This is a genomic window from Candidatus Methanomethylophilus sp. 1R26 (assembly GCF_001481295.1).
Lineage (GTDB): Archaea > Thermoplasmatota > Thermoplasmata > Methanomassiliicoccales > Methanomethylophilaceae > Methanomethylophilus.
Genome location: NZ_LOPS01000037.1, coordinates 53,676 through 105,217 on the forward strand (window position 1 = coordinate 53,676; position 51,542 = coordinate 105,217).

General features: G+C 63.2%; 51 protein-coding genes, 3 tRNA genes and 6 pseudogenes (1 of these 60 only partly in view). 47 read left to right on the forward strand and 13 right to left on the reverse strand.

What is annotated here, in order from left to right; all coding sequences use genetic code 11:
- A pseudogene (hxlA, locus tag AUQ37_RS13725) lies at positions 1-968 on the reverse strand (3-hexulose-6-phosphate synthase); its annotated part reaches 318 nt to the left of the window's first position; the annotation flags it as partial.
- Between the two features lie 223 nt (positions 969-1,191).
- Between hxlA and AUQ37_RS06725 the strand changes: the two are divergent.
- The 9 genes and pseudogenes from AUQ37_RS06725 (at position 1,192) to AUQ37_RS06760 (ending at position 7,363) form a co-directional block, all read left to right on the forward strand.
- Positions 1,192-1,674 carry a low molecular weight phosphatase family protein gene (locus tag AUQ37_RS06725; RefSeq protein ID WP_058747977.1) on the forward strand — a complete coding sequence of 161 codons (483 nt, stop codon included), beginning with the start codon at positions 1,192-1,194 and terminating at the stop codon, positions 1,672-1,674.
- On the forward strand, positions 1,671-2,243 hold the full coding sequence (locus AUQ37_RS06730) for a DUF367 family protein (protein ID WP_058747941.1): 573 nt from the start codon (positions 1,671-1,673) through the stop codon (positions 2,241-2,243). Before AUQ37_RS06725 ends, AUQ37_RS06730 begins: the two co-directional genes overlap by 4 nt.
- A gap of 11 nt (positions 2,244-2,254) precedes the next feature.
- Positions 2,255-2,485 carry a hypothetical protein gene (locus tag AUQ37_RS06735; RefSeq protein ID WP_058747942.1) on the forward strand — a complete coding sequence of 77 codons (231 nt, stop codon included), beginning with the start codon at positions 2,255-2,257 and terminating at the stop codon, positions 2,483-2,485.
- Position 2,486: 1 nt separating this feature from the next.
- A complete protein-coding gene (locus tag AUQ37_RS06740) occupies positions 2,487-4,586 on the forward strand; it encodes a minichromosome maintenance protein MCM (RefSeq protein WP_058747943.1) in 2,100 nt (699 codons plus the stop codon).
- 5 nt (positions 4,587-4,591) lie between these two features.
- Entirely contained in the window at positions 4,592-4,894 is a 303-nt protein-coding gene (locus AUQ37_RS06745; RefSeq protein ID WP_058747944.1) for a DUF424 domain-containing protein, read from the forward strand.
- On the forward strand, positions 4,891-5,928 hold the full coding sequence (locus tag AUQ37_RS06750) for a 60S ribosomal export protein NMD3 (protein WP_058747945.1): 1,038 nt from the start codon (positions 4,891-4,893) through the stop codon (positions 5,926-5,928). The genes AUQ37_RS06745 and AUQ37_RS06750 overlap by 4 nt, the downstream gene beginning before the upstream one ends.
- Before the next feature lie 5 nt (positions 5,929-5,933).
- A complete protein-coding gene (locus AUQ37_RS06755) occupies positions 5,934-6,554 on the forward strand; it encodes a fumarate hydratase (RefSeq protein ID WP_255354899.1) in 621 nt (206 codons plus the stop codon).
- Positions 6,541-6,801 (forward strand): fumarate hydratase, encoded by a 261-nt coding sequence (locus AUQ37_RS13055; protein ID WP_255354900.1) that lies wholly within the window; start codon positions 6,541-6,543, stop codon positions 6,799-6,801. Before AUQ37_RS06755 ends, AUQ37_RS13055 begins: the two co-directional genes overlap by 14 nt.
- Positions 6,798-7,363, forward strand: a pseudogene (locus tag AUQ37_RS06760) (FumA C-terminus/TtdB family hydratase beta subunit). The gene AUQ37_RS13055 and the pseudogene AUQ37_RS06760 overlap by 4 nt, the downstream one beginning before the upstream one ends.
- A 21-nt stretch (positions 7,364-7,384) precedes the next feature.
- On the opposite strand, the gene AUQ37_RS06765 reads toward AUQ37_RS06760, so the two are convergent.
- The gene (locus AUQ37_RS06765; protein WP_058747946.1) at positions 7,385-8,215 is read right to left on the reverse strand and encodes a carboxypeptidase-like regulatory domain-containing protein; all 831 of its coding nucleotides are present in this window, start codon (positions 8,213-8,215) and stop codon (positions 7,385-7,387) included.
- A 97-nt stretch (positions 8,216-8,312) separates the two neighbouring features.
- Here AUQ37_RS06765 and AUQ37_RS06770 point away from each other — a divergent pair, with 97 nt between their 5' ends.
- The 7 genes from AUQ37_RS06770 (at position 8,313) to AUQ37_RS06785 (ending at position 15,342) form a co-directional block, all read left to right on the forward strand.
- Entirely contained in the window at positions 8,313-8,963 is a 651-nt protein-coding gene (locus tag AUQ37_RS06770) for an HAD family hydrolase (RefSeq protein WP_058747947.1), read from the forward strand.
- A gap of 103 nt (positions 8,964-9,066) precedes the next feature.
- A complete protein-coding gene (locus AUQ37_RS06775; RefSeq protein ID WP_058747948.1) occupies positions 9,067-9,351 on the forward strand; it encodes a hypothetical protein in 285 nt (94 codons plus the stop codon).
- A 169-nt stretch (positions 9,352-9,520) separates the two neighbouring features.
- On the forward strand, positions 9,521-10,249 hold the full coding sequence (locus AUQ37_RS12525) for a DEAD/DEAH box helicase (protein WP_235584994.1): 729 nt from the start codon (positions 9,521-9,523) through the stop codon (positions 10,247-10,249).
- A gap of 56 nt (positions 10,250-10,305) precedes the next feature.
- Positions 10,306-12,621 (forward strand): helicase-related protein, encoded by a 2,316-nt coding sequence (locus AUQ37_RS12530; RefSeq protein ID WP_235584995.1) that lies wholly within the window; start codon positions 10,306-10,308, stop codon positions 12,619-12,621.
- Between the two features lie 5 nt (positions 12,622-12,626).
- A complete protein-coding gene (locus AUQ37_RS12535) occupies positions 12,627-14,513 on the forward strand; it encodes a hypothetical protein (protein ID WP_235584996.1) in 1,887 nt (628 codons plus the stop codon).
- A complete protein-coding gene (locus AUQ37_RS12540; RefSeq protein WP_235584997.1) occupies positions 14,506-14,895 on the forward strand; it encodes a hypothetical protein in 390 nt (129 codons plus the stop codon). The genes AUQ37_RS12535 and AUQ37_RS12540 overlap by 8 nt, the downstream gene beginning before the upstream one ends.
- A gap of 42 nt (positions 14,896-14,937) precedes the next feature.
- A complete protein-coding gene (locus AUQ37_RS06785; protein ID WP_058747949.1) occupies positions 14,938-15,342 on the forward strand; it encodes a transcriptional regulator in 405 nt (134 codons plus the stop codon).
- Between the two features lie 32 nt (positions 15,343-15,374).
- On the opposite strand, the gene AUQ37_RS06790 is transcribed toward AUQ37_RS06785, so the two are convergent.
- Together AUQ37_RS06790 and AUQ37_RS06795 are read right to left on the reverse strand one after the other, a co-directional pair.
- Entirely contained in the window at positions 15,375-16,172 is a 798-nt protein-coding gene (locus AUQ37_RS06790; protein WP_162262206.1) for a DNA-3-methyladenine glycosylase, read from the reverse strand.
- Between the two features lie 29 nt (positions 16,173-16,201).
- Positions 16,202-16,567 (reverse strand): hypothetical protein, encoded by a 366-nt coding sequence (locus tag AUQ37_RS06795; RefSeq protein WP_157844337.1) that lies wholly within the window; start codon positions 16,565-16,567, stop codon positions 16,202-16,204.
- A 74-nt stretch (positions 16,568-16,641) separates the two neighbouring features.
- Between AUQ37_RS06795 and AUQ37_RS06800 the strand changes: the two genes are divergently transcribed.
- The 3 genes from AUQ37_RS06800 (at position 16,642) to AUQ37_RS06805 (ending at position 17,897) form a co-directional block, all read left to right on the forward strand.
- Positions 16,642-17,460 carry a TIM barrel protein gene (locus AUQ37_RS06800; RefSeq protein WP_157844338.1) on the forward strand — a complete coding sequence of 273 codons (819 nt, stop codon included), beginning with the start codon at positions 16,642-16,644 and terminating at the stop codon, positions 17,458-17,460.
- On the forward strand, positions 17,460-17,612 hold the full coding sequence (locus tag AUQ37_RS10060) for a hypothetical protein (RefSeq protein WP_157844339.1): 153 nt from the start codon (positions 17,460-17,462) through the stop codon (positions 17,610-17,612). The genes AUQ37_RS06800 and AUQ37_RS10060 overlap by 1 nt, the downstream gene beginning before the upstream one ends.
- A gap of 210 nt (positions 17,613-17,822) precedes the next feature.
- Positions 17,823-17,897 (forward strand) — tRNA-Thr (locus tag AUQ37_RS06805).
- A gap of 3 nt (positions 17,898-17,900) precedes the next feature.
- On the opposite strand, the gene thiC is transcribed toward AUQ37_RS06805, so the two are convergent.
- Entirely contained in the window at positions 17,901-19,226 is a 1,326-nt protein-coding gene (gene thiC / locus AUQ37_RS06810) for a phosphomethylpyrimidine synthase ThiC (RefSeq protein WP_058747953.1), read from the reverse strand.
- A gap of 202 nt (positions 19,227-19,428) precedes the next feature.
- Between thiC and gyrB the strand changes: the two are divergent.
- The 9 genes and pseudogenes from gyrB (at position 19,429) to AUQ37_RS06840 (ending at position 25,924) form a co-directional block, all read left to right on the forward strand.
- Positions 19,429-21,372, forward strand: a pseudogene (gene gyrB / locus AUQ37_RS06815) (DNA topoisomerase (ATP-hydrolyzing) subunit B).
- A gap of 154 nt (positions 21,373-21,526) precedes the next feature.
- A pseudogene (locus AUQ37_RS11375) lies at positions 21,527-22,743 on the forward strand (DNA gyrase subunit A); the annotation flags it as partial.
- A gap of 63 nt (positions 22,744-22,806) precedes the next feature.
- Positions 22,807-23,061: a DNA gyrase C-terminal beta-propeller domain-containing protein gene (locus AUQ37_RS12545; RefSeq protein WP_235585003.1), complete on the forward strand. Its 255-nt coding sequence runs from the start codon at positions 22,807-22,809 to the stop codon at positions 23,059-23,061.
- Complete coding sequence (locus AUQ37_RS11380; protein WP_201013835.1) at positions 23,028-23,849, forward strand: DNA gyrase C-terminal beta-propeller domain-containing protein; 822 nt, start codon at positions 23,028-23,030, stop codon at positions 23,847-23,849. Before AUQ37_RS12545 ends, AUQ37_RS11380 begins: the two co-directional genes overlap by 34 nt.
- Entirely contained in the window at positions 23,846-24,097 is a 252-nt protein-coding gene (locus AUQ37_RS06825; protein WP_058747954.1) for a hypothetical protein, read from the forward strand. Before AUQ37_RS11380 ends, AUQ37_RS06825 begins: the two co-directional genes overlap by 4 nt.
- 34 nt (positions 24,098-24,131) lie before the next feature.
- Positions 24,132-24,207 (forward strand) — tRNA-Phe (locus AUQ37_RS06830).
- A gap of 43 nt (positions 24,208-24,250) precedes the next feature.
- Positions 24,251-25,054, forward strand: coding sequence for an NUDIX domain-containing protein (locus AUQ37_RS09650; protein ID WP_082662458.1), 804 nt, complete (start codon positions 24,251-24,253; stop codon positions 25,052-25,054).
- 158 nt (positions 25,055-25,212) lie between these two features.
- Positions 25,213-25,362, forward strand: coding sequence for a hypothetical protein (locus tag AUQ37_RS11385; RefSeq protein WP_201013836.1), 150 nt, complete (start codon positions 25,213-25,215; stop codon positions 25,360-25,362).
- A pseudogene (locus AUQ37_RS06840) lies at positions 25,362-25,924 on the forward strand (DUF531 family protein). Before AUQ37_RS11385 ends, AUQ37_RS06840 begins: the two are co-directional and overlap by 1 nt.
- 43 nt (positions 25,925-25,967) lie before the next feature.
- Here AUQ37_RS06840 and purM read toward each other — a convergent pair.
- Complete coding sequence (gene purM / locus AUQ37_RS06845; protein ID WP_058747955.1) at positions 25,968-26,975, reverse strand: phosphoribosylformylglycinamidine cyclo-ligase; 1,008 nt, start codon at positions 26,973-26,975, stop codon at positions 25,968-25,970.
- Between the two features lie 125 nt (positions 26,976-27,100).
- On the opposite strand from purM, the gene AUQ37_RS06850 reads away from it, so the two are divergent.
- From AUQ37_RS06850 to AUQ37_RS06860, 3 genes are all read left to right on the forward strand, one after another.
- Positions 27,101-27,877, forward strand: a complete 777-nt coding sequence (locus AUQ37_RS06850; protein ID WP_058747956.1) for a CbiX/SirB N-terminal domain-containing protein — start codon at positions 27,101-27,103, stop codon at positions 27,875-27,877.
- Between the two features lie 237 nt (positions 27,878-28,114).
- The gene (locus tag AUQ37_RS06855; RefSeq protein ID WP_058747957.1) at positions 28,115-28,624 is read left to right on the forward strand and encodes a flavodoxin; all 510 of its coding nucleotides are present in this window, start codon (positions 28,115-28,117) and stop codon (positions 28,622-28,624) included.
- Positions 28,625-28,672: 48 nt separating this feature from the next.
- Positions 28,673-29,359 carry an RlmE family RNA methyltransferase gene (locus AUQ37_RS06860; RefSeq protein WP_235584998.1) on the forward strand — a complete coding sequence of 229 codons (687 nt, stop codon included), beginning with the start codon at positions 28,673-28,675 and terminating at the stop codon, positions 29,357-29,359.
- A gap of 21 nt (positions 29,360-29,380) precedes the next feature.
- Here AUQ37_RS06860 and AUQ37_RS06865 read toward each other — a convergent pair whose 3' ends face one another.
- Both AUQ37_RS06865 and AUQ37_RS06870 read right to left on the reverse strand, forming a co-directional pair.
- Positions 29,381-32,125, reverse strand: coding sequence for a DEAD/DEAH box helicase (locus tag AUQ37_RS06865; protein WP_058747958.1), 2,745 nt, complete (start codon positions 32,123-32,125; stop codon positions 29,381-29,383).
- Between the two features lie 67 nt (positions 32,126-32,192).
- Positions 32,193-33,248: a (Fe-S)-binding protein gene (locus tag AUQ37_RS06870; protein WP_201013837.1), complete on the reverse strand. Its 1,056-nt coding sequence runs from the start codon at positions 33,246-33,248 to the stop codon at positions 32,193-32,195.
- Between the two features lie 633 nt (positions 33,249-33,881).
- Between AUQ37_RS06870 and AUQ37_RS06875 the strand changes: the two genes are divergently transcribed.
- A complete protein-coding gene (locus AUQ37_RS06875) occupies positions 33,882-34,292 on the forward strand; it encodes a DUF1828 domain-containing protein (RefSeq protein WP_157844340.1) in 411 nt (136 codons plus the stop codon).
- A gap of 214 nt (positions 34,293-34,506) precedes the next feature.
- Here the strand turns inward: AUQ37_RS06875 and AUQ37_RS06880 are convergent.
- Positions 34,507-34,583: transfer RNA gene (locus AUQ37_RS06880), tRNA-Lys, on the reverse strand.
- A gap of 94 nt (positions 34,584-34,677) precedes the next feature.
- Positions 34,678-37,401, reverse strand: coding sequence for a magnesium-translocating P-type ATPase (gene mgtA / locus AUQ37_RS06885; protein WP_058747960.1), 2,724 nt, complete (start codon positions 37,399-37,401; stop codon positions 34,678-34,680).
- Between the two features lie 103 nt (positions 37,402-37,504).
- Here mgtA and AUQ37_RS06890 point away from each other — a divergent pair, with 103 nt between their 5' ends.
- Both AUQ37_RS06890 and AUQ37_RS06895 read left to right on the forward strand, forming a co-directional pair.
- Positions 37,505-37,987 carry an HPP family protein gene (locus AUQ37_RS06890; RefSeq protein ID WP_235584999.1) on the forward strand — a complete coding sequence of 161 codons (483 nt, stop codon included), beginning with the start codon at positions 37,505-37,507 and terminating at the stop codon, positions 37,985-37,987.
- A 9-nt stretch (positions 37,988-37,996) separates the two neighbouring features.
- A complete protein-coding gene (locus tag AUQ37_RS06895; protein WP_235585000.1) occupies positions 37,997-38,773 on the forward strand; it encodes an MBL fold metallo-hydrolase in 777 nt (258 codons plus the stop codon).
- Positions 38,774-38,816: 43 nt separating this feature from the next.
- On the opposite strand, the gene AUQ37_RS06900 is transcribed toward AUQ37_RS06895, so the two are convergent.
- Together AUQ37_RS06900 and AUQ37_RS06905 are read right to left on the reverse strand one after the other, a co-directional pair.
- Positions 38,817-39,053, reverse strand: coding sequence for a hypothetical protein (locus AUQ37_RS06900; protein ID WP_058747962.1), 237 nt, complete (start codon positions 39,051-39,053; stop codon positions 38,817-38,819).
- Positions 39,020-39,937 carry a hypothetical protein gene (locus AUQ37_RS06905; RefSeq protein WP_058747963.1) on the reverse strand — a complete coding sequence of 306 codons (918 nt, stop codon included), beginning with the start codon at positions 39,935-39,937 and terminating at the stop codon, positions 39,020-39,022. Before AUQ37_RS06905 ends, AUQ37_RS06900 begins: the two co-directional genes overlap by 34 nt.
- 109 nt (positions 39,938-40,046) lie before the next feature.
- Between AUQ37_RS06905 and AUQ37_RS06910 the strand changes: the two genes are divergently transcribed.
- From AUQ37_RS06910 to AUQ37_RS13730, 5 genes and pseudogenes are all read left to right on the forward strand, one after another.
- Positions 40,047-40,355, forward strand: a complete 309-nt coding sequence (locus tag AUQ37_RS06910; RefSeq protein WP_058747964.1) for a DUF167 family protein — start codon at positions 40,047-40,049, stop codon at positions 40,353-40,355.
- A 368-nt stretch (positions 40,356-40,723) separates the two neighbouring features.
- The gene (locus AUQ37_RS13060) at positions 40,724-40,999 is read left to right on the forward strand and encodes a hypothetical protein (RefSeq protein WP_058747965.1); all 276 of its coding nucleotides are present in this window, start codon (positions 40,724-40,726) and stop codon (positions 40,997-40,999) included.
- Positions 40,966-41,262 carry a hypothetical protein gene (locus AUQ37_RS13065; protein ID WP_201013838.1) on the forward strand — a complete coding sequence of 99 codons (297 nt, stop codon included), beginning with the start codon at positions 40,966-40,968 and terminating at the stop codon, positions 41,260-41,262. The genes AUQ37_RS13060 and AUQ37_RS13065 overlap by 34 nt, the downstream gene beginning before the upstream one ends.
- Positions 41,216-42,403 (forward strand): bifunctional phosphopantothenoylcysteine decarboxylase/phosphopantothenate--cysteine ligase CoaBC, encoded by a 1,188-nt coding sequence (gene coaBC / locus AUQ37_RS06925; RefSeq protein ID WP_058747967.1) that lies wholly within the window; start codon positions 41,216-41,218, stop codon positions 42,401-42,403. Before AUQ37_RS13065 ends, coaBC begins: the two co-directional genes overlap by 47 nt.
- A 286-nt stretch (positions 42,404-42,689) precedes the next feature.
- Positions 42,690-42,767, forward strand: a pseudogene (locus tag AUQ37_RS13730) (hypothetical protein); the annotation flags it as partial.
- Positions 42,768-43,256: 489 nt separating this feature from the next.
- On the opposite strand, the gene AUQ37_RS09660 reads toward AUQ37_RS13730, so the two are convergent.
- The gene (locus AUQ37_RS09660; RefSeq protein WP_082662461.1) at positions 43,257-43,562 is read right to left on the reverse strand and encodes a DUF357 domain-containing protein; all 306 of its coding nucleotides are present in this window, start codon (positions 43,560-43,562) and stop codon (positions 43,257-43,259) included.
- A gap of 124 nt (positions 43,563-43,686) precedes the next feature.
- On the opposite strand from AUQ37_RS09660, the gene AUQ37_RS06935 reads away from it, so the two are divergent.
- The 8 genes from AUQ37_RS06935 (at position 43,687) to purQ (ending at position 51,494) form a co-directional block, all read left to right on the forward strand.
- Positions 43,687-44,559 carry a ribose-phosphate diphosphokinase gene (locus AUQ37_RS06935; protein WP_058747968.1) on the forward strand — a complete coding sequence of 291 codons (873 nt, stop codon included), beginning with the start codon at positions 43,687-43,689 and terminating at the stop codon, positions 44,557-44,559.
- Positions 44,556-46,001: a proline--tRNA ligase gene (gene proS, locus AUQ37_RS06940; protein ID WP_082662462.1), complete on the forward strand. Its 1,446-nt coding sequence runs from the start codon at positions 44,556-44,558 to the stop codon at positions 45,999-46,001. The genes AUQ37_RS06935 and proS overlap by 4 nt, the downstream gene beginning before the upstream one ends.
- A 130-nt stretch (positions 46,002-46,131) precedes the next feature.
- Positions 46,132-47,076: a glycosyltransferase family 87 protein gene (locus AUQ37_RS06945; RefSeq protein WP_058747969.1), complete on the forward strand. Its 945-nt coding sequence runs from the start codon at positions 46,132-46,134 to the stop codon at positions 47,074-47,076.
- Positions 47,046-47,264 carry a hypothetical protein gene (locus AUQ37_RS06950; RefSeq protein WP_058747970.1) on the forward strand — a complete coding sequence of 73 codons (219 nt, stop codon included), beginning with the start codon at positions 47,046-47,048 and terminating at the stop codon, positions 47,262-47,264. The genes AUQ37_RS06945 and AUQ37_RS06950 overlap by 31 nt, the downstream gene beginning before the upstream one ends.
- Before the next feature lie 28 nt (positions 47,265-47,292).
- A complete protein-coding gene (locus tag AUQ37_RS06955; protein ID WP_058747971.1) occupies positions 47,293-48,060 on the forward strand; it encodes a tRNA (adenine-N1)-methyltransferase in 768 nt (255 codons plus the stop codon).
- Positions 48,061-48,116: 56 nt separating this feature from the next.
- Positions 48,117-48,356 carry a phosphoribosylformylglycinamidine synthase subunit PurS gene (gene purS / locus AUQ37_RS06960; RefSeq protein ID WP_058747972.1) on the forward strand — a complete coding sequence of 80 codons (240 nt, stop codon included), beginning with the start codon at positions 48,117-48,119 and terminating at the stop codon, positions 48,354-48,356.
- A 4-nt stretch (positions 48,357-48,360) separates the two neighbouring features.
- Positions 48,361-50,679, forward strand: a complete 2,319-nt coding sequence (gene purL / locus AUQ37_RS06965; RefSeq protein ID WP_058747973.1) for a phosphoribosylformylglycinamidine synthase subunit PurL — start codon at positions 48,361-48,363, stop codon at positions 50,677-50,679.
- Positions 50,676-51,494, forward strand: coding sequence for a phosphoribosylformylglycinamidine synthase subunit PurQ (purQ, locus tag AUQ37_RS06970; RefSeq protein ID WP_102134606.1), 819 nt, complete (start codon positions 50,676-50,678; stop codon positions 51,492-51,494). The genes purL and purQ overlap by 4 nt, the downstream gene beginning before the upstream one ends.
- The last annotated feature ends 48 nt before the right edge of the window (positions 51,495-51,542 follow it).

The window sequence follows — 51,542 nt, forward strand, 5'->3', positions numbered from 1 at the left end:
GATGACGACCCCTGCGCAGCCCATCTCCATCGCAGAGTTGGATGCCAGCTCGCCCCAGACGGCCATGGGGGCCCCGCCGACGTCGATGACGATGACGTCCCCCTTCTTGGCGCGGTCGATGGCCTCCACGGGCTTCGCCCAGTCGCCGTTCGCCGTCTGGACGGTGAGGGCGCGCCCGACCATCTTCGCATTGCGCTCGATGTACGGGTGCAGGCCGTAGACGACCCCCTTCTTATGGTAGGCGTCCGAGATGTTGCAGGTGGAGACCTTGGAGAACGCCTCGAAGAGCTCGTCCTCGGTATACTTCTTGGCTATGACCTTGCTGATCTCCAGCCCCTTCATGGCCTTCTTGATCTCCGCCGCGGCGCCCTGATATCGTCGGTCTTGGTGATCCCGCCGCCGACGATGATGTCATAAGCGCCCGCCTTCACATAATCGGGAACCGTGTCGGCGGTGATCCCGCCGGCCACCGCCACGGGGATGCTTACTGCCTCCACGATCTTCCTGAGGACATCCACCGGGGCCTCCTCGCCGCGCATCTGGGTATCTATGCCCATGTGCAGGCAGATGTATGCCACCCCGAGCTTCTCGACCTCCTTCGAGCGCTTCACCTTGTCCGGGACGTTGATCATGTCGACCATGATCTCCGCGCCGTACTTCCTCCCGGACTCGACGGCTTCGGATATGGTGGAGTCCTCGGCGAGTCCGAGGACGGTGACGATGTCGGCCCCGGCTTTGGCCATGATCTCCACCTCGAAGGCACCGGTGTCCATGGTCTTGGTGTCGGCCACGATCTTGTGGCCGGGGAACTTCCTCTTCATGGTGCGCACGGCGTCAGTGCCGGCGCTCTTTATCAGCGGGGTGCCGACCTCGACCCAGTCGGCGCCGCCGGCGACGGCCTCCTCGGCGATGCCCTCGCTGCGTTTCAGCTGCATCATGTCGAGGGCCACCTGCAATACGGGTTCCATGCCGTAGCGATGCCCTCGCGTGTATAAGAATGAGCGCCGGGGCAACAGGTTTGGGCGTCTCTGCGAAAATTTTTCGGGTCCCCGCCCCGGATTCATGTTCAGATGAATGCCGCTCAGCTCGCCCGTCAATCATCAGCGTTCAGCTCAATGAAACGATCATCATCGCGGCGCTTCTCATATCGCGAGGAATACTTTAATGATGGCCCCCGCCATGGTACTCTCCATGGCAGCAAAGAAGAAGCAGGAGAAGAAGCTCCGCATCCTCTTCGTAGATTCCAAGAACGATCTCTCCTCGCAGCTTGCCGAGCATTATGCCAGGAAGATGTTCTCGGACAGGTACGAGGTCTACAGCGCCGGCCCCGAGCACGATATCGTCGACTGCGACCTGCTCTCGGTGATGTACTGCGCCGGCGAGGACCTCCGCGACCTGGTCTCCAAGGACTTCTCCGACGACAGGTTCCTCCCGCGCGACGAGGGCTTCGACTTCGTGGTCTACACGGAGAAGCCCGTGTTCGACCGCCTCGCGAAGAAATCCCCCTGGCAGGGGCGCCAGATCTGCGCCCATATGGGGACCAGGGAGGAATTCACCGCCACCGACGATGCCGAACTCGCCGATCAGCTCCTGGCCATGGCGGACCGCGTGTCCAAATGGGTCGCGGAGAACCTGGCAGACCCCGAGAAGCTCAGGTCCCTGATCTCGGCATGATCCCCATTCTCGTCTACGATAAGGACCAGTGCGACCCGAAGAAGTGCACCGCCAAGAGGATGGAGAAGTTCGGCCTGGCCCGCGAGGTTAGGCTCGACCGGATCCCCCGCGGGGCCCTGGTCCTCGACCCCACTGCGGACACCATGCTCTCGCCCGCGGATGCGAAGCACGCTCATCTGGGTCTCGTCGTGCTGGACCTCACATGGACCCATATCTCGGAGCTCCCGCGCATCCGCGCGGCCCGCGGCAGGTGCCTACCCTATCTGGTGGCCGCTAATCCGGTGAACTGGGGGAAGCCGTGGAGGCTCAACAGCGCCGAGGCGGTCCTGGCCTCGCTGATCATCATGGGCATGGACGAGCAGGCCGAGCTGTTCATGGGGAGGTTCAACTGGGCCCCCGAGCTGGTGACGCTCAACAAGGCGCTCTTCGACGAGTACAGGACGGCGGCCGATTCCGATGAGGTCCGGAGCATGTCCGACAGCTACGTCAGGTCGGTGGCCGGAGACGGCGGCGGGGACCGATGTCCGCAGGATGTCCGCGGGCTTGTTTTTAATATTGCGCGAGCATAGGAGACGACGCAATGCCGGACGAACTGTTGGAAATGGTATGGAAGGCCCTGGGGGATGAGCGCATCACCACGGCCGAGGCGGCCGCGAGGCTGGAATCGTATTTCCATTACAGGTGCCCGGACGATCTGATCAAGACGCTCAGCAAATACCGCCGCGAGGGCCTCGTGAAGGGGAAGGTCTCCTTCGAGGACGGCGGATGGATTTGGTGGGCCGACGGCGAATGCCGTTCCAAAGAGGCGTGAGATGGCTGTTTTCCAGGATGATGAGCTGAAGGAGGCATGGGCGAGCATCCTCGGCAAGGAGAAGTACGTCCTGATGCTGAGGGAGATAGCGGACAGTTACCCGGACAAGCGCAGCGTGTTCATAGACTACGACGATATCGACATGTACAGCTCGCAGTTCGCGATGTACGTCATGGAGGCGCCGGACCGCTGCATCGCGGCGGCGTCGGAGTACATCAAGGAATCCGCCATGCCCCCTTCGTGGGACCCTGTCAACATCGTGAACGTCAGGATCACCTCGATCCCCCACGATGCCAAGGTCGGGATCAGGAAGCTGAGGGCGAAGCACCTCGGCAGGCTGGTCTCCGTGGACGGCATAGTGAAAAGGGTCACCCCCGTCCGCCCCAGGATGACCAAGGCGCTCTTCAGGTGCGCCAAGTGCGGCCAGGAGATATGGGTGGACCAGCCGGGCATGATCCTCGCGGAGCCGGCCATGTGCACCAACCCGGCGACCACCTGCAACCGGGGCCCGCTGAAGTTCATACTCGACGAGCAGGAGTCGATATACCGCGATACCCAGAGGATCGATTTCCAGGAATCCCCCGAGGACCTGAGGGGAGGCGACCAGCCCGAGAGGATGAGCGGCTACCTCGAGGACGACATCGCCGGGGAGGTCACCCCCGGGTCCAGGGTCACTTTCAACGGGATCCTTCGGTCGGCCGAGAAGCAGGACAGGAACAAGACCACCACCTTCGAGACCTACCTGGACGTTATCTCGGTGGAGTACGAGCAGCACGAGTACGACGAGATCGTCATAACGGACGAGGACGAGAAGGCGATCCTGGAGATGTCCAGGGACCCCCACCTCTTCGAGAACATCATCGATTCCATCTCGCCGACCATCTACGGCATGAGGGAGGTCAAGGCGGCCGTCGCCCTGCAGCTCTTCGGAGGCTGCCACAAGGTCATGGACGACGGCTCGGCGATCAGGGGGGACATGCACATCCTCATCGTCGGAGACCCCGGAGTCGCGAAGTCCCAGATCCTCCGTTACATGTCCCAGCTGTCCCCCCGCGGGATATACGCCTCCGGCAAGTCCGCCTCGGCGGCCGGCCTCACGGCCACCGCGGTGAAGGACGAGGATACCGGCGGCTGGGTCCTCGAAGCGGGGGCGCTCGTCCTGGCGGACGGCGGCCTGGCATGCATCGATGAGCTCGACAAGATGACCGAGCAGGACCGCTCCTCGCTCCATGAGGCCATGGAGTCCCAGAGGATCTCGGTGGCGAAGGCCGGCCTGACCATGGCCCTCCAGTGCAGGTGCTCCATGCTTGCCGCGGCCAACCCCAAGCTGGGGAGGTTCGACACGGAAGGCTCGGCGATAGCCACCCAGATAGACCTTCCGGCCCCCCTGCTATCGCGTTTCGACCTCATCTTCGTCATGAACGACGTGCCTGAGCCGAAATACGACCGCAAGGTCACCCAGTACATCCTCAAGGTCCACAGGAGAGGGGAGGCGAGGCAGTACAGCGGCTCCGAGTCCCCGGAAGGCGTGGACATCGACCAGATCATGGAGGAGACGGTCGACATCAAGCCCAAGTACTCCATAGAGCAGCTGAGGAAGTACGTGGCCTACGCCAAGCAGCACATCGTGCCGGTCATGACGGACTCGGCCGCCAAGATGATCGAGGACAATTACGTCAGGATCAGGAGCGGCTATTCGGAATCGAAGACGGTCCCCATCACGGCCAGGCAGCTCGAAGCGTATGTGAGGATAGCCGAGGCCTCTGCGAAGATGCGCCTGTCCAACACCGTCACCGACGTCGATGCGCAGCGCGCCATCGACCTGGTCGCGTACTACATGGACAAGATCGCGAGGACCCAGGGAGGCATCCTGGACATCGATAGGATGTCCGAGTTCTCGTCGAAGGACCGCGCCGACATCAACCAGATCGAGAAGATAATCAAGGACGCCGGCGAAAACGGGATCACGACCGAGGACATCATCTCGGCAGCGTCCCATGACGGGATAAAGGCCGCCGAGGTCAACCAGACGCTCGAGAAGCTGAGCCGGAGAGGGGTCATCTACAGCCCCAAGAGCGGGCACTACAGGCACGCAGGGTGATACGCATGGCAGGAGGATTCTATTTCAGGACGCACAGGCACCCTAAGGAGACCATCATCGCGGTCTGCGATGAGGAGGTCCTCGGGAAGACATTCGCGGAGGGAAAGCTCCACATCACCGTCAACGAGGGCTTCTACGGAGGGGACCTCATCGACGAGGCCGAGCTCCGCTCGAGGTTCGAGGCATTCACCATCCTGAACATCGCCGGGAACCGCGCGGTGGACATAGCGGTGGAGATGGGGATCATCGACAGGGGCGCCGTCCTGGAGATAGGCGGCATCAGGCATGCGCAGGCGGTGACGCTGTGAACGGGTTCTGCGTCGAATGCGGCAAGGAGACCGACCAGACCGTCAACGGGATGTGCCTGGAATGCTTCCTGAAGGACAGGCAGGTCCTCTCCCTGCCGGACCATGTCGACCTCCAGAGATGCACCACCTGCGGCCAGTTCTACCGCCACGGGGCCTTCGTGCCTATGGAGCAGGACGAGGCGGCCATATGCGCCGCGGCCGAGGAGCTCCAATGCATCAGCGAGGGCAAGGTCACGGACATCTCCGCCGCCCTCGGGTACCTGGACGATTACAACGTGTCCGTCACCCTCAACTGCAAGGTGGCCGTCGGCGGCTTCACGACCGACGCGGCGGCGACCACCGTCGTCAGGATCAAGAACACCGTCTGCAGGATATGCTCGCGCCGCAGCGGGAACTACTACGAGGCCATACTCCAGATCAGGAGCTCCGGAAAGACGCTGTCCAAGGACCTGCAGGACGAGGTCCTGGCCAGGGTGGAGAAGCTGGTGGACGGCGCCATGAAGACCGACCAGAACGCCTTCATCACCAAGATGGAGATCGTCACGGGCGGGGTGGACGTCTACCTGTCGCTGATCGCCCTGGGGAAGTCATGCGCGCGCGACCTGGCCGATGTCTACGCCGCGGAGACCGACGAGTCCTCCAAGCTGGTGGGGCAGACCCGCGACGGGCTCGATATGTACCGCGTCACCTACCTGGTCAGGCTCCCCGAGTTCCACGTCGGGGACGTCGTCCGCTTCAAGAAGAAGTACTGGCTCCTGTCGCGCGTGTCCGGCAGGGGAGGGAAGATCGTCTCCCTGGACAATTTCCGCGAGACCTCCATCGAGAGGAGGGAGATGCCCGATCTGAAGGTCTACTGCAAGTATTCCGACCTCATCCGCGCCGACGTGATCACGGCCTCCGAGGGTGAGGTCCAGGTCCTGGACCCCTCGAGCTACCAGACCGTTGACCTGCTGGTGCCCAAGGACGCGTCGATTGGGGACAGGGTGCCGGCCGTGAGGATCGATGACGTCCTCTACTACGTGCCGCTGAGGTGATTTCCATGGTGGTCAAACTTCCGGAGACAAGGGAACAGATAGTCGAGAACCTGCTGAAACTGGCCAACACCAAGATCCCCGAGGACATCGGCTGGGCGCTGGAGGCGGCGGCCGAATGGGAGGCGGACGCCTCGGCGCGCACGGTGCTCGGAGCGATCCTGGACAACATCAGGAAGGCCGAGCACCTGGGGAAACCTATGTGCCAGGATACGGGGGTGCCCGTGTTCTGGGTCCGCGGGAGGATCGACCCCGGCATAGCGGACGACATCCGCGAGGCCGTCGTCCGCAGCACCGCGAAGGTCCCCATGAGGCCGAACGCGGTCGACCCGTTCACCAGGAAGAACTCCGGCGACAACACCGGCGCGGGGATGCCCTTCATCCATTACATCCCCACCGCCGACCCGTTCACCGAGATCTCGGTCATGCTGAAGGGCGCCGGGTCGGAGAACATGACGAAGCTCGCCATGCTGAACCCCGCCGAGGGCAGGGAAGGCGTAGTGAAGTTCATCATCGACTCCGTCTTGGACGCCGGCGGGCGCCCCTGCTCCGGGATCGTCGGGATAGCATCGGCGGCACCTCGGACGAGTGCGCCGCGGCCGCCAAGCGCGCCTGATGGAGCCTCTTGACCATGAGGACCCGGACCCGGAGATCAGGAAGCTCGAGGAGGACCTGTTCATAAAGCTGAACAGCTCCGGGCTCGGCCCCATGGGGCTGGGCGGCAACACCACCGTCCTCGGCGTCAAGATAAGGAAGATGGCCTGCCATACCGCCTCCCTCCCCGTCTGCGTCAACATCGGCTGCTGGGCCACCAGGAGGGCGTCCGCACGGATCACCGATTCGGACGTCGAGTACTCCCAGGGGGCGGTCCTGTGAAGACCCTTAACGCTCCGCTGTCCGACAGGGACGTCAGGTCCCTGAAGCTGGGCGAGACCGTCTACATCAACGGCCCCGTGATCACCGGCAGGGACGATGTGCACATCCGCGCGCTGGAGTACCTCGATGAGGGGAAGGAGGTCCCGGAATGCCTCCGCGGCGCGGTCATCTACCACTGCGGGCCCATCATGAAGAAGAACGGCGACAGGTGGACCGTGGTCGCGCCGGGCCCACCACCAGCGCGAGGATGAACTCGCTGGAGCCCCGTTTCATCAGGGAGTTCGGCATCAAGGCGATCATCGGCAAGGGCGGCATGGACCGCGCCACGGCCGAGGCGATGAAGAAGGAAGGCTGCGTCTACCTTGCGGCCGTAGGCGGAGCGGCGGTGTCCCTCGCGGAGGGCCTGTCGCAGGTCGTCGGGTGCGAATGGGAGGACCTCGGCATGCCCGAGGCGCTCTGGAAGTTCAGCGCCGTCCGTCTGGGCCCTCTTACCGTCGCGATGGATGCCGACGGCAACAGCCTCTACGAGAAGGTCAGGCAGAACATCAAAAGGGTGTACTGACCTGGCCCTTCCCGGGGCTCCTCAGGAGTCCAGCTTCTTACCGCTGCGGTGCAGGGCCCATGCCGCTATGGCCATCAAGATGCCGACCAGCAGGCCGCCGAGCATCATGACGTGGGCCAGATCGAAGCCCCACAGATAATGTGTATGGGCCTTCTCTGTCAGATTTACACTCACCGACGTGCCGCCTTCTCCGACGGTAAGTGTGGACTTATAATCATCGAACCCGTCCGCCTTGATTGTAATATAATATTCTCCGACGGACACACTGCTGAACTGAGCAATCCCGCCGGACTTACTTTCCTCCGTACGGCTGTCGTCTTCGTTGGTTTTGTTGGTGATGGTGACCTTGGCCCCGCTGATGAAGTCGCTGCCGTAGATCACCGTGATGGTGAGAGTGCTGGTGGTGGAGGTCATCAGAACCATCCTCATGTCGGATCCGCTCGACTGGGACATGTCATCGGTCAGCATGTAGTAGGTGTTCTCGTTCTCCGTCACGGGCGAAGGGAGCGTTACCGTGTAATATCCTTCTGAGTCGGCCGTTGTCGAGAAAGCTTGAGGCAGAGACCTTACGGTATAGTCCTGATAGGCGAACAGCATGCTGTAGGTGGCGGAGCTGTCGAAACCGGACGTGACGTTGATATCGAATCCGCCGTCAGAGCCGGTCGTAGAGGAGTATCTGGTCACGCTTCCGTCGGACAGCGTCATCTTCACGGTCACCGTCACCCCCTCGATCGCTTCGTTCCCGGAGGAACGGGGCTCGTAGATGTACCCTGAGATGTACGTCTGCCCGGTCTCGGTATCCCCGTCGTCGGCATCCGATCCGTCTGCTAGGATCAGGGACGGCAGGAGCATGCATGCTACGACGCCGCGGCCATCGCGGCCGATACATGTTTCATCGGTCTTCGATATCGGCGATTCGCTTTATAATCTGCGCGTATAAGGCGGTTCAATGGCAAAGACTCTCGCCGTTTTCGACATGGACGGCACTCTGACGGACTCCCGGGAATCCATTTGGCGCTCCTACAGGTACGCGGCCCGCAGGCTCGGAGTCCCGGAGCCCTCCGATGCGGTGCTGAAGGACCATCTGTGCGGGGGCCTCCCGGAGAACTGCAGGGCGATCTTCGGCCCCGAGCTGGCGGACGAGGCGGTCAGGCTCTACCGCGAGGACTACCTCGGGCGCACCGCCGACGACGGCGTCTCCCTCTACCCGGGCGTGAAGGAGGCCCTGGAGAGGCTGAAGTCCTCCGGGATATCCCTGGCGGTGGCGACCATGAAGGTCCAGCCGGCAGCGGAGGCGGCGGTCCGTGCCTTCGGGCTGGAGGGGCTCTTCAGTGCCGTGGCGGGCGCTGACCCGGAGGGGAAGCGCACCAAGGGCCGGATGATCCTCGACTGCGCCGAATCCGTGGGCGCGGACCGCGCCGTCATGATCGGCGACTGCATACAGGACCTGGAAGCGGCCAAAGAGGCCAAGTGCTGGTTCATCGCCGCCTCCTACGGCTACGGGCTTCCCCTGTCGAAGTGCCTGGGGCTCGGCGTCGCGTCCGCGGCCACGCCGGCCGAGGCCGCCGACATCGCCGTCCGTATATCCAGGCGCCCCTGACGCCCTCCGGCAGGTACAATGAAGGGTTTATAACAGGCCAGGGGATTCACAGTACCATTCGAACGGGGAGGGACTGTACTCCCGCCCCGGGAATGTGGCTCATATGGCAGAAACCAAGATGTTGACTTCCAGGAAATACGCCGCCCTCGCGCTCGTCGCGGCGGCCGTCGCGGTATTGGCCTGCGTAAGCGTGTTCGATTCCGGAGAATCCGACGCTGAGGCCGCGGACGATGCGGACGCCTACCAGGCGGATTCCGTGTACGCCTCCTCCGACTGCGATGACGATGACGACGACAACAAGTGCATCGAGGCGGTCATCGAGATCGCCCTCGGCATCGTCGTGCTCATAATCCTCGTCTATTTCGCAGCGCAGGTATTCAAGCACTGAAACGGGGCCCTTCCGGTCCCCTGAAACCCTTTACCGCCTGTCCTGTCGGCGGGCTTCCTCCTGCCCGGATCCCCGCCTGCGGCGCATGGCGATGCAGCGCCTTACTGGCTGTTACCTATTGTTTTTATACGGCGATTTGTTAGGCTTCCCGTTCACTTTCTTTCCAGAGGTGCCGTATACGGAGAAGATAGACAGGAGATACACGATGGACGAGGTCCTCGGCCTCATGGAGCCGCTCACAGCGGCCTGGTTCAGGAAGAGCTTCGGGTCCCTGACGGAACCGCAGAGCATGGCCATCCCCGTGATCCACGAACGCAAGAGCGTCCTAGTCTCCTCTCCCACCGGCTCCGGGAAGACCCTCACCGCCTTCACGAGCATCCTCAACCAGCTGATCAAGTACTACAACGAGGGGAAGCTCGAGGAGAGGATCTATTGCATCTACATCTCGCCGCTCAAGGCCCTCGCCAACGACGTCAACAGGAACCTCAACGAGCCCCTGAGGCAGATGCGGGAGCTCGCGGCCGAGATAGGCCTGCCGGTCCCCGAGATCTCCGTGGCCGTCCGCTCGGGGGACACTCCGCAGAGCGAGAGGCAGAGGATGGTCCGCCATCCGCCGCACATCCTCATAACCACGCCGGAGTCCATGGCCCTCATCCTCGCCTCCCCCAAGTTCAAGGAGTCGCTGAAGAAGACTGAATGGGTCATCCTCGACGAGATCCACGACATCTGCGATTCGAAGAGGGGAGCGTTCCTGTCGCTGACCCTCGAGATGCTGAGGAACTACTGCGAGACCGACTTCACCCGCATCGGGCTGTCCGCCACCATGGCGCCCATCGAGGAGATAGCGAAGTACCTCGTCGGGTTCGACGGCCCCGGGGAGGCCCGGCCCGTTGCCTGATCCAATCCAGTTCGAAGAAGGTCCTGGACCTGAAGGTCATCTGCCCCACCGACGACATGACCGCCCTGCCCACCGAGGTCGTCAGCTCCATGATGTACGACAAGCTCAAGGAGCTCATCGACGAGCACGACACCACCCTGGTGTTCACCAACACCCGTTCTGGGGCCGAGGCCGTCGTCTACAAGCTCAAGGAGCGCGGCCTGGAGAGCGTGGAGGTCCACCACAGCTCCCTCGGCAAGGACATCCGCCTGGACGTCGAGGAGAGGCTGAAGAAGGGGCTGATCAAGTGCGTGGTCTCCTCCACGTCTCTGGAGCTGGGCATCGACATCGGTTCGGTGGACCTGGTGTGCCAGATCGGCTCTCCCAAGAGTGTCGCCAAGGGCCTGCAGAGGATCGGCAGGTCGGGGCACAGCTTCGGGAAGGTCGCTATGGGCAGGCTCATCGTGTTCGACCCGGACGACCTGTCCGAGTGCGCCGTCATGTGCCGCGCCGCCCACCGCAGCGACATCGACAGGGTCGGGATCCCGGAGAACTGCCTCGACGTGCTGTCCCAGGCGGTCGTGGGTATGTCCATCGACCGCAGGTGGGGTGTCGACGAGGCCTACCGCGTGGTGCAGTCGTCCTATTGCTTCCACAACCTGCCGTACGACAAGTTCATCGGCGTTCTGAGGTACCTCGGGAGCAAAGAGGAGCACGAGAACGTATACTCGAAGATCTGGTACGACGAGGACGAGGGCGTATTCGGGAAGAAGAAGGGCGCGAGGATGATCTACTTCATGAACCTCGGCACCATCCCGGAGGAATCCAATTACCGCGTCATAACGTCCTACGGATCCGTCGCCGGGGAGCTCTCGGAGAAGTTCGTCGAGAGGCTCTCCCCCGGGGACGTCTTCGTGCTCGGCGGGAGGTCCCTGGAGTTCGTCCGCTCCAAGGGCATGACCGCCTATGTCAAGGAGGCCAACGGCAGGAAGCCCACGGTGCCGTCGTGGGCGGGCGAGATGCTGCCCAGGTCCTTCGACCTCTCGATGGACGTGGCGAGGTTCAGGAAGGAGATGTCCCAGCTGATCGACGAGAACCCTCCGGACATCCTTCCGAGGCTGTCCGAGGAGTTCGACATCGACGAAGGCTCGGCCCGCTCGCTCGTGTCGTACTTCCGGGAGCAGAAGGCGGTCGCGGGGTTCATCCCCGACATAGACTGCCTTGCGATAGAGGAGTACATCGACCCCTCGGGGAACCAGAGGCTGATCTTCCACTATCCCTTCGGCAGGAGGGTCAACGACGCCCTCTCCCGCGGCTATGCGTACCGCATCACCGCCGCCACCGGGTCGAACGTGTCCGTCACCATCACCGACGACGATTTCATGATCGGGACGACCCACAGGATAGACGTGGCGCAGGTCCCGCGCATGCTGGGGACGAGGGACCTCGAGCCGGTGCTGAGGAAGGCCATCAAGGACTCGGAGATCTTCAAGCTGAGGTTCAGGCACACGGCCGCCCGCAGCTTCATGATCCTCAGGAACTACATGGGCAGGCCGATATCGGTCAACAGGCAGCAGGTCCGCTCCACCTATCTCTTGGACATGCTCCGCGATATGGACAACGAGCCGGTCATCGAGGAGACCTACAGGGAGATCCTGGAGGACGACATGGACATCAAGAACGCCAGGGTCGTCCTGGAGATGATCGAGAGCGGGAAGATGGGCGTCAGGGCCGTCCCGTTCACCGGCACCCCCTCGCCGTTCGCCCACAGCGTCATACTCGCAGGCTTCTCGGACATCGTGCTGATGGAGGACAGGAGCGCCCTCCTCAAGGAGCTCCACCGGAAGGTCCTGGAGCGCGCCCTCGGGGACAGCGTCCGCGAGTTCGAGTTCGATGCCGACGCAGTGACCCAGTACTTCCGCGCCAAGGTCGGGCGCGTGTCCTCCGAGGACGACATACCCAAGCTGCTCATGAAGACCGGCCCGCTGCAGGTGCTCAGGGACAGGGGGAGGAGCATCTACCCCTACTGCGACCCCGACAAGAAGGACGTCGACGCCTGGGTCAGGGACCTGATCCGCAAGGGCGCCCTCCGCACCGTGTTCCTGGACGAGGCCTACGCCGTCCCGGCGGAGATCGCCGAGGAGTACGCGGCCGCCACCGTCAGGGAGAGGACCCTCTCCGAGGCGGACGCCCAGGTGCTGGAGCATATCGGCGCCCGCACCCTGCTGAGCGAGGTCAAGGACGCCCTGCCGGACCTGACCGACGACATCATCTTCCGTTCGGTCAGGAAGCTCGAGTCCATGTACCTGGTCGAGCGCACGGACGTCGCGGAGAACAACCGCTGGTACTTCGGCCGGAGGGAGCCTCCGAAGACCCCCGCGCCGAGGCGGTAGACAGCGTGCTGCTGAGGCATCTCGGCGCCTACGGGCCGACCACCGTCCAGGAGGCGGCCTTCGCCCTCAGCATCCCGGACGGGGAGGTGCAGCTGTCCCTCGACGGCCTCGCGGCCGCCGGAGAGGTGGCCAAGGGCAGGTTCCTGGTCTCGGAGAACGACCAGTACATGCTGTCGTCCGACAGGCTCCGCCTGAGGTCCGGCAAGGACAATGTGTACGATTACGAGACGGTGGAGAACTACCGCCTCACCAAGGGCGAGAGCTTCGATTCCATCGAGGACTTCTTCAGGTTCTACGTCACGGCCGGGTCCGAGCTCGATGTCTTCTCCAGGGTCAAAGGGTTCAGCCTCGACCGCTGGCAGGAGATGCGCGCGTCCGGGAAGATCCTCCTGGGGAGGTTCGCGAGGGGGCGCGTCAGATTCATGCTCGCGGAGGACGCGGCGAGGTACGCCTACTTCGCCCAGGACTCCACCCAGCCGTCCGACGCCGAGGTCCTGGCGGCCATCGCCGGGGCCGGCCCCGCCGGGACGACCATGAGGGAGATCGCCGCCTCGACCGGCAGGGAGAAGGAGCAGGTCAAGGAGTCCATCCTGCGCCTCGACCGCTCCATGAAGATAATCCACGCGTTCAGCGACCGCGAGGACTGGGGCACGGAGAACCATTACGCCGTCTATTCCCCGGAGATACCGGCGGAGAGCCCGGAGGACCGCATCGTGGAGCAGGCCATCAGGGCGTTCGGCCCGGTGCCGGTGACCTCTGTTAGGTACATAGTCAGCGTCCCGGACGGCGACATCGATGCCGCTGCCGAGCGCGTGGGCGCGGTCAGGATCCTCGTCGGCCCCGGGCAGGCCGCGATGTACATCATGAAGGACGAGCTGCCGAAGCTCAACAGCCCCGGCGCGGCCCCCGAGGAGACCAGGGTCCTCTCCCTGTTCGACCCGGACCTGGGGTCCAAGTGGGCGGAGATCTCCGCGCGCTACGGTGACCGCTGGATCTATCCGGTGATGAAGGGGAGCAGGGTCATCGGCGCCATGGAGATCTGGGAGATGTCCGGCGCCATAGAGGTCCGCTCTGTCGATGTGGACTCGCCCGACCTGCTGGCGGACGCCCTCGGCGCCATGGACCGCCTGATGGGCTATTTCAAGATGAAGGGTACGGACATCGTCCGCGTCAGGGAGGTCCTGGGCAGCGATGCCGCCGAGCTCCCGCCCGAGATCGCGGAGATAATGAGGTCCTGCGGCTATGTGTTCGTCAACGGATTCTGGGCCAAGGGCAGGTTCTCCGAGAGGGTCATGACCCGCTCCGAGGCCCTGAGCCTGGTCTTCCGCCGCCAGAGGCTCGCCAAGGACAGCCGCTACCCCACCCTCCAGGACCTCCTGGACGCGAGGGGGTACATCCGCAGCGACCAGGAGCTGGTCCCGCGCGTTACCGCCCGTTCGTCGCTGAAGAAGTACGCCGACCGCGGCGCCGTCGTGAAAGGGAATCTCATGCCTCCGTTCATCGGATATGCCAGGCCTGAGCTCATGAAGGTCTTCCGCGCCGCCAAGCAGGCCGAGCGCACCGAGGAGATGAAGCACGTCGAGAAGATCGTGAAGGAGAGGGGGCCGATAGACAAGAAGGAACTCAGGTACCGCTCCAGGCTCTCGTACGACAGCACGACCGAGGCCGTATCGGACCTCATGAAGGCGTCCATGGTGTGCCAGGACTCCGACGGATACTACAGGTGGGTCCCGGACACGGAGGACCCGGAGTCCGCCGCCGAGGAGATCGCGCTGCTCCATCTCCGGGACTTCGGCATCTTCTCCGCCGACATGATGGCGAGGTTCCTCGGCCTGAAGATGTGGAGGACCAGGAAGGTCCTGGGGGCTGGAGGCCCGCGGGGAGGTGGTTAAGGGGTTCTTCATCGAGGGCGACCCGACGCTCTACTGGATGCCCGCCGAGGACGCGGACGCGCCGGCAGAGCCGTTTGACGGGACGTTCATCCTCAATACCCAGGACAACCTGAGCTTCTACCTCAGGGAGGACATCCGCAAGGCCTGCGGGTCCTCGGTGAGCACGGTGTGGAAGGGCACCGAGATTATCGGGCACTTCAAGGGCAAGATCACCCCGGACGGGGCCAAGGTGGACGATTTCGAGGGCACGGACGAGGCGAAGGCCCTGATCGAGAAGACGCTCCGCTCCTACGGGGTCTCCGTCGAGAAGAAGGACGACAGCGGGTACGATACCGACTGGGACTCCAGCGAGTTCTACAACCGCGTCAACCCGGGGATATGAGGATTCAACAATCGTAAATATTAACACGTCTTCGGTGAGGGCATGAAAACCCCCTGCGAGATCGTCGTCTGGTACGTGCTCCCCACCATCAGGAGGGAGATCGCCAAGGAGATGGTCGGGACCTACCATATGCGCCAGTCTGATGTCGGGCGCGTGTTCGGGGTGACCGATGCCGCCATATCCCAGTATCTGAAGAACAAGCGCGGCGGCAGCATCCTCATCGAGCAGAGCGAGTATTATCCAAGCTTCATCGATGAGGTCAAGAAGAGCGCCAAGCTCATCGTCGAGGAGAAGTCCGATATGTCCGTCGAGATGTGCAGGATCTGCAATTACATCAAGAGCATCGGCCTCCTCGCCAAGATCTACACCGACATAACCGGTGCCGAAGCTCCCTCCTGCGCATGGGGGAAGACGCCCGATCCGAACTGCATCACCAGCATAGAGTGAGCCGGCGGCGCGGGCCGGAGGGCCGCCCCGGCTCAGATGAACTCAGAATGATAGAGGAACTCCTGGGCGTATCCGGCGTAAGGGCCGAACATCTTCCTGCCGCGCGCGGCGACGGCCTTGTAGCTTCCGGACACCCCGTAGCGGGCCTCCATGACCTTCTGGATCCTCACGTCCACCGGGAAAGCTTCCAGGCGGCCGTAGCCGAACAGGGCGACGCAGTCGGCCACCTTCGGGCCGACGCCTTTGATGCCCATGAGCGACTGGGTCAGTTCTTCGTAAGGGAGCTCTTCCAGGGCCTTCACGTCCACATCCCCGTCCTCGGCGCGCTGTGCCAGCAGGAGGAAGCGTTCCTCGCGGAACCCCAGCCTGCATTCTCCGATCCTCTCCTTCCCGTCGAGGATCTGCTTCGGGGTCGGGAACGCCCTGCGGGCCCCGAGGTCGGTGCCGAAGAGGTCGCAGACGGACTCAACCATCTTGGCGATCCTCTTGACGTTGACATTGGTGGCGAGGACGTACGTCGCGAGGCACTCCCATTCCGGCTGCCTGAGGATGCGGAGGCCGGGGCATCTCTCCGAGAGGCCGGCCACATACGGGTCCCTGGCCGAGATGTCGGCGATTATGGTCGGGAGGTCGTCCCCGGTGCGGAAATACTTCTCGACGGCGGAGCGGGGCGCGTCCCCCTCGCACTCGAAACCGTCCTTCGTCTGCCTGAGCGTGACGCAGGACCTTCCGATGACCCCCTGCCACGATCCGTCCGCCTGTTTCCTCCAGCGGTGGGCCTGGCCGCATCCGAGGGTCGGGTCCAGGGAGATATCAGTTTCAATCCTCATGCTCATACGGCACGGATGCCCTGCCCTTCTTAAGAATCCGCGCCCTCATCTGCGCTGTACATGCGGTAGGCATGCTTCAGGCGGGCATCGTCCTTCCATTCGGACGCCTTGGCTGCGGCCTCCTCCTCCGCGCGGGAGACCTTCCCTTTGAGCCCGTACTCGTCGAACGCCTGCACGGACACCGTCTCCATCGCTTTCGAGAAACCGGGGCAGAGCTTCTCCATGATCTCCGGGGCGTCCGAGACATCGGGCCTGTCGGTGTAGACCGTCACGTACCTGACATGCTCGGGATCGTCCGGCCACTTCCTCGGCCTGAAGAAGATCCTGAGGTAGCGGCGCGAGTCGCGCCCGTAGTAGGTGTCGGCCGTGAACCTCATGTGCATGATATTGGACATCGGCATCGGGATGGGGATGCGCGCTTATGCCTGTGTCGGAGAAGATTAAGTTATACCTGGAGGATACGGAGCGCATGAGGTTCGGACCTGCCGGGTATCCGGCGATCGGAAGCAAGAGCGACCCGGAGGGGTCGCTGAAGTACACCCGCGGACTGGGGCTGGACTGCCTCGAGGTGGAATTCGTCCGCGGGGCCAGGATCTCGGAGGACAGGGCCCGCCAGATAGGGAAATGCGCCAAGGACCTGGACATACGGCTGAGCTGCCATGCGCCCTATTTCATCAGCTTCAATTCGGACAGCCCGGAGACGGTGGACAAGAGCGTAGCATGGGTCGTGGACACCGCCAAGGCCGCCCATTGGCTCGGCGCGTACATCATCGTGATCCACGCGGCATCCTACGGGAAGCATCCGGAGACCGCCCTCCCGAATGTCATCTCCGGCCTGACCAGATGCAAGGAGCAGCTCGACGACCTCGGGATACATGATGTCACCCTCGGGGTGGAGACCATGGGGAAGAAAGGGCAGTTCGGGACGCTGAAGGAGATCGCCGGGGTGATGAAGGAGGTGGACGGAGTCCGTCCGGTCCTCGATGTCGCCCATGTCCACGCCAGGGGCGTCGGGTGCCTGAAGACGAAGAAGGACATGCAGGACCTCATCGACGAGTTCTTCCCGCTGGCCGGCCCGACGGCCCACTTCCACATCAGCTGCATCAAGTACGGCGAGAAGGGGGAGATAAGCCATCTTCCGCTCAGCGAGAAGGAGCCTGACCTGCAGATGCTCGCCGACATCCTGAACGACAGCGACATGGACTGCAACTTCGTCTGCGAGTCCCCGCTCATCGAGAAGGACGCCGTCGTCTTCAGGGACATGTTCCCCCGGTACAGGCGGTCCTGATGAGGCGCAGCACCCCGATCCTGGCGATCGCCATCGCGGCCGCGATCATAGCCGCCGCCATAATAATCGGCTGGGTGCTCCCCGATTCGAGAGGGAGCGGGGAAGATTCGGGCAGCATCGCCGTTTGGTTCGATTGGCTCTTCAGAGACTGAACCCAGTCAAATCAAGTCAATCATAAATTTACAATCATTCGAAGACCGGAGAACCTCACTCGGGGCACGATTGGAAATGCATTGTGCACGGAAGCAGGCGGCCTCTCCTCACTGGCCGTGCGGCAGGCGTGCATCCGTCTCCCGCGGATGCTTCCCTGCTCGAATCCATCGAAAGCGATTTTATAGTCCGACCCTATGCTCATCTTCGGCGCCGATGTGGCTCAGCGGTAGAGCGACGGTTTCGTAAACCGTCGGCCGGGGGTTCAAATCCCTCCATCGGCTCCATTCTCATTCGCAGCTGTGCTTTCCCGACGGTACGTCCGGCCTTATCGGCCCGCTGCTTTTGGTGAGGTACTGGTTCACGATCTTGATCGCGCAGACGTCCCCGCACATGGAGCAGCCGTCCTGCTCCTCGGTGCATCCGCGGGCGCGGTAGGCCTTCGCCTTCTCCGGGTCGAGGCAGACTCCGTACATGGCGTTCCAGTCCAGTTTCTTCCTCGCCTTGGCCATCTCGTCGTCCCTCTTGGACCCCTTCCCGTGGGCCAGGTCCGCGGCGTGGGCGGCGATCTTGGACGCGATGACGCCTTCCTTGACGTCGTTCTCGTCCGGAAGGGACAGGTGCTCCGCGGGGGTGACGTAGCAGAGGAAATCGGCCCCCGCCTGCGCCGCGATGGCCCCTCCGATGGCCGACGTGATGTGGTCGTAGCCCGGAGCTATGTCCGTCACCAGAGGCCCGAGGACGTAGAAAGGCGCCCCGTGGCAGAGCGCCTTCTCCATCTTCATATTCGCGGCGATCTGGTCCATCGCCATGTGGCCCGGCCCCTCGACCATGGCCTGCACCCCGGCCGCCCTCGCCCTCTTGACCAGGTGCCCGAGCACCATCAGCTCGGAGACCTGCGCAGGGTCCGAGGCATCGCGGATGCACCCCGGCCTGAACCCGTCCCCCAGGGAGAGGGTGAACTCGTACTTCCTCGCGAGGTCCAGGAGCACATCGAAGTCCTTGTAGAGGGGGTTCTCCTCGTCATTGTGCAGGATCCATGCGGTCAGGAAGGAGCCGCCGCGGGAGACGACGTCCATCAGCCTTTCCGAGTTCCCGATCCATTTCACGGTCTCGCGGGTGATGCCGCAGTGGACGGTCATGAAGTCCATTCCGTCCTTCGCGTGCTTCTCGATCCCGGAGAAGATGTCGTCCTCGGTCATCTCGACGACGGCGTTCTTCCTGGCGGCCGTCAGCCCGACCTCGTAGATGGGGACGGAGCCCATCATGACCGGGCAGCGGGAGAGCAGGCGCTTCCTGATGGCATCGATGTCGCCGCCGGTGGAGAGGTCCATCACGGCATCGGCGCCGTACTTCACGGCGATGTCCATCTTGCGGATCTCGGGCTCTATGTCAGGCATGTCGCGGGACGTCCCGATGTTGGCGTTGACCTTCACGGAGAGCCCCTCCCCGACGGCGGCGGGTATGGGGTCGTGGGCGGGGTTGCAGGGCATGACGATGCGCCCGGCCGCGATGCCGTCCATGACGAACCTCTCGGTCACGCCCTCCCTCTCGGCGATCTTCTTGATCCTGTGGTCGGACTCCCCGCGGGCGGCCTGCTCCATGATGGTGCTCATTTGAATCGCCGAAGAATCCGCCTCGTCGTATTTCATACTTGACGGCTGGCGCCCCCCGCTCCCCCGGTCCCGCCGCCGCACCGGGGAGAGCATGCCGGAGCATACCTCCAATTCAATTATTAACGCGCGCGTACGCTCGCGCCTAATTATTATAATATATTAAGACCGACATGCCCAGCCACATATTTTCGGAAGTCAGAAAATGGGCAAAGATGACGACATAAGGAACGGGGAGGTTTACGACGAGAACTCCATCCGCGCCCTGAAGGGCCTGGAGGCCGTCAGGGTCCGCCCCGGCATGTACATCGGCAGCACCGATACCAGAGGGCTGCACCATCTCGTGTACGAGGTGGTCGACAACTCCATCGACGAGGTCATGGCCGGTTTCGCGACCAGGATCGACGTCACCGTCAATGTGGACGGATCGGTGACCGTGGCGGATGACGGCAGAGGCATCCCTGTGGGGATAGTGCCCGAGGAGGGCAAATCCGGCCTTGAGGTCTGCCTCACCGACCTCCATGCCGGAGGTAAGTTCGACCAGAACGCGTACAAGGTCTCCGGCGGTCTGCACGGGGTCGGCGTATCGGTCGTGAACGCGCTCTCCACATGGCTGATCGCCACCGTCAAGAGGGACGGGCACATCCACAGGCAGTCGTACCATACCGGCATCCCGGACGGGCCCGTAGAGGTCATCGGGGACGCCCACGACACCGGGACCACCATAACGTTCCTTCCGGATCCCACCATGTTCGAGACGGTCGAGTTCGACTTCGGCACCCTGCAGAACAGGTTCAGGAACCAGGCGTTCCTGAACACCAAGGTCACCATCAACTTCGAGGACAAGAGGACCGAGAAGAAGGAGACCTACCACTACGAGGGCGGAGTGAGCGAGTTCGTCAGGTACCTCAACCGCGCGAAGACACCCATACACCCCGACCCGATCACCGTCAACGGCACCTACAGCGAGAAGGACCCCGAAGGCAAGGAGAGGGACGTCCTGGTTGACATCGCCATGCAGTACACCGACGGGTACAACGAGTCCGTGGACGCCTTCGTGAACACGGTCAGCACCCCCGACGGCGGAACGCACCTCACCGGCTTCAGGACCGCCCTGACCAAGATCCTGAACGACTACGGGAAGGAGAACAACCTCCTGAAGGACATAACCCTCGAGGGGCCGGACACCAGGGAAGGGCTCACGGCGGTCATCAGCATCAAGATGGCCGACCCCCAGTTCGAGTCCCAGACCAAGGAGAAGCTCGGGTCCTCCATCGCCCAGACCGCTGTCATGGGCATCATGGGCCAGAAGTTCAGGGAGTACCTGGACGAGCACCCGCAGGTGGCGCAGGCCATCGTGAAGAAATGCATGTCGGCCTACGAGGGCAGGATGGCGGCCAAGAAGGCCAGGGACGCCACCCGCAGGAAGTCCCTCCTCGAGAGCACGTCCCTCCCCGGGAAGCTCGCGGACTGCTCCGAGAAGGACCCCGCGAAATGCGAGATATTCATCGTCGAGGGAGAGTCTGCAGGAGGCTCCGCCAAGATGGGCAGGGACAGGACCTTCCAGGCCATCCTCCCCATCAGAGGGAAGATCCTGAACGTCGAGAGACCCGCCAGGACAAGCTCCTCGACCATGAGGAGATCAAGAACCTGACCATCGCCATCGGCGGCGGCATAGGGAAGGACTTCGACATCACCAAGGCGAGGTACCACAAGGTCGTCATCATGACCGATGCCGATGTGGACGGGGCGCACATTGCGACCCTCCTCCTGACGCTGTTCTACAGGCAGATGCGCCCGCTGGTCGACAACGGGTACGTCTACCTCGCGATGCCCCCTCTGTACGGCGTCTTCAAAGGCAAGAACAAGCCGAAATACTGCTGGACGGACCAGCAGCTGGCGAAGCTCGTCGAGGAGGCGGGCGGCCAGGACAAGGTCAACATCAGCCGCTACAAGGGTCTGGGAGAGATGAACCCGCAGCAGCTGTGGGAGACGACCATGGACCCGGAGCAGAGGTACATGAAGCAGGTAAAGGTGGCGGACGCATCATGGCGGACCAGCTGTTCAGCACCCTCATGGGAGAAGATGTCGAGCCCCGCAGGAGTTCATAATCGAGCACTCCAACGAGGTCGAGAACCTGGATGTGTGATCCCATGGAAGGCGAAGAGAGGATCATCAAGGAAACAGTCGAGAAGACGATGCAGAAATCCTACATCGATTACTCGATGTCGGTCATCGTAAGCAGGGCGCTTCCGGACGCGCGCGACGGTCTGAAGCCGGTCCACAGGAAGATCATGTACGCCATGTACGACATGGGACTGGCGTACAACAGGCCCCACAAGAAGTCGGCCACCGTGGTCGGAGAAGTGCTGGGTCATTACCACCCCCACGCGATTCGTCCGCGTACGACGCCATGGTGAGGATGGGGCAGCCGTTCTCCCTCAGGTATCCGCTGATCGACGGCCAGGGTAACTTCGGATCCGTCGACGGGGACCCGCCGGCCGCGATGCGTTACACCGAGGCCAGGCTCTCCAAGATGGCGAGCGACCTGCTGATGGACCTGGACAAGGACACCGTCGACATGATGGACAACTTCGACGGCACCGTCAAGGAGCCCACCGTGCTCCCGTCCAAGTTCCCGAACCTGCTCGTGAACGGGTCTGACGGCATAGCCGTTGGAATGGCGACCAAGATGCCGCCCCACAACCTCAGCGAGGTCTGCGATGCCATCATGTACACCATCGACAACCCGGACAACGCGGGCGTCGAGCAGCTGATGCAGTTCGTCAGGGGGCCCGACTTCCCGACCGGCGGCATCGTGAACGGCATCTCCGGCATCGTGGACGCCTACACCACCGGCCGCGGCCGCATCAAGGTGAGGTCCAAGACCCACATCGAGGACAGCGGCAGGAAGGAGGCCATCGTCGTCGACGAGATCCCCTATCAGGTGAACAAGGCCGAGCTCGTCAAGAGCATAGCCGAGCTCGTCAAGAACAAGGCGGTCAACGGCATCAGCGACCTCAGGGATGAGTCCGACCGCCACGGGATGAGGATCGTCATCGAGCTTCACAAGGACGCCATACCCGACGTGGTCCTGGAGAACCTGATGAAGAAGACCCAGCTGGAGATCACCTACGGCATCATCAACCTCGCCCTGGTGAAGGACGCCAAAGGCAAGGACGTGCCGAAGCTCCTCGGCCTGAGGCAGCTCATCGACCAGTACATCGGCCACAGGCGGAGCGTCGTGACCCGCAGGACCCAGTTCGACCTGAGGAAGGCCGAGGAGAGGTTCCACATCCTCGACGGCCTGATCAAGGCGCTGAACATGCTCGACCAGACCATCGCCCTCATCAGGGGCTCTACTTCCGGGCCCGAGGCGAACCAGGGCCTGCAGAACCTGCTCGGCATCGACCAGCAGCAGGCCCAGGCGATCCTGGACATGAGGCTCCAGAAGCTGACCGGCCTGGAGATCGACGCGCTCAGGAAGGAGTACAACGACCTCATCGCCACCATGGAGGACCTGAAGGACATCCTGGCCAAGCCTGCGAGGATCGACGCCATCATCAAGTCCGAGCTCAAGGAGATGAAGGACACCTACGGCGACGCCCGCAGGACCCAGATCAACAGGGACGCCATCGACGTCAACGCCGAGGACCTCATACCCAAGGAGGACACGGTCTACACCCTGTCGGCGGCCGATTACGTGAAGAGGATACCCCTCCGCGCCTACCGCCAGCAGTCCCGCGGAGGCGTCGGCACCAAGGGCATGGAGACCAAGGACGAGACTACGTCAAGACAATGTTCGTGGCCTCGTCCCACGACTACCTCATGTTCGTGACCAACACCGGCAGGATACTCTGGCTCAAGGGATACGCCATCCCCGAGGGGAGCAGGCAGGCCAAAGGCAAGCCGATCGTCAACCTGCTGCCGGACCTGCATGAGGACGAGACGGTCATCACGGTCATCCCCACCTCCGCCTTCCCGGACGACCAGTTCCTGGCGTTCTGCACCAGGAACGGCCTGTTCAAGAAGACCCAGCTGTCCGCCTACGGCAATGTGAGGAACAAGGGCATCATCGCGCTCAACATCGATGACGGCGACAGCCTGGTCGAGGCCGCCAAGGTCGAGGCCGGGTCCGACATCATCCTCGCCACCGACGACGGGCTCGCCTGCAGGTTCGATGAGAAGGAGGTCAGGCCGACGGGACGCGCCGCCATGGGCGTCAAGGGCATGAACCTGGGCCTGAACAACCACGTCGTGTCGATGACCGTGGTCCACCCGCAGGACCAGCTCCTGACCGTGACCGAGTTCGGCATGGGGAAGATCTCCTCCGTGGACGACTACACCAAGCACCACCGCGGCTCCAAGGGCGTGACCACCATCAAGCTCACCAAGAAGAGCGGCGCCGTGGTCTCCGTGCGCAAGGTCGTGGACGGCGACGAGCTCATGCTGGTCTCCGAGTCCGGCAAGATCATCCGCATCGACGTCGGCTCGATCCGCAAGACCGGCAGATCGGCGCAGGGCGTCAGGGTCATGGACCTCCGCGACGGCGACAGGATCACCGCCGTGGAGCCTGTGAACCCCTCCGGTGTCCGCTGCGACGACGAAACGGAGGAGCAACAGTGAGCGCTGCCTCGGCGGAGGACGGGGCCAGGTGGTTCCTGGCCTTCTTCGGCCTCGTGGCCGGCATCCTCTGCCTGGCGGCCTCGGCGATGAGCTTCGCCGGCGGCGATGCGGGCCTGGGGGCGGTGTTCGCCGCCGTCTGCATCGCCTGCTTCCTGCTGGCATTCCTGCTCCGCCGGAGCCTCCGGCGGGGCTTCGGGCGCGGTCCGTTCCCCCCAGGCCGCCGTCCCGTCCGCCGCGGAAGACGGTAAGTTTATAATAGAGGGGACTTTAACGGAAGTCTAAGCCGCCGTAGCTCAGTTGGGAGAGCGCATGACTGAAGATCATGAGGTCGCTGGTTCGAACCCGGCTGGCGGCACCATGCATTTTTACCTCCTCTGATCTCGTCTGCGGAGCATCGTATCATGAACAAGGAGATCTGGGACTCATATCACCGCGACGGCACCCCTGCCGGCGGCGACCTCGTCAGAGGCCACCGGATCCCCAACGGGCTCTATCACATGATCTGCACAGTAGCCGTCACCAACACCGACGGCAGCGTCCTCCTGGTGCAGAGGGACAGGAGGAAGTCCTTCGGCGGGATGTGGGAGGCCTCCGCGGGAGGATCCGCCCTCAAGGGGGAGTCCCCCGAGCAGTGCGCGATGCGCGAGCTGCGCGAGGAGACCGGCATCGACGGCACGGGGATGAGGTCCGAAGGGTTCTACCCCGATGACAAGTTCCGCTCGATAATTTACGAGTTCTCGCTCTCCACGGACATCCCCAAGGACTCGGTGAAGCTGCAGGCCGGAGAGACCCAGGATTACAGATGGGTCCCCCGCGAGGAGTTCGCCGAGATGATGCGCTCCCGCAGCAGGTGGAACATCTCTCCCAGGTCCCGCCATTTCGGCTACCGCATCATCAGGGAGGCCGAGGAGAAGGGCCTCATACCCAAACGTGAAGGCAGGAGGCCGAAGAAGAAGCGCCCGGAGCCTCTGCCGACCCCGGTGCGGAGAAGCCCGCCCGGCCCCGCTCCGACAACAGGGAACGGAAGCAGAACGCTCCCAAGGGCCCGGACGCCCCCAGACCGGTCCGTCCGCCCGCCAAGGGCACCGGAAGGAAGAAGTCCGGCGCCGCGGGGGCCAGGAGCCCAAGGGCGGAAACCAGACCGGGACGCCCCGCCGCCCGCAGGACAGGAGGCCGCGGGAAGGGTCCGCGCCCAAGGGCCCTAAGGGGAACGCACCGAAGGCGCAGCCGTCAGGCAGGCCCCGGACCGGCGCCCCTGTCCAAGGAGCGCCGCGCGGAGGCAGAGGCCGCCGCCGGCACGGGCAGCGCAGCGGGGAGAAGCGCTCAGGAGGCGGCGGAGACGGCCAGCGAAGACACCGATGAGGTGCTGATCGATCTCAAGACCACGTCCCTCACCCTGGGCGAGGTCATGGAGAGGATCCAGAGCCTCAAGAGCGATCCGAAATACAAAGGGTATGAGATATTCATGGACGGGGACAGGTATGCGATCGTCGCGCGCAGGAGGCCTGAGTGATGGTGTACGCGAAAGGCGGCCGCCGCGGCCGCGTGACCATCGGGATCTACAACGCCTACGACCCCAGGACGTTCAGGGAGCCCCACCGCAGGGTGATCGCCCGCGCCGGGGACCTCGCCATGGCCTTCGGGATGAACCTGGCACTGTTCGGCTTCCCCATCCCGGAGGACGCCAAGACGCCTGTGGAGATCGCGGATTTCATCGCCGGCACGACCAGCATCGGCGCCCACGGCGGCAATTTCCAGAAGCTCGCCGAGCTGGGACGTTCCAGATATTCCCGTTCCCCAACAAAGGGTTCCCGCCGCAGCTGGGGAAGGTCGTGCTGACCACCTGCAGGCCGGACAGAGGGAAGCAGATGCGCACCTCGGAGCTCGCCGCCCTCATAGAAGGGGGGCAGTCGGTGCTGCTGGTCTTCGGCATCGGCCCGCACGGCACCCCGAAGGAGGTCCATGACATCTCCGACATCGATTACGAGGTGACGGGCGGGTGCTTCTCGCTGGAGACCTGCACCGCCCTGGGTGCAGTGTGCGGGAAGATCGACGCCGTACTCAACCCAGACTGAGGCCGGGGAAAACATCTGCGGGGGCTTTCACCCCCGATAGGTTTCAGTAATGGTCGTAGAGGATGTTCTCGGGGGCGTAGAGCACTCCGGAGCCTTCCTCGACGCGTCCGACGACCTGTGCGTTGGGATTCTCCTTCGCGATGTTCTCCGCGTCCTCCTCGGGCGCGATGATGGTGAATCCCATGCCCATGTTGAACGTCTGGTACGCTTCCCTGGTGTCGACGTTCCCCAGCTCCACGAGGAGCTCGAATATCCTCTGGGGCTTCACCGGGTCGTCGATGACATACCTGCATCCCTTGGCCATCCTCAGTATGTTCCTGAGGCCGCCTCCGGTGATGTCGACGAGCCCGTGGACCTCGTGCTTCGAGGTGATCCCGAGCACCTGCTTCACATAGATCTCGGTGGGGGTCAGGAGCTCCTTCCCCACGGACTGGTTCAGCCCGGGGGCGCTGTCGGTCATCTTCATGCCTGCAGACTCGACTATCTTCCTGGCGAGGGTGAGGCCGTTGGAATGGATCCCGGAGGACTTCAGGGAGACGATGAGGTCTCCTTTGCGGCAGGCATCGCCGGTTATGATCCTGTCCTTGTCCACCATGCCCATGCAGGTCCCGGAGAGGTCGAGCCCTTTCACGATCTCGGGCAGGACGGCTATCTCCCCGCCGACGATCTCCATGTCCGAGAGCTCGGCGCCCCTGTTCAGCCCGACGCCGATCTTCCCGGTGACCTCCTCGTCCGGCCTGTCGATGGCCACGTAATCGACGAAGGAGACAGGCTGCGCGTTGACGCAGATGGTATCGTTGACGTTCATTGCGATGCAGTCGATCCCGATGGTGTCCCAGATGCCCAGCTGCTCGGCGATGAGGATCTTGGTGCCGACCCCGTCGGTGGCCAGGGTGATGTACCGGTCGCCCATGTCGACGAGGCTGGCGAAGAGGCCGGACTTCCTGACCATCTGGCCGATCCCGGACCTGCGGTAGGTGAGGTTCTGCACCAGGGACTCGATCGAGCTTGATTTCTTGTCGATGTTACGCCCGCTTTGGAGTACGTCCATCCTGCTGCCATTGTTATCGCATCGGTCATCCGTTCCGCCTCTTAATTATTGTTCGCCGAAACGGCCCGCTCGGGCGTCATTTCGATGAAGGCATCTTTATCCGTCCGCCCGCCGTTCCGTCCCCCATGAGGACAGCGGTGCTGATCATCGCACAAGGAGGGGACTCCGCAGGGGCCGCGGACGCGGCCTCCTTCCATGCGGAGCGCATAACGAAGCAGACGGGCATGGAGGTGCGCACCGCATACCTGCACAGCCTGCCGGGCATCGCCGAGACCGCCGCGGCCATGGCGGCGGACGGGATCGAAAGGATCATCGCCCTGCCCCTGTTCATGACCGACGGATACCTTCCGGACAAGGTCGTGCGCATGAAGCTGGGTCTTTCCCCCGGAGCGATGTCGGGCAGGGTGTCCGGCGGCGGGAAGGAAGCGGACATTGTCTTCACCGGGACGTTCGGGGGCCGTCAGAAGATGAGGACGGTCCTGGTTCAGGCGTGCGACGCGAACGGGGCATCGCCGGAGAGAACCTCCGTCATGCTGGTGTTCCACGGCAGCAACGGGAAGGAAGGGGTGCCCTGCGCCGAACCCTGCGCCGGATACCTGAAGGAGAGAGGGTACCTCACAGAGGTGGCATACAATGAGTTCCAGAGCCCGGGTGTCGAAGAAGCTTTGAACGGCCTCATGCGCGCAGGGAAGGACATCCTCGTCATCCCCATGTTCGTCTCCCCCGGGAAGCACACCGCGGAGGACATACCCGGAAAGCTCGGTCTGGAAGGAAGTGCCAGGGTCCGCAGTTTCGAGACTCCGGGAGGTCCCCGCCGCATTACCTACACGCACGAGATCGGCCTGTGCCCGGGCGTGACCTACATACTGAAGGACCTCATTTCCGAAGCGTTCGCCCGCTGATCGGTTTAGTTCTCTCCCGTTCATCCCGCAGTCCACTGTGAAGAAGTCCAGGAAATAGGTGGCAATGGCTGCCGGCGGGGTCCGGCATAAGTCAAGTCCCAGATCATAGATGCGGATCATCATCGAGAGAAGATCAGGGACGTTTACAGCGTCAGCACGAGAACCGCCGTGGGCGGCGGTCCTGGTGCCCATGTGAGTACCGCATCATATATATGACATAATGTAAATAAATCGCTCATGAAAAGGGTCCTTATCGTCTGCTACTCATGGTCGAACGGCAACACCTTGCGCGTCGCCGGGATGCTGCGCGATGCTCTGGGCGCGGATTATGCCGAGATAAAGACTGCAGTCCCTTACCCGAAGGACTACAATGAGACCGTAGACCAGGGGCAGAGGGAGGTCGAGGAAGGGTTCACGCCCGAGATTGAGCCCATCGGCAGGAATCCGGATGATTATGAGATCATCGTCCTCGCCACCCCGATCTGGTGGTACACCATGGCCCCTGCGATGCTCTCCTACGTCCGCTCGGTCGATTGGAACGGGAGGACCGTCGTCCCCCTGGCCACCAACGGCGGCTGGCCGGGGCATCTCATGGACGATATCAGGGCCGAATGCAGGGGCGCGCGCATTGAGTGCCCCATGGAGGTAAGGTTCGACTCCGAGGGCGGGCCCGACATGGTGACCCCGGAGAAGGATGTGAGGTCCTGGATCGGATCGGTGAAGGCGCTCGCTGGGATGCCGTCCTGAGCCATTCCCGGGGTACATTCTTATACCCCCGGCACTGATGGGAACTCCGTGTCCGATCTGCATGACAGATGGGTCGCTGAACGCCACAGCGAATACTACTACAAGCTTGCGAAGAAAGAGGGGTACCGCTCGAGGGCCTCCTACAAGCTGATGCAGATCGACGACCGCTTCCACATCTTCCATGAGGGCGACAACGTCGTCGACCTCGGGGCCTGCCCCGGAGGATGGTCCCAGGTGGCCCGCGAGCGCGTGGGCGACACCTCCAAGGTCATCGGTGTGGACCTCCGCTACATCCATCCCCTCCCCGGGGTGGACTTCATCATCGGGGACATCACCGAGGACTCCACCATGATACGCCTCCTCGAAATGGTCGGGGGCAAGGTGGACGTCGTCCTCTCCGATATGGCGCCCAACATCGCCGGCCAGTACTCGATGGACCACGCGAGGTCGATAGAGCTCTGCATGTACGCCGTGGACGTATGCGACCGCATCCTCAAGAAAGGCGGGCGCTGCGTCATGAAGGTCTTCATGGGGGACCTCTTCGACAGCCTCACCAAGGAGCTCGACAAGAGGTTCGAGAAGGTCATCGTCCACTCTCCCGATGCGTCGCGCCCGACCTCCTCCGAGGTCTACGTCATCTCCAAAGGATTCTTGGGGGCCCACAATGTCAAGCCCAGGAAACTGGAGGCCGCGCCCGAGGAGCCTGATTTCAAGCCGAAGGGCGGGAACTTCTGACCGTCCGGACTGTCCTCTGTATCAGTCCCAGAATCTCTTGGTCCGGGCGTACCTGACCTCTGCGGCCATGATGTCGCGCAGGAGGTCGTCCTCGTCCACGTGCATCTTCATGAGGATCCTGGCCGCGACCTCGGGCCCGATGCCCCTGCCGGCGAGGACGATCGCCGCCTTCCCGCCGTAGGAGTTCACGAGGTTGGCGTTCTTGACGATCCTCTTGTCGGTGTTCTTCCCCTTGGCATCCCTGTCCGGCTTGGCGAAGTCGGCGATCTCATCGCGCTCGTAGTCCTTCAGGAGCGCGATCATGTAGCCCCCGCATTTGGGGCAGACGAACTTCTTCGGGGACTGGCCGACCACCACCCGGCGCTGGTTCTTGCAGCTGAGGCAGGTGGCGTAGAGGACCTCGGACTCCAGCCTCTTCTTCATGGCGGCCAGGATGGCATGGTCCGCACGGGCGGGCTGCATCAGCTCCTTGGTCCGGGTGATCCCCTCGAGGCCGATATCGGAGATGCCCTGCTCCACGACCTTGATCTTCCCCTCGGATATCAGCCTGACCACGGTCTCGGTGTCCGGGACGTCGAGGTCCTCCCAGATGACCATGTTGAAGGCGTCGTTGTAGGCGGGAGTGTCCTTGTGGAGGTCGAAGAGCCTGCCGTAGTTGATGTAGCGGCGGTCCGCGCCCTTCTCGATGATGCCGAACTTCTTCGCTATGTTCACGAAACGCCATTTCAGCTGGCTGGAGTTCAGGATGGAGAGCTTGCAGAGCGCCTCCACCGTCCCCGGCCTGATCGAGAGGAAGGTGTCCCTGACGACCCTGCGGTCGATGCTCCTGGGCAGCTGGATGATTATGCGGTAAGCGTCGGTGGTGAGGCCGATGCTCTCCCCTATCCTGGCCATCAGGAGCGCCGACACGATCTTGGCGAGGGTCTCGTTCACCCTGCTCCCGAAGCAGCAGTTTATGATGGCTAGCCTGTCGCCGGTCTCGATGGTGACGGTGCGGTCGTCGGGCATGGTCCATTTCTCCGTCTGGCCCGAGAAGTACCCGTCTATGCGCTCAACGGCCGCCTTGTCCCCCGGATAGCGCCCGTAGTCCCTCACGCGACGGAGATGACCCACCTCCATCGCGACCTCGAACGGGACGGGTATGTCGGAGCCTTCCCAGGCCGGCACGTTGCCGACGGTCTTGGCCTCCTCGACCAGCAGCTCGTTCTCCCTCTCCTCGATGACCCTCCAGGTCCTTCCCTTGGCGATGAACAGCGCCTCGGACTCCTCCAGGGTGGCGACGAAGTTCTCGTCCAGGGTGCCGATCACCGCGCGGGAGCCGATGTCGCGGACGAGGTAGATCTTCTCGTCGGGGATCATCGAGATGTTGCTGTAGAAGTACTCCATGCCCTTGCGGGACCTCTTGAGGGACCCGTCGTACTCCAGGAGGATGCGGATGGACTTCAGCTGCTCCACGGTGGCGTCGAAGACGGAGCGCTCGAGGTCCTTGAACGGGTAGGAGCGCTTGATGAGCGCGAACGCCCGGTCCGCATCGATGGCCCCGGTCATGGTCATGGCGACCAGCTGGTTGGCCAGGACCGAGAGGGGAGAGGGGCGGCCCGCGCCGTGCTCCATGAGCTTCTCCTCGCACCTGCGGGCCACCACCATGGCCTCCGCGATCTCGTCCGGGGCGGTGGCAAGGATCTCCGCGCGGATCTTCCCGCCGACGCGGTGGCCCGCCCTGCCGGCCCTCTGGGTCATGCGTGCCACCTGCCTCGGGCTGTTGTACTGCAGCACGAGGTCGGCCGACCCGATGTCGATCCCCAGCTCCAGCGACGATGTGCAGATGAGGGCCTTCAGCTTCTGGGTCTTGAACGCATCCTCGGTCTCGGTCCTGTGCTCCTTGGACAGGGACCCGTGATGGACGCCTATGGGGTATTTCTCGTCCCACATGAGGTAGCGGGAGGCCAGCCACTCGGCCGTCTCGCGGGTGTTCACGAAGAACAGGGCGGAGGTAACGCTGTCGATGAGCTCGCGGGCGCGCTTCATCACCGCCAGGATGTCGGGGTCGGCCTGCAGCTTGTCCTGCAGGGCGGCATCCTCCTCTTTCGGTACGGGGCATTCGACCTTGATGGAGAAGTCCCTGAACGAATCATGCTTGCACAGGGAGACCTTCCTGCCGGCCCCGGCCAGGTAATCGCGGACCTCCTCCAGGTTGCCGACGGTCGCGGACAGGCCGATCCTCTGGAACTCGCCGCAGAGCAGGGTGAGCCTTTCGAGGGCGACAGCCAGCTGGGCGCCTCTCTCGTTGCCGGCGAGCTCATGGATCTCATCGACCACCACCCACTGGACCCTCTTCATCGCCGACCTCAGGTTCTTGCCGGTGAACATGACCTGCAGCGTCTCGGGGGTGGTGATGAGGATCTGAGGGGGGTTCTTGGACTGCCTCTGCCTCTCGGCGGCCGGCGTGTCCCCGTGGCGGACCCCGACGGTTATCCCCAGCTTGGACCCGAGGTCCGACATCCTGCGGAGCATATCGCGGTTCAGCGCTCTGAGCGGCGTGATGTATATGCAGCGGATGCCCTCGCCGCTGTTGGTGGAGTATATGCTGTCGAAGATCGGCAGCATCGCGGATTCGGTCTTCCCGATCCCGGTGGGGGCGACGACGAGGACGTTCTCGCCCTTCTGGATCCTGGGTATGGCGTCCTTCTGGGGATCTGTGGGCTCGGTTATGCCCATCCCGGCCAGAGCATCTACAACGGCTTGGCCGAGCGTATCGAAGGGCATGTTCAAAAAGGGAAAACGCGGCCTTCGGGGGATGGAAGCGGCCCCGAAGGCGTCAGCAGCGTTTCGTTCAGGCCTTCTGCGAAGGCTTCTCGGCAGGCGCGGTGACCTGCAGGAGGATCTCGCCGATGTCCATGACCTTGATCTTGGAGTTGATCGCCTTAGCGCCCTGGCTCAGGTTGGTGACGCAGAACGGGCAGGCGGTGACGAGGATCTCGGCGCCGGTGGCCTCGGCATCCCTGATCCTGTCGGCGGCGATCCTGACGGCGAAGTTGTTGAACTGGGACTTGTAGCCTCCTCCGGCGCCGCAGCACCTGGAGTTGGCCCTGTTCCTGGACATCTCGACGAACTCGAGGCCCTTGATGGCCTTCAGGATCTCCCTGGGCTCCTCGTACACTCCCATGTGCCTTCCGAGGTGGCACGGGTCGTGGTAGGTGACCTTGTGGGGGAAGGGCTGGAGGATGGCGAGCTTCCTCGTCTTGATGAGGTTGTTGACGTACTGGGTGAAGTGGTAGACGTTCTGTCCGACCTTGGCGTAGTATTTGCCGAAGTCGGTCGAGACGGTCTTGAAGCATCCGGAGCAGGTCATGACCATGTCCTTGGCACCCATTCCGTCGGCCTTCTCGACGATGTGCTCGGCGCACTCGAGGGAGTAGCTGTCGTCGCCGGTCCTCAGGAGGGGGGAGGTGCAGCACCACTCGTCCTCGCCGAGGATGTTCATCTTGACGCCTGCCCTGTTGAGGACGCGGACGCCGGTCTGGGGGATGGTCTGCTGCCTGAAGGAGCCGGTGCATCCTGCGAAGAAGATCACATCGGGCACGTCGTACTTGGGGACCTCTGCAGGCCACCAGTCGCCGCGGTGCTTCTGGTCGCCGCCGTACGGGTTGCGGACCTTGGCGACCTTCTCGGCCATGCCCTTGTGGGCGTTGAGGGGCCCCATGCCGTTCTCGACGATCCAGGCCCTGAGGGACTCCCAGAGCTCGACCAGGGGGATCTTGGCGTGGCAGACGGCCTCGCAGTTCCCGCAGCCGGTGCACTTGTACATGGCATCGACGAAGTAGGGGTTGAGCGAGGCGACCCTCTTCAGGGGCTTGTCCATCGGACCGGCCACGTTGATCTGGTTCATGTAGTAGATTTTGCCGCGGGGGAGTGTCAGACTCCCAGGGGGTCTGCCTGTGGGCTTCGCATACCGAGATGCAGTAACCGCACTGAACGCAGGCGGTGAGATATTGCTCGATGAACGGCATCTTCGCGGGGATGACCGATTTCGGGGCTTCTTTTGCTTCCATCTTGAAAACCTCTGTCCGGAAGAGAGCGGATTGCAGCCGCTTTCTTAATATTAGCAGGAAAGAGGAAACTTGTTTAATAAGCCTTTTGTGGGACACGCTGGACGGTCTGAATGCCTCGGCGGCGCGCGCGGTCATTTCCGTGCCGCATGGAAGGAAATGTGCCAGCGGGAGGATGCGCGCATCGATGCTGTTCCCTGGGAAGGCGATACAGCCAAGAGATGTACCGTCCCGGCAGTCTGTCTGAATTCGCCACTGGGTTTTAGACCATATGAGCCAGATGTCAGATTTCTTATACATCTGCGGGAAAACGTCAGCTGCGATCGAACTTATGTATGCTGCCGGAGTGCGAGATAGTTAACGCATCCCGATGATCGCACCGGAATTAGAGACAGCAGACCGATCGCGGTCATGTCCAGACAGCGCCTGATATAAAGTACGAAATGGTTGCCGGCATCAGGAGCTCGCTGAGCATGGCTGATGTCGATGGGATGATAGCGGAGATGAAGGAGGCTCTGTGCCCGGAGGTCTCGGCGGAAGAAGTCGGCAAAGATACTTACCGGATACATACTGGGTATTTCTTCCAGGACGGCGACGAGCTGTATATCGTCCTCCGCAGAGGAGAGAACGGCTGGGTGCTGACCGACAACGGCCACACTGTTATGTGGTTGTCCTACGAGGATTTCGAGCTCACCGAGTCCCAGATGTCCGCCCTTACGAGGACGCCGCCATGCAGCTATGCTAGATATGATGGGGGCTGCATATGGGTACCGATAGGGGAGACGGATGCCGGTGGCGCCATCAGGTCCATAGTGCAGGTCATCCTCGGGGCGGCAGACCTGCTCTATCTGAACCGCCGGAACGCGCGTATCATGCCCTCCTGATGCCTAGGCGTGCTTTGGGAGTGCCGGAAAGCTGTCCGACAGACGACGGATTCAGACAGGGCTGGTTTTTCACGGCATCATACTCGCTGGATGTCGCTTCGGATATCTCAGCCGTGATGGCTTTGCGAATCGCAGCGGTCTGTTCCGATGCCGGCGGAGAACGGAAAGCTATTCTTTATCAGTTTCAGGGAACTAATATGCTGGACAGAAAAATTGGCGGGCTTGAGGGGATTCGAACCCTTGGCCGTTCGATTAAGAGTCGAACGCTCTACCTAGCTGAGCTACAAGCCCTTGTAAACCTGCCCATATTATTGTGGTATTTAACTATACCGATTGGCGAAGAGGTTTCAGGACGCCGGGGCCCCGAACCCCGGGCATCCTGGCATCAGCAGGCGAAATAACCCTTGGTTTTGAGCATGTGCCTCTTGATGAGATGGGCCCCGGTGAAGTAGACCGCTCCGATGAACGGCATCCAAAGCAGGGCCCAGAGCGGGATCGACAGCAGGTCGGTGCATCCGGAGATAGCCTCCCACAGCGGGGTTATGAACGGCAGCGACGTACCGACGGCCAGCGCCGCTATGGTGGTCACTATGAGGATCTTCGCGGAGCACGTCTGGAAGAACGGCAGGCTGTCCGTCCTCACGATGTGGATCGCCCATACCTGCATCCAGAACTGCTCGATGAACCACATCGACTGGAAGAGCACGGCGACCGGCAGCAGGCTGTCTATGGAATCTAGCGGCTTGCCGGAGAGGACGGCCTCGGAGGCGTTCGTGAAGTCGTAGCCGTCGGGCGAGATGCCGACGGCGGGCATGACCACGAACACGAAGAAGGTCCAGGACAGGAGGTCCGTGACCACGCACATCGGCCCGTAGCGGTACATGACGTTCCAGAGGTTCTCCGGGTCCCATTTCCTCGGTCTCTCGACGAACTTGTCTTCGACCTTGTCCATGCAGATGAACAGGCAGGCGATGTCATTGATGAGGTTGAACACGAGGATCATGGCCGCGCCCATGGGCTCGAAGTTGAACAGGATGGTCCCGATGATGAGGGAGATCATGTAACCGAAGTTGATCGAGGCGATCATCTTCACGTACTTGATCGAGTTGACGTAGACCTTCCTGCCCTCTATCGCCCCGGTGCGGAGGATGTTGAGGTCCTTCTCCAGGAGGATCATGTCGGCGGCCTCCTTCGCGATGTCGGTGCCGGTGTCCACGGATATGCCGACATCGGCCGCGTTCATCGCTATGACGTCGTTGATGCCGTCCCCGATGGCGCCGACCGTGTGGCCGTTGTCGCCCAGGGCGGTGACTATCCTCCCTTTGTCGTTGGGGTTGAGGCGGGCGAACACGCAGCATTCCTCGACCTCCTTCCTGAGCTCCTCATCGCTCATGGAGGCGATCTGGGGCCCGACGAGGATCTTCCCGGTCGGTATCCCGATCTGGTCGCAGACGTACTTGGAGACGAACTCGTTGTCCCCGGAGAGCACCTTGACGTCGATCCCGCCCTCGCGGAGCTTGCCGATGGCCTCCTTGGCGGAGGGCTTGATGGGGTCGGTGAACACGATGAGTCCCTCGAGGATGAGGTCCTTCTCGTCGTCGGCGGTGAAGTCCTTCTTGGCAGGGTCTCCGGGGCGGGACGCGACTCCCAGGACGCGCATGCCGCGGGCGCTGTAGTCGCGGATGCTGTCGACGATCTCGTTCTTCTTCCGGTCGTCGAGAGGGCTGATGCCGCCGTTCTCGTCCTTGTACCTGGTGGAGATCGAGAGGATCTCGGGCATGGCGCCCTTGGAGATGACGATCCTCCCCTCAGGCCCGTCGACCACCGCAGTGGCGCGCCGGCGGTTGAAGTCGAAGGGGACGTCGGCGACGTAGGCGTACTCGTCCCTTTCCTCGGTCAGGTACTCCTCCTCGGCGGTCTCGTCGAGTGTCCAGTCGATCTGGTTGGTCGCCGACATCAGGTTATGGGAGTTTATGCAGGCGAGGAGCCTCACGCGCTCGGAGGCCCTCCCTCCCGGATCGCTGCAGAAGTGGAGGCTGATGCTGTTCTGGGTCAGCGTCCCGGTCTTGTCGGAGCAGAGGACGTCCATGGCTCCGAAGTTCTGTATGGCCGTGACGTCCTTCACGATGACCTTCTTCCTGGCCATCTCGATGGACCCCTTCGCGAGGTTGGCGGACACGATGGTCGGGAGCATCTCGGGCATCAGGCCGATGGCCAGGGACACCGAGTACTTCACCGCGTCAATGAGGTCGTCGGTGAGCTCGGTCTCGGTGTTGAAGTACCCGCGGATCATCATGATCGCGAACACGGCTGGGACCATGTACAGCATGATCTTGAGCAGGAGGTTGACGATGGCCTTGCTCCCTTCGTCATAGGTTGTCGGAGGCTTCTTGGCGGACAGCCTGTCCGTCATCGCCCCGAGGACCGTGTCGTTCCCCACGGCGACGACCATCGCCTCGGCGGACCCGCCGACGACGGCGGTGCCGGAGAACGCGAGGTTGTTGCAGCCGAGGACGGAATCCTCCTCCCCCAGCGATACCGGGTCAGACGATTTGGTCTGGCTGTCGGCCTCGCCGGTGAGGACGGACTGGTCGACCTTCAGGTGGTTGGAGTCGATGATCCTGGCATCGGCGGGGATGATGTCCCCGGTGTCCAGGACGATGATGTCCCCGACGACTATCTCGCGGGACTCCACATCGGTCTCTATGCCGTCGCGGCGGACGGTGATCTCCGTGGTCACCATGCTTATCAGTGCGTCGGCGGCCCGGTTGTTGCGGTACTCCTGCACGAAAGTGACCACTCCGCTGATGATGATCAGCGACGTGAGGATGATGAAATAGATGATGTCGGGGTCGATGACCATCCAGAGGACGTCTATCGCCGCCAGAACGAGGATGAAGACGTTTGAGAACGCGTGAACGAGTCTCCTCAGGTTCTGGAAGCGGGGCCCCGCGGAAAGGACGTTGTTCCCGTATTTGACACGGGAAACGGTCGTCTCCTCGGCGCTCAGGCCGTCGGTATGGCTGCCGTACTCCCTGAGCACCTCCTCCGCAGTCTCGCCCGCCGCTCTCCTGAGCCTGTCCGTGGATGCAGCCTGACCTTCTACCACAGGTGGCCGAATGTCCTTATGATATTTATTTCAGGCCGACCCAGGGAAGGCCCTCTGACTGCAGAAGGCAATGATTTTATCGTTGTCCGACGATGGGGAAGCAATGGTCCAGATAAGGGTAAGGGATTTGATGACGACCCAGGTCATCACTGTCAAGCCGACCGACACGGTCAGGCAGGCGGTCATAAAGATGGCTCTCGACAACGTCACCGGCGCACCGGTCGTCGACAACAGGAACCATGTTCTGGGCCTCATAACCCAGACGGACATCCTCAAGCTCATCCTGCATTACCAGGATATGCTCGACAGGGCCGGCGAGGGCGACAAGATGCTCCTGCAGCCCCTCGACGAGAAGGAGTCCGACCCGGACGTCTCGGCCGTGAACCAGAAGTTCTCGGACATGAAGGTCTCGGACATCATGATCAGGTCCATCCTCTACACCACCCCCGACGCGGAGGTCATAGAGGCGCTCAGGATCATGATGAAGATGGATGTGGGCAGGCTCCCGGTCCTGGAGCAGGGCGTCCTCGTCGGCACCGTCTCGCGCTCCGACGTCATATTCGCCATCTACAAGAAGAAGGCCTGAAGCCGGTTGATGGATGTCCACGTTCTTTCCAGCGGCAGCCACGGCAATTGCACCGTCATCCGCCGCGATGACGAGGCCGTCATGGTGGACGACGGTCTCAGCGGACGCATGACCCAGCGCATGCTGGATTACGAGGGCATAGACGGGAAGGAGATCAAGGCCATACTCCTCACGCATGAGCACCACGACCATGCCCAGGGGGCCGGCGTCACCGCCAGGAAGCTGGGCATCCCCATATATTCCACGGTCGGGACCTTCATGAACTTCGACCACGGGGACGGGGTGGACTTCCATCCGTTCTCCGTATCCGGTTCCTTCCCCCTCTGCGGGATGGAGATCGCTCCCCTCCCCACCAACCACGATGCCGCCGAGCCCTGCGCGTTCCGGATCTCCGAAGGGGACAGGAGCATCCTCTATGTCACGGACACTGGGAAGCTCAGCTTCCCCATCGAGGCCGCCCTCGCCGACGCGGACCTGGCGATCATCGAGGCCAATTACGATGCCCAGATGCTCCGCGACGGGTTCTACCCGGAGGCGACGAAACGGAGGATCGCCTCGAGCAACGGCCACATGAGCAACGTGCAGACGGCCGCCGCCATCAAGAGGACCGCCGGCAGCAAGGACCGGAGGATATTCCTGGCACATCTGAGCGAGAACAACAACACCCCGGACGATGCCCGCCAGACCGTCTCCGATATCACCGGGATATCGCGTTTCCGGATAGACTGCCTCGAGTTCCGCCCCACCAGGGACAGGCCCGGGGACACCAGGCACCTCACTGTGTGAAAGGGGCGGCGGCGCTCGCTGTGCGGGCACGGAGCGGTCCGGTTCATTTCGAGTATTTTATCTCCGCCGCGATGCCGGCCTGCACGAGAGGAAGTGCCAGGACGTCCGGCATGTACAGCACGTCGCCGTGCTTGAGTATGTAGGAGCGGTCCGGGCCGGCGATGGGCATCGGCGCATCCTGCAGGATCCTGATGAGGGCGAGGTCGTTCCTGACCTTCTTCTTCCTGGGCGCTGCGGAGGCGGGCCTCATCGGCATGCCCATCTCCGCGTCCAGGGCCATCTCCTCGTCCGTGCCCTCCTCCTCATCCTCGTTCCCTCCCTCGGGGACGGCCTCCGCGCCGGGGCGTCATGGACCTGCGCCGCCGGGAGCGGGGAGGGAGCGCGCTGCGGAGGCGCCGAGGGCATGGCGGCCATCCTGTCGAGGCCGTCGTCTTCCGTGTCCTTTCCGTCATCAGGGATGTCCAGGTTCTCGTCGGGGGGATCGGCCGAAGGTTCTCCCCAGTCATCGGGTATCTCGGAGGCGGACGGAGACGGGGCCGGGGCGCTCCCGCGGACCTCAGGCGCTTTTCCGGAGCCGGCGGCGGGAGCCCCCCAGTCGTCAGGGATCTCCTCAGGCTCAGGCTCCGGCTTGCTGGGCTCAGGTTTCTTGATCGGCTCCCTGACAGGTTCTGAGGGCGGTATCGGGGACGGCGTCGGGAACCTGCCGTCGTTCGGCTCCGGCTTGCTGGGCTCCGGCATCTGTATGTCGGGAAGCCGGAAGGGCGCATTGCCGCTGAGCCTGTCGACCAGGCCGCGCATGTACTCGGCGCCCTTCAGGATGTTGTCGTAGAAGGCGCGCTCCTCCTTCGTCATCCTGGATATGTCTATGTCCCCTCCCATCGAGCCGCGGAGGGCCATCTTGGATATCTTGCCCAGGCGGAGGTCGACGATCGAGCGGGCGTGGTCCCTGGCCTTCTTCCTCTTGTCGTTGATGCCCTCGGCCAGAGGGGAATCGATGTCCTTGGCAAGTATGCTCTCGTACTCTGACTTGAGCTGTCTGATCAGGGCCGCCATGGCCGGATAGAGGTCCTTGCGGACCTCGGTCAGTGTTTTGGACTTGTGCTCGACGCGGAAGAGCTCGGAGATCTCATCGAACGTCATGGGCGAGTCCGCCAATAGGGACATCTTGCGCCCGTCTCATGCGCCCGCGCGTTAAAATAATCTCCCACCTCCGGCCTGCGGCACCGGTTTTCCGCAGGAAACGGTAATATGCGTGCATGCAGATTGTGCCAGCATGAGGATTTCGGACGTCAGCCGCAGGAGGCCGGACGGCCTCGAGATCGATGTCCTGGTCTCCCCCCGTTCGCCGAAACGCTGCCTGGACGGGTTCGATGAGTGGAGGAAGAGGCTCATCGTCAGGGTGCGCGCCCCTCCGGTCGGCGGGAAGGCCGACGAGGACGTATGCGGCCTCTTCTCGGAGATCGCCGGTTGCAGGTCCGAGATAACCGCCGGCATGACGTCCAGGCAGAAGACCGTGCTCGTCCGCGGGGATGCGGCGGATATCGAAGCGGCGCTGGAAAAAGCAACGGAAAGCGACCGCTGAACGGGTTATTGCCATGATGCAATCTGAATCCCGGATATCGCGTCAGCGAAAGCATTCCCGGGATACGGGGCCGGGCGGCAGGCGCTCGGCTCAGTAGTAGGTATAGGCGATGACGAGGGCGAAGACAATCGCCACTCCCATGATGGCGGCGATGATAGCGTGCCTCTTGTTGTCCGCAGAGACTTCCATGCGCTCCCGTACGGCGAAGGGCTATTAAACATTTGACGGGTCTGCGCGCGACTGTAAGCATTATAGGGGGAGGACGGCATTACGGGACGGATGAGAGGAAGGTTCGTGGTCCTGGAGGGGATCGACGGATCCGGCAAGACCACGCTGGCCCGCGGGCTGGCCGGGCTGGTCCCGGACGCATGGGTCACGTCGAGCCCACCGACGGCCCGCTGGGCTCCGTTCTGCGCTTCGGATCGCTCGGGGACATACCCCCGGCGGCCGAGGCGCTGCTGTTCGCGGCCGACCGCGCCGTGCACACCGAGCAGATCGAGAAGGTCCTGTCCGAAGGGCGCTGGGTCATCTGCGACAGGTACCTCGCGAGCACCGCGGCCTACCAGGCGGCCGCCATGGGCGAGGCCGCGACCGCGAATGGCTCGTCTCCATGCAGAAGCATTCGGTCACCGAGCCGGACCTGACGATCCTCCTCGACATGGACCCTGAGGAGAGCCTCGGAAGAGTGGAGGGGCGCGGGCTGGAGAGGAGCAGGTTCGAGAAGCTCGGCTACCTGCGCGCCGTCAGGGAAGAATACCTGAGGCTGGCCTCCGAGATGGGCTTTGAGATCATAGACGCCTCAAAGGGCCGGGACGAGGTCCTGGCCAGGGCCGTCGAATTACTGAAACAGAAGGGAATATATGCATCCGAGCGAAGAGATCTACGCAGAGAAGAGCAACAAGCTTAGCGGCAAGACCATCGTGCTGGGGATCACCGGGAGCATCGCTGCCGTCCAGTGCTTCTCGCTGATCCGCGAGCTCATCAGGAACGGCGCCAAGGTCATCCCCGTGATGACCCCCGCCGCAGTGAAACTGGTCGCGCCGGACGCGCTCGAGTTCGCATCCGGGGTGAAACCGGTCACGGAGATAACCGGGCAGACCGAGCACATCAAGTACCTCGGCGACCCGGCGGACGCCGATCTTTTCCTCGTCTACCCCGCTACCGCCAACACGGTCTCCAAGATGGCCAACGGCATCTGCGACACTCCGGTCACCACCATGGCCTCAGTGGCCCTGGGATCCGAGATCCCTGTGGCGGTCGCGCCCGCCATGCACGGGTACATGGAGGAGAACCCGACCGTGAAGAAGAACATCGCCGTCCTGAAGGAGATGGGGGTCAGCATCATCGGCCCGAGGGTCGTCGACGGCGTCGCCAAGGCCGCCTCGGTCTCGGAAGTTGTCGCCTGGGCGATCAAGCTGCTCTCGCACGATGACCTCTCCGGGAAGAAGATCCTCATCATCGGCGGCAGGAGCGAGGAGCCCCTCGACTCCATGCGCCTGATCACCAACAGGTCCTCCGGGCTCATGGCCGTGTCCCTCGCCCAGCGTGCCTTCGAGCGCGGCGCCGGGGTCGAGCTGTGGATGGGCGCCAGCTCCGTCCCCGTCCCGGACTACATACCCACAAGGGAATACGAGACCGTCGCCGACCTCGTCTCCATGCTCCCGGACATCGACGCCGACGTGGTCATCGTCCCGGCGGCCCTGGCCGATTTCACGCCCGAGGAGAAGTACGACGGGAAGATACCCAGCGGGAAGGGCTTCGAGATGAAGATGAAGCCCGTCCCCAAGGTCCTGCCCCTGATCAGGGAGAAGTGCGGGTTCGTCATCGGCTACAAGGCCGAATCGGGGCTCAGCCGCGACGAGCTGATCAAGAGGGCCAGGGGAAGGCTGGAGGAGTACGACCTCAGGGCCTGCGTGGCCAACGACGTCGATTCCGCCGGTAAGACCTCCGCCTCCATGATCCTGGTGACCAAGGACGGCGCGGATGACATCACCGGTTCCAAGGCGGCCATCTCCGACTCCATCCTCAACTTCATCGCAAGGAACTGAGATGCCTTCCGCCTACTGCCCGGGGCACATAACCTGCATCTTCAGGCCGTGCGCGGGCAGCGAGGAGACGGACCTCCTCAAGATCGGCTCGGTGGGCGTCGGCATCCGCATCTCCCTCGGCGCCGAGGCTACCTTGGAGGAGCGCTCCGACGGGAAGACTATCATCACCGTGGACGGGGAGGAAGGGGATTTCCCCGTGTCCCGCGCGGCCATGGCGCGCATGCTGCCGGGCCGCGGTTTCGAGCTCACGGTGAGGAACGGCGCGCCGACCGGCCAGGGTTTCGGGATGAGCGCCGCCGGGGCCGTGGCCGCCGCCCTCTGCGCCGCCGAGCTGAAAGGGGAGACCATGCAGGCCGCCTACGTCTCGGCGCATATCGCCGAGCTGATAGGCGGCGGAGGGCTGGGCGATGTCTCGGCCATAACCTGCCCCGCTCACGTGCCGGTGCGCGTCCGGCCGGGCCTGCCTCCCGACGGAGAGGTCCGCGGGACGGGCATAAAACTGCCGAAGCTGGCACTTGCGGTCCTCGGGCCCAAGATGAACACCGGGAAGATCCTCGTGAACCCGGCGAACTACGCCCGCATCGCTGCCGCCGGCATATCCTGCCTGGAGGCGTTCTCCGCCGATGAGAGCGGGGAGAACCTCTTCAGGCAGTCCAATGCCTTCTCCTCGGCCACGGGGATCGAGGCCCCCGAGGTCTCGTCCGCGGTGGCTGAACTGAACTCCGCGGGCATACCCGCCGCCATGTGCATGCTCGGCAACAGCATCGTGGCCCAATGCGGGCCGGACGAGCTATCGGAGCTCCTCGGAGGGGTGCCGGCGATCGGGTGCTCTTCGACCGGAGCCTCCCGCACATCACTCGTAGAGGGTGAAGAGCCGGTCGTCCCCTCCGACGTCGAACAGGCCGATCCTGGCGCCGCAGTCGAGCCATCCGTGGGCATAGTTGACGGCCGCGAAGGCGGTCACCAGGTCGCCGGTCTCCCTGAAGTGCTTGGCGTCGCTGTAGTAGGCCTGGGCCATCTCCATGAAGCTGTCCGCCAGGCGGCGGTTGAACGAACGCTCCGGCGCGGCGATCTTAATCTTCGCCAGGGCGCGCGCGGTGATGTCGAGGTACCTGTCGATCCTCTCGTCCGTTACGATGTTCTTGACCTCGTTCTCCATGCCTGCCCCATCGCTCAGCGCCGATAAAAATCCAGCCGGGCCCCGAGTCTCCCGCTCTCTATGTCAGGGCGATGCGCGCGCATACGCGCGAAATGTAATTAAGGGCGGTGCGGATGGCGGATTCATGATAATCGTAGGCGGGTCTGCATCGATGGACCTGGCCAAGGAACTGGCCTCCATCCTCGAGTGCGACTACATCCAGGCGGCGACGACCTCCTTCCCAGACGGGGAGTGCTACACAAGGATCGACAGGGAATCCCTCGACGACGATGTCGTCATCGTGCAGACGACCTTCCCGGACAGTAAGCTCGTGGAGATGTTCCTCCTCCAGGATGCCGTCAGGAGGCTCGGAGCGAGGACCATCACCCTCGTCATCCCCTATTTCGGGTACGCCAGGCAGGACAGGGTCTTCAAGCCCGGGGAGCCCGAGTCGGCCAAGGTCATGTGCCAGCACCTGGACATGAACTGCGACCGCGTGATCACCGTCGATATCCACAAGGAGGCGATCCTGAACTACTTCAACCATCCCCACAAGGACATCAAGGCCGCCGCCGCCATCGCCGAGTACTTCAAGGCCAAGGGCATCGACATCGTCATGTCCCCCGACATCGGCGCCGCCGGGCGCGCGAAGATGGTCGGGGACTTCATGGGGCTCCCCTACGACCACCTGAACAAGACCCGCCTGTCCGGGACCGAGGTCCGCATCGCGCCCGCCGAGGCGGATGTGAAGGGGAAGAAGGTCCTCATCGTCGACGACATGATCTCCACCGGAGGGACCATCGTCGCGGCCGCCGCGGCTCTAAGGGAAGCGGGCGCGGCCGGGATATCCGTCGCCTGCACCCACGGCCTGTTCCTGAACAACTCCCTCGAGAGGTTCACCGGCGCCTCGTTCGATTCGGTGCTGAGCTGCAACACGCTCAACAGCCCCGTCTCCCATATCTCCGTCGCCCGCCTGATCGCTGACGCGCTCAGGGAAGCCAAGGAAGGGAAGTGGTGACCACGGCCGGAAACGAGAAATCGGACAAGCTGAAGACCGCCAAGGACGACGACTTCTTCGAGTGGTACAACGACATCGTCATCAAGGCGAACCTCTGCGACAACCGCTACCCCATCAAGGGCATGAACGTCTGGACCCCCTACGGCTGGAAGCTCATGAGGCAGATTGACGCCTTCATACGCAGGGAGATGGACGCCACGGACCACGAGGAGGTGTGCTTCCCCCTGCTGATCCCGGAGACCGAGTTCAAGAAGGAGAAGGACCACATCAAAGGCTTCGACGAGGAGGTCTACTGGGTCACCCACGCCGGCCTCAACCCCCTGGACATCAGGCTGGTCGTCCGCCCCACCTCGGAGACCGCCATGTACCCCATGTTCTCCCTCTGGGTCAGGTCGCACCAGGACCTCCCGCTCAAGATCTTCCAGATCGTCAACACCTTCAGGTACGAGACCAAGCAGACCCGCGCGTTCATGCGCGTCAGGGAGATCCACTTCTTCGAATCCCACACCTGCCATGCCGACCGCGAGGACGCCGAAAGGCAGGTGAAGCAGGACATCGAGATCGTCGACGCTGTGTGCAGAGAGCTGTGCATACCCCATTCCTTCTTCATCAGGACCGACTGGGACAAGTTCCCCGGAGCGTTCTACACTGTCGGAATCGACACCATCATGCCCGACGGGAGGACCCTGCAGATCGGTTCCGCCCACTACTACAGCACCAACTTCTCCAAGCCCTACAACATCACTTACGAGAAGGAGAACGGGGAGCACGAGTACGTCCACCAGACGACCCTGGGCATGACCGAGAGGCTGCTCGGAGCCGTGGTCGGCATCCACGGGGACAACAGCGGACTGGTCCTCCCGCCCGCCATCGCCCCCGTGCAGGCGGTCATCATCCCCATCTTCAAGAAGGACAACGAGGCCGAGGTCATGCAGGTCTGCAGGGCCGCCGAGGCCGCGCTAGCATCGGCGGGCATCAGGGCCAAGCTCGACGACAGCGACGGCAGGCCGGGCGCCAAGTTCTACGTCTGGGAGCTCAAAGGCGTGCCCCTGAGGCTCGAGATCGGCGGAAAGGACATCGAGAACGGCGTCGCTACCTTCGCGAGGAGGGACACCGGCGCCAAGGGCACTGTCGAGCTGGAGTCCATCGGCCAGGGCGTGCGGATGATGCTGGACATCATAGCCTCCGACATGATGAAGAGCGCGGAGGAGAAGCAGAAAGGGTTCATCGACGATTTCTCCGACATGTCCGCCGAGAGCATTCCCGAGGGCCGCATCGTCAGGATAGGATGGTGCGGGAGCCCCGAATGCGGCCACAAGTTCGAGGACAAGTACGACATGAAGATCCTCGGAACCCCCTACAGGCCCGAGGAATGGAAGGGCAGGTGCGTCTGCTGCGGCAAGGAAGGATGCGGCCCTGCCTACGCCGCCCGCACCCTCTGAACGGGGACGGGGCCTGCCCGTCCTCTTTCCCCGCGGCACCGAGAAGCAGCTGCTGATCTTCGCGGCGGTATGCCTCGGCGCCGTCTGGGTATTCTGCAACGCCGTCCTGGGGCCGGCGGACGACGCCGAAGTGTGGTATGCCAAATGGCAGCTGATCGAGGGCGGCGCCCTGCCGTACCGCGATTTCAATTTCTCCTACCCCCCGCTGGCCCTGGCCCTCTTCATCATCCCGGGGCTGGCCTCCGGCACCGCCGAAGGGTTCTACGCTGTCTTCTCGGCGCAGATGCTGGCCATCGCCTGGCTAACCGTCCTCCTGGTCTCCAGGACAGCCTCCAGGATGGGGCTGGACGGTTTCAGGACGGCGGCCCTGTACTTCATCGTCCTGCTGATGTACTCCACGGAGCTCACCAAGAAGCTCGACATCGCGGCCGTTGCCGCGGTGCTGTCGGCGATGTGGATCTGGCTCTCGGGGCGCAGGACAGGATCGTACCTGATGCTGGTTGTCGGAGCGCTCGTCAAGATCTACCCGGTTTTCCTGATCCCGGTTTTCCTGATGGCATCATATCTCGCGCCCGGCGGAGACCGCCGCATCGGGATCCTGAAGGGCATCGCCGCGGCCGCCGGGCTGGGCGTTGCTGCCGCATTGCTGATGCTGGCCGCCGGCGTCCCGATGTCCGGGCTGAGCGAGGCCTTCCTGAGCCAGACCGGGCGCAGCTTCCAGGCCGAGAGCGTTCCGGGGAACATCACCCATCTGCTGGGCCTCCTGGGTATATCCGATTACGGGGTGGCCGAGAGCGCCCACACCTACATCATCACGCAGGGCCCCCTGGCCGGCCTCCGGGACGGATGGATATGGGTTGTCGCGGCCATGTGCATCCTGTCGTACATCGCTGTCTGGGTCTTCGGGAAGAGGTCCTCCGCCGGCGGCCCCGCCAGGGTCCTCGCGCTCGGTTCCTGCCTCACCGTGCTGGCGTCCTGCTCAGCTACATGGTCTTCTCCACCCAGTACATGCTGTGGATCGTCACCCTCCTCCCGTTCGCGATCATGGGCGAGAAGGGGCCTTCCGCCCGCCTGAGGATGCAGGCCGCTTACCTGGCCCTCTTCCCGGTCCTGCTCCCGCTGATGGTCTGGTACCTTTTCGGCATAGGGGAGGCCGCCGCGGCCCTGTCCGTGCTGGTCCGCAACCTGCTCCTCCTGTGGTTCGCCCTGCGCATAATATCTATGCTCTCGGGCCGCCGCCCTGCTTTCCCGCGCCGTCAATGATATAACCGCCGGCGGCGTCGGGTGGACCATGGCATTCCAGGAAGGCGAATACCTCTACCTCCAGGGAGAGGACGGCAGGAGGTACTTCTTCAGGCTCCAGAACTCCATGGTCAAACTCGGCGGCCTGGGGGTCATCGACGGCAGCCGCTTCTGCGGCAAAGATGACGGGGACATGGTGGAGATCGTCGGGAAGAAGTTCAATGTCTTCCGCCCCGGCACGGTCGATCTCATGGAGTCCCTGGAGAGGGGGGCGCAGATCATCACCCCCAAGGACGCCTGCGAGATCCTGTTCGAATGCGACATCCGCGCCGGGAGCAGGGTGATCGAGGTCGGGGCCGGCTCCGGCGGGCTGACCACCGCCCTGCTGAACGCCGTCGCCCCGACGGGGCATGTGCATACCATCGAGTTCAAGCAGCAGAACGCGGACCGTGCCCTCAGGAACGTGAAGAGGACCGGGCTCGACCAATATTGGACGTGCCAGATCGGAGATGCGAGGGATGCCCCCATCGAATTCGACAACGCCGACGCCCTCATCACCGACATGCCGGACGCGGAGAACGCCCTCGACAACCTGGTCCCCCATCTGAGGAACGGCGGGAGGATATGCACCTACGTCCCGAACGTCAACCAGCTCGAGCTCTCCGTCAGGGCGCTCAGGGACAGGGGCTTCGCCGATGTCCGCTCGTTCGAGGTCATGCGCCGGGGGATGGAGGTCCACGAGGGCGGCACCCGCCCCAGCTTCGAGATGCTCGGCCACACGGGCTACCTGACCTTCGCCAGGAAGCGCTCGGTCTGACCTCGGTCCGACGTGCGTCTGAACGTTTATAATAACCGCGCGCGTTACAGCGCCCGATGACAGTAATCGATATCAGGATCGAGCTGAAGAAAGGGGTCGCAGACCCGGAGGGATCCAACACCATGAAGACCCTCGAGTCCCTGGGTTTCAAGGGCATCAGGTCCGTGAAATCGGTGAAGACCTTCGTCATGGACCTCGACATGCCCGCCGAAGAGGCGAAGAAGGCCGGCGAAGAGTACTGCAGGAGGCTCCTCGCCAATCCTGTCGTTCAGAGCTACAGCGTCACCGTGAGATGATCCGATGGGGCTGATGGTCAAACGCGACGCCCCCTACGATCTCTGCGATGTGAAGATCAGGGGCGCGTCGGACGCGGAACTGGAGGAGATATCTTCCTCCATGGCGCTCGGCCTTTCCCTCGACGAGATGAAGACCGTCCGCAAGTACTTCGAGGACGAGGGCAGGGACGCCACCGATGCGGAGCTGCAGTCCCTCGGCCAGGCCTGGTCCGAGCACTGCTGCTACAAGAGCTCCAAGACCTTCCTCAAGGAGTTCGTCTTCGGTCTCGACAGGGACGACATCCTCTCCCGCGGGGACGCGGGGGTCATGGTGTTCGATGATGACTACGGGTACGCTCTCAGGATCGAGAGCCACAACCACCCGTCCGCCATCGAGCCCTACGGCGGGGCGGCGACAGGCATCGGCGGCATCGTCAGGGATGTCATCTGCATGGGTGCGCAGCCCATCGGGCTCATCGACCCGCTGTGCTTCGGCCCCATCGACAGGCAGGTCAGCCTGCCGAAGGGGATCAAGGACCCCAAGTACCTGATGAGCGGCGTCGTGTCCGGCATCAGGGACTACGGCAACAGGATCGGGATCCCGACCATCTCCGGAGCGATCTTCTTCGACGAGAAGTACACCGGGAACTGCCTGGTCAACGTCTGCTGCCTCGGGATCGTCAAGAGGAGCGACCTCCTGAAGAACTACGCGGCCGGGCCCGGGGAGGTCATGATCCTCTTCGGCGGCCGGACCGGGAGGGACGGCATCCACGGCGTGAACTTCGCCTCCAAGGACATAACCTCTGATTCGGAGGAGGACTCCAGGGGCGCCGTCCAGCTGGGAGACCCCATCACCAAGGAGCCGGTCATCCATGCCTGCACGGAGCTGGCGAGGAGGCACCTCGTCACCGGCATGAAGGACCTCGGTGGCGGAGGGCTCTCCTGCGTCGTCGGCGAGATGGCCATCGAGAAGGGATGCGGGGCGGACGTGGACCTCGAGAAGGTCCCCCTGAAAGAATCCGGCCTGGCGCCCTGGGAGATCTGGGTCTCCGAGTCGCAGGAGCGCATGATGTGCACCTGCAAGCCCGAGAACGTGGACGAGATCATGAAAATCTTCGACCTCTGGGACATCACCGCCACGGCCGTCGGCAGGACGACAGACACCGGCAGGACCAGGCTGTTCTGGAACGGCGAGAAGATCTTCGACATGGATATCGAGTTCCTCACCGGCGGCCCGATGTACAAGAGGCCGTTCAACCTGCCGAAGCCTCCCTCCAAGAAGGATGAGGTCTTCCCCAAGCTGCCTTCCCTCAAAGAGGTCATCCTGGCCATGCTCTCGGACCCCAACGTGGCGTCCAAGGAGTGGGCCATCAGGCAGTACGACCACGAGGTCAGGGCGTCGACCGTCGTCCACCCGCTGGTCGGCAGGATGAACGCTGCCGGGCCGGGCGACGCATCCGTGCTCAGGCCGGTCCACGACAGGTGGAACGGGCTGGCCGCCGCCGTCGGCTGCAACCCCTGGTTCACCGCCGCCGACCCCTACAGGGGCGGCATGGCGTCCATCGACGAGGCGTACAGGAACGTCGTCGCCGTGGGAGGGGAGCCCAACGCCTTCACGGACTGCCTCAACTTCGGCAATCCCGAGAACCCCGACAGGCTCGGGGAGTTCAGGGAGGCCGTCCGCGGCATCGGCGACATGGCGAGGGGGCTCGGGATACCGATCCCCTCCGGCAACGTGTCGATGTACAACCAGGCCCCCGGCGGGGAGCATATCCTGCCCACGCCGATGATCGTCTGCTGCGGGCTCGTGAAGGATGTCAGGAAGAGCGTCACCGCGGACTTCAAGAAGACCGGGTCCTGCATCTTCGCCATCGGGGACACCAAGGACGAGATGGGCGCCTCGCTCCTGTTCAGGAAGTTCGGCGGCGCCGGCGGGGAGGTCCCCGTCTGCGTCCCGGAGAGGCTGAAGGAGGTCTCCGGCAGGCTGCTGAAGGCGATGTCCGAAGGGCTCGTCCTGAGCTGCCACGACTGCTCCGACGGAGGGATAGCCATAGCGGTCGCCGAGATGTGCATCTCCGGGCAGGTCGGTGCCGTGCTCGACATGACCGCGGTCGAAGGGCCGTCCGAAGAGGCCAAGCTGTTCTCCGAATCGGCGTCCAGGTGGATCGCCGAGGTCGATGCCGGGGATGCCGATGCGTTCACCGCCCTCATGGGCGATGCCGCCGTCCCGATAGGGTTCACCAAGGGCGATTCCCTGGTCATCGGTTCCGAAGAGGTGCCGGTGAAGGAGATGAGGGCCGCATGGAGCGATCCCATCTGGAAGATCATGGGGGGATCCAAGTGAAAGCAGAGGATGTCAGGGTATGCGTCATCAGGATCGAGGGGACGAACTGCGAGGACGAGATGGCCGAGGCCTTCGAATCCGTGGGCGCCAAGGCGGAGAAGGTCCACCTGAAGCAGCTCCTGGGTCAGTGCGCTCCCGAGATGAAGCGCAGCCTGGAGGATTACGATGCCCTTGCCTTCCCCGGAGGGTTCTCCGCCGGGGACTACGTGCGCGCGGGCGCCCTCTTCGCCGCGAGGATCAAGGCCGGCATGTCGAAGGAGATCCAGCAGTTCGTGGACGAAGGCAAGCCGGTTCTAGGCGTATGCAACGGCTTCCAGATCCTGGTGGAGCTCGGCCTCCTGCCGGGATTCGGAGCGAAGATGGACCCGGAGCCGACGGCCGCCCTCTATACCAATGATTCCGGCAGGTTCGAATGCCGCCCGTCGGTGCTCCGCATGGAGAACCGCGGGAAGTGCGCCTTCACCGGCAAGATCGCGAAAGGGTCCCTCCTCAAGATACCCGTGGCCCACGCTGAAGGAAAACTCCTCAGCGCCGACCCGGACTTCATCTCCAAACTGGAGGATGCCGACCAGGTCGTCTTCAGGTACGCAGGCCCGGACGGAGGGCCCGCCCCGTACCCGTGGAACCCCAACGGCTCGCCCTCGGGCATCGCCGGGATATGCAATTCCCAGGGCAACGTCATGGGCATGATGCCCCACCCCGAGAGGGTCATGACCGCTTACAACAATGCGGATTGGACCCGCGGGCATGCATCTGAGGACGGCGACGGGAAGGCCGTCTTCGAGTCTGTGATGGATTATCTCTCTAAGAGGTGAGGGAGCGGGCGGGTCCCGCCCCCATCTTCCCGCCGCAAACGCGGCGGG

Coding starts and splice junctions, on each gene's coding strand:
- AUQ37_RS13060 (WP_058747965.1), top strand. CDS start 40,724: ATGGGTCACGTCGAGCCCACCGACGGCCCGCTGGGCTCCGTTCTGCGC.
- AUQ37_RS06895 (WP_235585000.1), top strand. CDS start 37,997: ATGGATGTCCACGTTCTTTCCAGCGGCAGCCACGGCAATTGCACCGTC.
- AUQ37_RS06755 (WP_255354899.1), top strand. CDS start 5,934: ATGGTGGTCAAACTTCCGGAGACAAGGGAACAGATAGTCGAGAACCTG.
- AUQ37_RS06745 (WP_058747944.1), top strand. CDS start 4,592: ATGGCAGGAGGATTCTATTTCAGGACGCACAGGCACCCTAAGGAGACC.
- AUQ37_RS06770 (WP_058747947.1), top strand. CDS start 8,313: ATGGCAAAGACTCTCGCCGTTTTCGACATGGACGGCACTCTGACGGAC.
- purM (WP_058747955.1), bottom strand. CDS start 26,975: ATGGACGTACTCCAAAGCGGGCGTAACATCGACAAGAAATCAAGCTCG.
- AUQ37_RS06765 (WP_058747946.1), bottom strand. CDS start 8,215: ATGCTCCTGCCGTCCCTGATCCTAGCAGACGGATCGGATGCCGACGAC.
- AUQ37_RS06875 (WP_157844340.1), top strand. CDS start 33,882: ATGGCTGATGTCGATGGGATGATAGCGGAGATGAAGGAGGCTCTGTGC.
- AUQ37_RS06795 (WP_157844337.1), bottom strand. CDS start 16,567: ATGTCCAATATCATGCACATGAGGTTCACGGCCGACACCTACTACGGG.
- AUQ37_RS06890 (WP_235584999.1), top strand. CDS start 37,505: ATGGTCCAGATAAGGGTAAGGGATTTGATGACGACCCAGGTCATCACT.
- AUQ37_RS06740 (WP_058747943.1), top strand. CDS start 2,487: ATGGCTGTTTTCCAGGATGATGAGCTGAAGGAGGCATGGGCGAGCATC.
- AUQ37_RS06950 (WP_058747970.1), top strand. CDS start 47,046: ATGGGCGAGAAGGGGCCTTCCGCCCGCCTGAGGATGCAGGCCGCTTAC.
- AUQ37_RS06785 (WP_058747949.1), top strand. CDS start 14,938: ATGAAAACCCCCTGCGAGATCGTCGTCTGGTACGTGCTCCCCACCATC.
- purS (WP_058747972.1), top strand. CDS start 48,117: ATGACAGTAATCGATATCAGGATCGAGCTGAAGAAAGGGGTCGCAGAC.
- AUQ37_RS13065 (WP_201013838.1), top strand. CDS start 40,966: ATGCAGAAGCATTCGGTCACCGAGCCGGACCTGACGATCCTCCTCGAC.
- AUQ37_RS06855 (WP_058747957.1), top strand. CDS start 28,115: ATGAAAAGGGTCCTTATCGTCTGCTACTCATGGTCGAACGGCAACACC.
- AUQ37_RS06955 (WP_058747971.1), top strand. CDS start 47,293: ATGGCATTCCAGGAAGGCGAATACCTCTACCTCCAGGGAGAGGACGGC.
- purL (WP_058747973.1), top strand. CDS start 48,361: ATGGGGCTGATGGTCAAACGCGACGCCCCCTACGATCTCTGCGATGTG.
- AUQ37_RS09650 (WP_082662458.1), top strand. CDS start 24,251: ATGAACAAGGAGATCTGGGACTCATATCACCGCGACGGCACCCCTGCC.
- AUQ37_RS06935 (WP_058747968.1), top strand. CDS start 43,687: ATGATAATCGTAGGCGGGTCTGCATCGATGGACCTGGCCAAGGAACTG.
- AUQ37_RS13055 (WP_255354900.1), top strand. CDS start 6,541: ATGGAGCCTCTTGACCATGAGGACCCGGACCCGGAGATCAGGAAGCTC.
- AUQ37_RS06735 (WP_058747942.1), top strand. CDS start 2,255: ATGCCGGACGAACTGTTGGAAATGGTATGGAAGGCCCTGGGGGATGAG.
- AUQ37_RS06900 (WP_058747962.1), bottom strand. CDS start 39,053: ATGGCCCTGGACGCGGAGATGGGCATGCCGATGAGGCCCGCCTCCGCA.
- AUQ37_RS06910 (WP_058747964.1), top strand. CDS start 40,047: ATGAGGATTTCGGACGTCAGCCGCAGGAGGCCGGACGGCCTCGAGATC.
- AUQ37_RS06790 (WP_162262206.1), bottom strand. CDS start 16,172: ATGAGGATTGAAACTGATATCTCCCTGGACCCGACCCTCGGATGCGGC.
- AUQ37_RS06870 (WP_201013837.1), bottom strand. CDS start 33,248: ATGAACCAGATCAACGTGGCCGGTCCGATGGACAAGCCCCTGAAGAGG.
- AUQ37_RS06865 (WP_058747958.1), bottom strand. CDS start 32,125: ATGCCCTTCGATACGCTCGGCCAAGCCGTTGTAGATGCTCTGGCCGGG.
- thiC (WP_058747953.1), bottom strand. CDS start 19,226: ATGAGCACCATCATGGAGCAGGCCGCCCGCGGGGAGTCCGACCACAGG.
- AUQ37_RS06800 (WP_157844338.1), top strand. CDS start 16,642: ATGAGGTTCGGACCTGCCGGGTATCCGGCGATCGGAAGCAAGAGCGAC.
- AUQ37_RS09660 (WP_082662461.1), bottom strand. CDS start 43,562: ATGGAGAACGAGGTCAAGAACATCGTAACGGACGAGAGGATCGACAGG.
- AUQ37_RS06905 (WP_058747963.1), bottom strand. CDS start 39,937: ATGTCCCTATTGGCGGACTCGCCCATGACGTTCGATGAGATCTCCGAG.
- AUQ37_RS12545 (WP_235585003.1), top strand. CDS start 22,807: ATGAAGGACACCTACGGCGACGCCCGCAGGACCCAGATCAACAGGGAC.
- AUQ37_RS06730 (WP_058747941.1), top strand. CDS start 1,671: ATGATCCCCATTCTCGTCTACGATAAGGACCAGTGCGACCCGAAGAAG.
- AUQ37_RS12530 (WP_235584995.1), top strand. CDS start 10,306: ATGACCGCCCTGCCCACCGAGGTCGTCAGCTCCATGATGTACGACAAG.
- AUQ37_RS06850 (WP_058747956.1), top strand. CDS start 27,101: ATGAGGACAGCGGTGCTGATCATCGCACAAGGAGGGGACTCCGCAGGG.
- AUQ37_RS10060 (WP_157844339.1), top strand. CDS start 17,460: ATGAGGCGCAGCACCCCGATCCTGGCGATCGCCATCGCGGCCGCGATC.
- AUQ37_RS06775 (WP_058747948.1), top strand. CDS start 9,067: ATGGCAGAAACCAAGATGTTGACTTCCAGGAAATACGCCGCCCTCGCG.
- coaBC (WP_058747967.1), top strand. CDS start 41,216: ATGCATCCGAGCGAAGAGATCTACGCAGAGAAGAGCAACAAGCTTAGC.
- AUQ37_RS06725 (WP_058747977.1), top strand. CDS start 1,192: ATGGCAGCAAAGAAGAAGCAGGAGAAGAAGCTCCGCATCCTCTTCGTA.